The sequence below is a fragment of the Streptomyces sp. NBC_01092 genome, from assembly GCF_045039535.1.
GTDB lineage: Bacteria > Actinomycetota > Actinomycetes > Streptomycetales > Streptomycetaceae > Streptomyces.
Map to the genome: position 1 here is coordinate 2,794,836 of NZ_CP108659.1, position 53,454 is coordinate 2,848,289.

Sequence of the window (53,454 nt, forward strand, 5' to 3'; positions counted from 1 at the left end):
CGTCGAGGGACTTGTCCTCGTCCGGGACGATCAGCTCGGGGTCGACCTCCATGCGCGTGCCGATGCCGGTGCACTCGGGGCAGGCGCCGAACGGCGAGTTGAAGGAGAAGGAGCGCGGCTCCAGCTCCTCGAAGGAGAGGTCGTCGTACGGGCAGTAAAGGTGCTCCGAAAACATGCGCTCGCGCTCGGGGTCGTCCTCGGGGAGGTCGACGAAGTCGAGCACGATCATTCCGCCGGACAGCCCGAGGGCGGTCTCCACGGAGTCGGTGAGGCGGCGCTTGGCGGAGTCCTTCACCGTGAGGCGGTCGACGACCACCTCGATGGTGTGCTTCTCCTGCTTCTTCAGCGTGGGCGGGCTGGAGAGCTGGATCGTCTCGCCGTCCACACGCGCGCGTGAGTAGCCCTTGGTCTGGAGGTCGGCGAAGAGGTCGACGAACTCGCCCTTGCGCTCGCGCACCAGCGGCGACAGCACCTGGAAGCGGCTCCCCTCCGGCAGCTCCAGGACCCTGTCGACGATGGCCTGCGGCGACTGGCGGGAGATCGGCCGGCCGCACTCGGGGCAGTGCGGCTTGCCGATGCGCGCGAAGAGCAGACGCAGGTAGTCGTAGACCTCGGTGATGGTGCCGACCGTCGAGCGCGGGTTGCGCGAGGTCGACTTCTGGTCGATGGAGACCGCCGGGGACAGACCCTCGATGAAGTCGACGTCCGGCTTGTCCATCTGACCGAGGAACTGCCGGGCGTACGACGACAGCGACTCCACGTAGCGCCGCTGTCCCTCAGCGAAGATGGTGTCGAAGGCCAGCGAGGACTTGCCCGACCCCGACAGGCCCGTGAAGACGATGAGCGAGTCGCGTGGCAGATCGAGCGAGACATTCTTCAGGTTGTGCTCGCGCGCGCCACGGACGATGAGACGGTCGGCCACGCCGGTCCGCACCTTTCTTGAGAGAAGCGACAAGGGGGCGAGGCCCCCGTGTGTTCTCGGACTCGAGTCCCCCCGTGCTTTCTCAGACTAGGGGGCGCCACTGACAACGCCGGTCGGATTCCCCGATGCGGTAACAATCCCGGGCCATCCAGCATGCCCGACGCCACGACCGACCCTATAGCACGCGCATTCGATTTACGGCACTCGTTCACCACCTTCACCCAAAGGTGTGGCGGGACTAGTGTCAGCACCATGATTGATCACGCTCGTGACCTGGTGTCTGTACGTGAAGCGACCGATCGGCTGCTCACCGCAGCGGCCAAACTGGACAACGCCTCGGTGGCCGAGCCGTCACGGCTCCCCGGCTGGAGCCGCGGCCATGTCCTCGCGCACATCGCCCGCAACGCGGACGCCCTCGTGAACGTCCTCGAAGGACGCCCCATGTACGTCTCCGCCACCGCCCGGGACGCCGACATCGAGCGCGACGCCCCGCGCACCCTCGACGTCCAGCTCGCCGACGTGCGCGAAAGCGGCGGCCGCTTCCAGGAAGCGGGTGCCGTGCCCGCGGACTGGGCACGCACGGTCGAGCTGCGCAACGGGGTCACCGACGCGGCGGCCCGGGTGCCGTTCCGGCGCTGGGTCGAGGTGGATCTGCACCACGTCGATCTCGGAATCGGGTACGAGCTGGAGGACCTGCCGGCGGAGTTCGTCGAGCGGGAGATCGACTTCCTCTCGGAGCGTTTCGCCGGCCACCCCGATGTGCCGCCGACCGAGCTCACGGACGGCACGCGCGCGTGGAGCACGGGCCGGGAGGCGGACGCTCCCGAGGTCACCGTCCGCGGCACCGCACCCGACCTGCTCGGCTGGCTCGCCGGGCGGCGCGACGGGTCGGGGCTGACGGTGGCGGGCGGCTCGCTGCCGTCGCTGCCCCCGCTGTAGCTCCGGGAGGGGCCTCGTCCTGTAGCGCCGCGAGGGGCCCTAGTCCGCGTAGCGCCGGGAGGGCCCCCGTCCGCCCGGCCGCTATAGGCTGCTGACATGACGTACAGCGGACAGGTGACGGTCGGTGGCCCCGCCGACGTGCATGAGCTCAAGGACCTGATGATCACGAAGATCGCGGTCGGCCCGATGGACAACAACGCCTATCTGCTGCGCTGCCGGGCCACGGACGAGCAGCTGCTGATCGACGCCGCCAACGACGCGGACACGCTGATCGGCATGATCGGTGACGACGGCATCGCGTCCGTCGTCACCACGCACCAGCACGGCGACCACTGGCAGGCGCTCGCCGCGGTCGTCGAGGCCACCGGCGCGCGCACGTACGCCGGCCGGGACGACGCCGACGGCATCCCGGTGCCGACCGAGGTCCTGGTCGACGACGGCGACACCATCCGGGTGGGGCAGGTGGAGCTCACCGCGCGCCACCTGGTCGGGCACACCCCGGGTTCGATCGCGCTCGTCTACGACGACCCGCACGGGCATCCCCATGTGTTCACCGGGGACTGTCTGTTCCCGGGGGGTCCTGGACGGACAACAAATCCGGTGGACTTCACGAGCCTGATGGACGGCCTCGAAGAGAGGATCTTCAGCCCGCTTCCCGACGAAGCGTGGGTCTATCCGGGGCACGGCAACGACTCCACGATCGGCGCCGAGCGGCCGCATCTTGCGGAGTGGCGGGCCCGCGGCTGGTGATCTAAGCCGTCCTGGCCTACTCCCCCGGCGGCCCGTACTGCCAGCCGCTGCCCGTGCCGCGGTACTCCGCCACGGGGATTGGATGGACGCCCTCACGCATGCGTGAGCGGTACAGCACCCCGTGCAGGTGGTCGACTTCGTGCATCACGAGCCGGGCCATGCCGCGCTCGAAGATGGTGATCCGCTCCTGCCCGTCGATATCCGTGTGCTCGACGCTGATCGCAAGCGGCCGTGGGACCTTGCCGCGCACGTCGAAGAAGCTGAGACAGCCCTCGTACTGCTCGTCGGTCTCGGGCGATTCCTCGACGATGCGCGGGTTGAACAGGGTGATCAGCTGACCGTCGGGGGAGCGAACGATAGCGGCGGCCCGGTCGATGCCGATCTGCGTGGCGGCGACGCCCATGCCCTTGCCGAAGACGTGCACTTGCGAGGCGCGTTCGGCCGCGGAGACCAGCTCAGCAACTACCCGGCGGGCATCCTCGGCCTCGTCCGGGAAGCTGAAGGTGCGGGCCGCCTTGGTCAGGATCGGGTCGCCCTCCTGGACGATGCCGACCGCCCGCATCCTCTCGCTGGCCGTCGCCTCGGACTCCATCAACTCCAAGTTCTCCTCCTGGTCGGGTCGTGCACGGAACTTCCATTCCAGCCTGAAGCGGGCGTGCAGGGGCGGATCTTCGGTGGACCACGCAAAGACGCTGCGCCCGTTCTCCTGCGTCTGGCGTATGGCGGTGCGGAACGGCAGTGCGGCGGCCGTCATCGTCGTCTCGGTCCCCCACACCTGCGGCTTGAGCTCGGCCGGGAAGTCGAGGCGGACGCTGAGCTTGTGGGTAGGCAGGCGCACGGCGCGCTGGAACCAGGTGCCCCACTTGTCGTCGCCCACTGTGTAGCTGTACTCGAGCCATGCCGACTCGCCGGGGTACAGCGGGTAGCGGCCCTGGTCGTTCTCGAACAGCAGCCACAACTCTTTGAAGGCGTCGCGGTCATGCTGGACGCGCCACGTGAGCGGCTCGCCGTCGACGCTGGCCTGCAGCTGGATCTCTTCCCAGGTGAGCGGATGCTCCCGGAAGTGGGCGTTCGACCGCTCAGGGTTGCCCGGGAAGCGGTCGACGCTGATGCGGATCAGGTAGCGGGCGACGGGGTCCGGGCTGTCGTTGTAGAGCCGGCGCCGCTGGGTGGCCCGGTAGACGCGGCCGTCGTAGTGCAGCGACGTGTCCTCATGCTCCACGATCAGGTTGGCCGCGTGCGCGTCGCTGGAGCCGTTCCCCGCGGCCGGCTGGTGTGCGGTGGGGGTTCGCCCCTCGAGGTCGTTGTACGCCCGCACGAGGGCGCCGCCGGCCCGGAGTTCGCGGTCCGCTGAGTGCGCGAACGAGCTCGACGGCCGCTGCTGGCCGCTCTCCACCTTCGAGATGTACGAGGGGGTGTAGCCGACAAGGCGGGCGAGCGCGGTTTGGGAGAGGCCGCGTACATCCCTCCAGCGCTTCAGCTCCGCGATGAACGCTTCGTCTGGCTGCTGCTGGGTGGACATCGAGTCCTCTCCCCCTGTGCGTGTGAGTGATCTATGAGTGACTGCGGCTCAGACTGCCGTCACATGCTGCGCCCGCGGTTCCCTCGAGGTGATCACAACGCCCGACGCGAGGGGACCGCGATGCGTGCTTGCCGATCAGTTGCTATCCGACTTGGCCTCGGCCGGCGTGGACCAGGGGCCAACTGGCGGACGCTCGGGGAGCTTTGCGCCCGGACGCCGCATGTACCAGCGCATGAACTCCCTCAGCACTTCAGCTCGAGGGCCGCGCCTGTTCTCCGGATGCGCCGCGCGGGTGGCGTCGCCAAATGGGAACCACTCGTCATCGGGTGCGCGGAATCTGCGGGGGACGTCGTACTTCTCGTCGGTGGTCTCGGGCTCGGGCGTCATGCCCGGAGGGTACTGGTTCGTGGCTACAACAGGCAAGATCCTGCACCCGAATCCTGTTGCTACAAGATTCTTCCGCACACCGCTTGCTTTGTTGCTACAACAGGGTCTAGGTTTGTAGCAACGAAAGCGGCCCCGCCTGGTGCTACCGCCAAGTCTCACCAGGCAAGGGCCTACGGAACGCCTGCATACACAGGAGAACCGCTGTGAGCCATGCTCTCACGTCTCGCCAGCGCCACGTAAGCGCCGCCCAGGCCGTTGACCTCGGCGTCCTCTACTCCACGATCTCGGCCGGCATGCTGCTGGTCCGCCGCTACCTCACCGGCCGCGGCGTCGACCAGGCTTTCGCCGACCGGTACGGCTCCGCCTTCGGACGCACCGCGGCGAAGATCTACCGTGCTTCCAACAGCACGGAACCGCGCCGGGCTTGGTCCCTCGTCTCGGGCAAGTGGCGCCGTGTGAACGGCTACCTTCCCGCTGAGACGGATGTTCTCGACGAGGCCTACGCCGCCTACCCCCGCACCCGTGACTACGTCGTCACGGCTGAGCCGGCCCCCGCCGAGGACTGCCGGGTCCCCGGCTGTGACGGCAGCTGGCACTACGACGGGCAGTGCGTCGCTCAGCTGGGCGAGGTCTCCTTCGACGGCCAGGACAGTGGCCTTCCGGCGGAACTGGTGGCCAGCGAGGACACCCCCCTGCACATCGTGGCCTTCGCCTACGACCTGAGGTCTCTGAACCTGCGCCGCGAGATGCGCGACCGGGCGTCGGCCCACGACTTCGCGCAGCAGCTGCGCGCTCTCGCCGACGCCATCGACAACGCGTCCGCGCACCTCCCCGCCGCTAGCTGAGCGGTCCCAGACCTTCCATCTCGCGGCCGTCGCACAAGCGGCGGCCCCGGGGGAGCTCTCACCTTCCCACCGGGGCCTACGGCCGTATCTCGCCCACAACCAGGGAGAAGAACCGCTATGGCTCAGTCTGCCATCAGCAAGCTGTCCGTCGACCACCTGATGGACGCACCTCTGCAGCAGCTCATCGACGAGCTGGGCATCACCTACAAGGACGCCCCGATCACCGACGAGGCCTTCAGCGGCTACGCGTGGGTCGACAAGTCCGGGGTCGTCCTGGCCATGCCGACCGGCCGCTCCGAGCTGGAGCACGAGTGCATGGCCCGGTACCTCATCGGCCAGGCGTTCCGGGTCGACGGACTGCCGGAGCTCCCCGACATGTTCGCGGTCGTCGACGTCACCGCACCCTCCCGGGACTTCCAGAAGCAGCTGAACCAGGCTGACGAGGCCCTGCGCCAGGTCCGCGCCGGCGGTGCCGCGTGAGCAGCGACCGCTACTGGGCCCGTGAGCGGCCTGAGCTCCCGCTGTACGGGCCGACGGACCCGTTCGGCGACGAGGAGCACACCCCCGAGGTGATCGTGCGCGTCGACTTCCTGATGTCGCGCGAGCAGATCACGACGGCGCTCGGGATCGCGTGGGCGGAGATCGCCGGGGACCGCGACCCTGAGTCGCTGACCGTCGCCGAGGTGCGGCATGAGGTCGAGGCCTGGCTTGCCGTACAGGGGTTCTTCGAGCTCGACGAGCAGATGGAACGCGACCGGCAGCGCGTGTTCCCGCCCGAGTCTCAGCGCGCCATGCAGATCCTCGCCGCGGCCGTCGAGCGGGCGTACCCGCCGCGTCGTGAGCCCGAGCCGAGGCCCGTGCAGGCGCCCCGCTACGGGGACGGCACGGTGACGCTGCAGACCCTCGACCACGGCGAGATCACCATCGACGAGCCCCACTGGTGCGTCGGACACGACGGTGAGCAGATCGTGCAGCGCGTCGACGTCACCCACGTGGGCCGCACGGTCGCGGCCGAGGTGGAGACCGACGCGGGAGCGGTCGAGTTCCTGCCCGCCCGCATCAGCTGGGGCCCGTTCGCCGAGCTGCGGCCGGAGCCGTACCCGCTGGCGGACGTCGAGGACTTCCCCGCCATGGATCCCGCGCAACTGCGGGAGCTCGCCGCCGAGACGGCCCTGCACGCCGGCCGGCTCTACCGGCTCAGCAACGAGCTGGACCGGCTGCGGAGGGCCGAGGCGTGACCGACATCGACTACGCGGCCCGCTTCGAGGGTTTGAGCAGCGACCGACTGTTCGAGCTGGAGTACCCGAGCGGGGACTACGGCCGGCCGGAGGACTCGGACGCGCCGCGGGACTACGTCGAGCAGCTCCTCGTCGTCCTCGCGGATTGGCGCCAGGCGCTCCTCGACGGGACGCGGACGGACGCCGACGACTACCGGCGCTCGCTGGACTCGGTCCGCGAGGCGTGGCTGCAGTACAGCTTCCGCTGGGTCGGCGGCCCCAACCTCCCGTACCCGTTCGACCTGCCGCGGGCGGAGGTGGCCCTGTGAGCACGTCTCGGGTGCTCCTCACCACGGAGGAGCGCGGCCACTTCCAGTGCGCCATCGCCAAGCGGGACGGCCGGCGCTGCTTCTACTGCGGCCGCAACTTCAAGAAGCGGCCGATGCGCCGCAAGACCCTCGACCACTACATCCCGCACCGCATCTGGCCCGGGTGGGACGTCGACAACCTCGTCCTCGCCTGTGAGGGCTGCAACGTCGCGAAGGCGGACGCGCTGCCGTGGCCGCTGGTGTGGCTGCTGCTGGCCGTGTACCGGCCCGACGGATGGGAGCTGGCCGCATGAGCGCGCTCGTACACCGACCGACGGAACACGCGGCCGTGAGGGGCCTCAAGGCCCGTCCGCTGCCGCCCGCCGGCCGGGTCGCCGACCTCCTCATCGTCGCCCGCGCCACGGACGACAGGTACGGCGCCCGGCACTTCTCCGCCCTGCTCGACCGGATCCTCGGAACGGAGTCGAAATGACCACCTCGACCGCAGGTCGCATCGCAAGTGCCCCCCAGGCGACGACGTGCCCGGAGTGGTGCGACGGCGTCCACAACGCCGACTGTGACGGGAACTTCTTCCACCGCGGCCGGCTGGCTGTCGTGTCGGCGCCGGAGCGGTCGGCGATGCCGATCGAGACGGACAAGGACATGCGGGCGCCGATGTTGACCGCGCACCTGGTCCTCCCGGCCGGCCCGGAGGGCGACAACGAGCCCGCACAGATCAGCGTCGACACCGGCGACCTGTGGGGCCCCTACGCCGAGCTCGACGTCGAGCAGGCCGACGAGTTCATCCGCGACCTGAAGGAGTTCACCGCCTTCATGGAGCTGTACCGCGGCCGGCTGGCCGCACTGAAGGGAGAGCGGTCGTGAAGACACCGCCGATGTTCTACCCGCAGGAAGACGGCAAGCTCGTCGAGATCCCGGAGGAGCACGCCGCGATCCTGGAGCTGTACCGGGACCGGATGCCGGTCTGCTACGAGGTGCAGGAGACCGGGCAGCCGCTGCTGTACGCGCTCATCGACGTCGACGAGGAGCCCTACGGCACCCCGCAGCCGGGAACGCTGGAAACGGCCGCCCTCCGCGTGGCCCGCGCGCTGAAGGCACAGCGGCTCGGCAACGACCTGGTGCCCGTCGACTACCGAGTGCTCGCCCACGCGGCGATCCGCGCCCACGTGGCCGACATCGCCGAGTTCACGGCGGCATGCGCCTACGACGAGCCGGAAGCCCGGAGGCAGCGCTACGCCGGGCAGGAGGCCCGCCGGATCGGGCGCCAGCTGACGAAGACGGTCGAGTCCGCGGTGAACGCCGCCACGCCGAGCACGAAGAAGGTGTCGGCGTGAGTTGGCAGGAGACGGTGCCGAACCCTGAGCGGTTCGCGCCCGGCAGCCCGTGGTCGACGCACAAGTGGGACGACCAGGATCCGTACTGGTGCGACTCCGCGTGGTGGTGCCAGGCATGCGGTACGGGCTCGTTCAAGGACGCCGCGCACGAGCCCTGCCCGGGTCCGCAGCCGGACGTCGAGGGGGCGCCCAGCCGGGCCGTTCTGGTGGCCGCGAAGTAGCACGTCGAATCCCTAATGACCCCCTCCCCGAGGAGGGGGTCACGGGACCTCGAAACAGGCTGGTCGAATCCCAACAGCCCCCCTCTCTGAGGGGCGGGGTGTTTGGATCGCACGCTGCGACGACACGGCCCCGCAGAGGGCGCGTCGACCGCAGGTCGCAATCCAAGTCAAGGCGCTCTCGGAGCGCCCCGTGAGCGCGTTCATCCTGGCGCCAACTGAGCGCGCTCAGGGCGCCCGTTCTGTCGCCAGGAAGGGCGCCCCGGTGAGCGCCAGTTGGCGGCCGGAGCGAGCGCCAGAAGTGAGCGCGAGTTGGCGCCAAGAGTGAGCGCCAACTGAGCGCCAAGACGGGTACGTTTCCGCAGGCCGTTACCGATCTATCCCTGGCCCCCGGAGCCTTTTACCCCCAAGAGGTCTGCGCTCAACGCACACCCCCGCTCGGGCCCTCGGCCCGTGCCCGACGTAACCGGGCACGGTACGGGGGCCTTTCGTCTTGAGAGGATCTCCCGCATGAATGATCCGTCCCCTGAGAGGTTCGGCCGGTACGTCACGGAGGCCGCGCGCGCAGCTGGCTACGACATCGACTCCCCGCGCGGCGGCGGCAGGAAGGCTCTCGCCGAGGCGGCCCGCATGTCCGCCGCGAGCGTCAGTCGCATGCTCGCCGGGAAGACGGTCGTCCAGGCGGAGTCCCTGCGCCCGCTCGCCGCGGCCCTCGATGTGCCCTACGAGGATCTACTGAAGGTGGCTGGTCTCCTCGGCGGCCCCGCACCCGAGCCGCCGGAAGAGCGGCCACTCACACCCGCGGTCGCCGCCCGCCGGCTGGGGATCCGAGCATCGGAGCATGTGGCCGCGTTCGAAGTGCTCGTCGCCGCCCTTCAGCGCGCCGAAAGGGAGTGAACGGCCGGCCTCGTGCGCGCACGTGCGCGCGTAGCAGGAGAGGAGTTCACCCGTCGAGGGCGAGTGAACGACCGGGTGAACGAGTGAACGCGGGACGGAGAAGGAGGCCGCCCAGCCGGTGAGGTGGTCCGGAGACGCGACCATGATCCATCTCATTGTGTATATTCACCTCATTGAGATTGATCTTCGAGCTTCCGCCCCGCTGAACCTGGGTTGCCTGGTCAAGGAGATCTTGGGCGGCGATCCGCTGCCCGTCCTCCTCAATGGCGTCGATCAGTTTCCTGATTAGTCGCATCGACGCCCCCAACCCTTTCAAGGGCGGCGTGGTGACGAACTGCTCGAAGCGCCGATGCTCCACCTGGTCGCCTCGCTGGGTCACCGGAACCGACCTGCGGGAACGGCCGTTTGGTGAGGCGGTGAGGCACCCGGCGCAGACCCCGTTTGCACCCGGTTTTGACCCGGCGGCCGGGTCGTGACGCCGCAGGTCGAGGTCGTTACGGAGGTCGTGACAGGTCGTGATTCTGGGCCTTGAGGTCGTTACGGCGTAACGACCCATCACAACCCGGGTCACGGCCCTGACCTGGGGGGTCACACCCGCGTCACGACCTCTGTCACGACGTGGCTCTGACCTGCGTGACCACCGTGACCATGCAGGTCAGAGCCGTGGTCCGCTACCGGACAGGCACCGGACGCCAACTGGACAACCGCAGGTCGGCACTGGACGCGACACCGGACATGACTGGACAGCCCGCGCCCTCCTGGTGATCGTCTGTCCGGTTGCTGTCCGGTCGAAATGCCCGCTATGCACCCTGCCGAGACCCTGCCTTTCCGCAGGACGGACCGTGCCCGGAACCCTGCCTTGACCCTGCCCCGACCGGGCAGGGTCACCGCCGACCCTGCCAGCTTCGGGCAGGGTTCCGGGCAGGGTCGACCTGCAACGATGCAGGGTCGGGTACGGGTCCAGGCAGGGTACATAGCGGGGCAAAGCAGTCTGCCAGAGGTCTACCGAACCGCAGGTCGAGGTCTGCCGGGAGGTCTCCGGAGGTCTGCCATTCGCCGCCACAAGCTTGATCGTTTGGTAGACCTTGGCAGACCTCAACCCCCGGACGGGCAGGCGGACATGTGCCGGTTTGCCCCCGGACAGCTACCCGGACAGGGGGTGGACGCGACCCGGGTCACGTCCGGGTGCAAGATCATTACGTCCGCCCGTCCGTCCACCCACTTTGCCCCGTCTTGTTCCCCGGCTAGGAGGTGGATACCATCCGGCTTCTATCCACCCTCGGAGATCAACTATCCACCCCGCAAGACGGGGCATTCCGGGCGCTATCCGGGACGTCGTGGATGTTATACACGACGTCCGCCGAAGATCGAACTAGACCAATTCCCGGGGTCGCTTTGCCCCGATATCGGTACTGCTCGCGAGGTGCTCGGCACTGCTCGACCGCAGGTCAGAGCTGCTCAAGCTACTGCTCAAGAGGTGCTCGGAATCTGCTCCGAGCAGTAGCTGAGCAGTTGACTGAGCAGCCGTGACCTGCGACGGAGCACCTCTGAGCAGTGGCTGAGCAGCAGCTTGAGCACCCGACTTGCCCAGCTTTCACCCCCTTCCCCTGATGGTTCGTCAGGAGAGGTGTCGGCTCGCGTTGAGGTCGCGCTCGCCTCCGCCGCACGAGAGGGGCCTCCTTCCCCGGCCCTCGGCCGACGCATACGCTCGCGCGCATGGCTGACTTCCTCCAGGTATCTACGGCAACCCCCTCCCGCGACCAGGCCGTCGACCTCGCCCGCTCCGTCGTTGCCGAGCGGCTCGCGGCCGGCGCGCAGATCATCGGCCCCGTCATCTCCGCGTTCTGGCATGACGGAGAGTTCGGCATCGGCGAGGAATGGCAGCTGCTGCTGAAGACCACCCGGGCCCGCTACCCGGAGCTGGAGGCCCACCTGTTGGAGCACCACCCTTGGCAGAACCCGGAGATCGCCGCCGTCGCGATCGAGGCAGGGTCGAAGGGCTGCCTCGACTGGATTGCCGCGAACACCGCCCCGGCCGAATAGCTCAACTCCGCGCCTGCTCCAAGACGTCGGCGACCACGGGCACCGCCTGGTGCGTACTGAGCCGGCGCAGCACCGGATCCAGCCTTTCGCGGGGACGCACGGATGCCACCCCGGATGACAGGTCGAGCACGCGGCCCGTGACCGTGGCCGCCTGCTCGACCTCCCCCGCGGTCAGGTAGGAGTCGGCGAGCCACGACAGGTACAGCGCCTTGTCCCGCGCATGCGAGTCGTCGAACCGGGCGAGCGCGGACTCGAGGACAGGCACCGCCCGTAGCGGGCGGCGGAGCTCCGTCCAGCACCGGCCAGACATGATCTGCAATTCGGTCTCGTCGACCCATGCCGCCCAGTCCGGTTGCGGTGCGCCGTCGACCTCGGCGAGCGCCGCGTGAGCGGCTTCGAGAGCGCGCTCCGTCTCGTCGGCATGGCCCGCCACCGCGTGCGCCCACGCGAGCCGCTCGTACAACAGTGCCCGCACCCCGGGCGCGGCGTCCTGGCCGGCGGTGGCACACGACCGGGCCGCGGTTTGTACCGCATCGTGCCGGGCCTGCCGATCCCCGCGGAGTCCCTGGTACGCCAGGAAGGCGAGCGCGTTCCCGGCCAGCGCGGCATCCCCCGCATCCTCCGCAGCCTTCTGGCTCGCCTCGTACAGGCCGCGCGCCTCGGCATGCCGGCCGTCGTCGAACGCCGCCCACCCAGCCTGCTGCGCCTGCTCGGCGAGCACCGACAGCAGGGCGCGCCCCGTCTCCTCCGTGTACGAGCGGCGACGCAGCAGCGCCCTAGTGGAGTGGTACTCGCCGAGATAGGTACGGAAGGTGTCGCCGCCGCCGAGGACGTCGTCGAGGCGCCGCAGTCGGGCCGTGCGCTGGCGCAGCTTTCCGGGGAGGTCACTGCCGACCTTGCCGCCTGTCGAGGGGCGGGAGAGCTCGGGGAGACCGACGGCGAGGCTCGCCGCCGCGGAGGTCTTCAGGAACTCCCGTCGAGGTGCCACGCCGGCCGAGCCGTCACGGGGCGTCTCCCACGGGCGCGGGGCGAGCCCCACCATGTGGCCGGGAATCCGGAACGCGTCGGCGATACGAACGATCTTCTCGAACGTCGTCACCTTGCCGTCGCCCTTGGCGAGCGTCCCAACCCGCTCCGGCTTGATGCCGCACACTGCCGCGATCATCGAGTAGCTGATGCCCGCCTCGGCACGAGCGACATGGAACACGGTCCCGAAGTCGTGGCTGGCGAGCGCGGCTTTCACGTCGGGGCGCTCAAGAAGCTCTCGAGGGAGCGCGGTTGGCGGTTCGTGACCGGTCATGAGGTGCCCCGTCGCGCGTGGTGATGGCGTGGTCTGACGGTGAGGGTACCCATGATGGGTACCCCTCGGAGGGAAGTCAGAAGCCGTAGGCGCTCGCAAGGTTGAGCCTTCAGACCCCGGCGAGGTGGTGGCCTCCCGGGGCGTGGCCAACGCTTTCGAGGAGCGCCGACAGTGACCACTACTACCACCCACCCGCCAGCCGCCGAAGAGCAAAACCAGGCGCCGCCAGACGTCGCCACGATGCGAGAGACGGCTGCCCTCACCCTCGGCCCGGACGACGGACCGGATGCCCTCCCGCCCGGCGCCGCAGAGCTGGATACGCTCGACCGCACCCTGCGCGGCCACCTTGAGTTGCTCATCCCCGAGGTAGCGCAGGCGGCTGGCCCGCGCCCGAAGGACGTGCAGACGTACTGTGCGCTCGCCTGCGTCGGCGAGGCACGCCGGAAGCTGAGCGTCACGCCACGGCCCACGCTGGAGGCCCGCGTTGCCCACGCCCGGCGCCTGGCCCGAGTCCTCAACTCCCTGTGCGACCACTACGAGCAGCTCAGCGGACCAGCGTCGTGACCCCACTGCACGTGTGCCGCTACTGCGACGGGCTCATCACCGACCCCGACGACGCGGTAGCCGTCGCCCACGAGTTGGGCATGTCCGGCCCCGGCTGGACGGTGTGGGCGCACCGTGAACACGCCGCCCTCGTCGAGCCGAACGCGGACGCGATCCGGATCCTGGCCCGCGTCCTGATCGCACGCGCCCTTTCGGGCCACTGACCGGCCCCGCTCGTCCGTTACCCCCGTGGCGGATGGGCGGGGCCTCCGCACGGGGCGGGTTCTAGTCCATGGCGGACAAGCGGATCAGATCCGGGAACTCGCGCTTCATCAGCTCGAACACCTCGACCGCGAACCCTCGCGTCACCTGCTGGTCGGCCCACTGGTGACCCGCGTCGCAACGCATGAACGCAGGCGTCTCGCTGGTGTCCTCAACGTCGACCGTGACGACCAGCGCGTCATCCTGGGCGCACTCCGGGCAGGCGACGACACCCGCGGCCATGTCCAACCGCGGAAGAATCATCCGAGCAACCACGGTCATCAGACGCGCCCCCTGTCGAACTGGCGCAAAGCTTCCTTCATCTCGCCAACGAGCTGGTTCGCCACCTTCCTGCGGTCCGCTGGACTCGACAGTGATGCGTCCCTGATGACGATGTCCCCGAAGGTGACCGTGATCCCGCGGGCGCCGCCCCGCACCAGCTCCTCGAACATCGCGGTCTGCCGCGCGTCGAGGATCCGCTCCGGCCGGCCGGTGTCGTTCACGGCGAGCGTCGCCCCGGGCTGGAGCAGCCCGCCGGAGTCGAACTTGGCGGCCGGCGCGAAGCCCCACCGGGACGTGAACAGGCTGTCCTTGTAGGAGCGGGCGCCCTTGCCGATGACCACACCGTCGCCGCCGCGGCTCTCGACATTCACCCCGGCCAGCGTGCCCGCCGTGTGCCCCACACCGGCATTCGTGATGCCGATCATGTAAGGCGAGTTCAGGTTCCGCACCCAACCGGGCGGGCCGCTGGAGCCGCTGAACGAGCCGGTCGCCCACCGGCGGTGCGGACGTTCCCCACGGATTACGGACTCGATGCCTGAAACCAGACCTGAGCAGTCCCAGGAAGGGTTATTGTTTCCGCCCCATTGATACGGTTTGCCATTTTGCGTCCTGGCCCACGACAGGGCCCGCTGCACCGAGGGCCCGCCCGCGGCCTTCTTGTCCTCCTTGCCGAACCAGCCGAGCATCCCGTCGAGGGCCCGGTTCGACAGGCCCCGCATGAGGCTGCCGACGCCGCCGCCGGGGATCTGGTTGATGAGCGGCCTCACCATCGAGTTGATGGCCTTCTGTGCGGCGGCCTTGAGCCCGCCGACGACGATGTTCTTCGCCCAGGAGGCAACGGAACCGATCGCGCTGCTGATGGACCCGACGATGCCGCCCTCAGCGAAGTGCTGGGTGCCGGCCTGCTGGCGTTCCTTCTCCTGCCGCCTGGTGGGGTTGCCGCCAGTCCGGGTGGGCTTGTCCCGGCCGAGCATGGCGTCGATGCCGCGGTGGCCGCCGAGCTGGGCAACCTGCTGGTTGGACAGGATGCGTTCGCCGGGGGTGAGCATGGCGGGCACGGTGTCCGAGTTGCCCTGGCCGGGGACGACGCCGCCCTTGTTGAAGCCCAGCGAGATCGCGGGGAGAGTGAGCTTGCTGCTGATCTTCCCGGCGATCGTGTTCCACATGCTGCGGATGCCGCCGTACACGTTCTTGATGACCCACTTGACCGGTGCACCGATTGTCGACTTGATGCCGTTCCAGATCGAGCCGAGCCCGTTCTTGAGGTTGGTGAAGGCGCTCCTCATGCCTGAACTGAACTCGCTGATCTTCGTGCGGATCGTCGAGAAGATGCCCGTCACCTTGTCGCGGGCGCCGTTCCACAGGCCCGACCAGGCGTTGCTCACCGCGCTCCGCAGGCCGGACACGCTGTCGCGGACCCACTTCCACGCCCCGGACACCGACCCCTTCAGCCCGCTCCAGAACGAATCCCACCGTGCGCGGACGCTCCCCCACAGACCCTTCCACAGGTCGACGACCCAGTTCTTCAGCTGGGTGAACAGCTCCTTCGTCCGCGTCCACAGCTTGGAGAACCAGCCAATGATCGCCTTCACCATGTCGGGGACAATGCTGTTCCCGACGATGAGGTTGTAGGCCTCCTGGAACGGCTTGATCAGGTACTTCTTGACCCACTCCACCGTCGCCGAGAACGCCGACTTCACCGACTCCCACACACCGGTGACGATGTTGCGGAACGTCTCCGACTCGTGCCACGCGTAGGCGAACGCGGCAGCAAGACCCATGACCGCGAGCGCGACCAACGTGAACGGCGACGCAGCCATCACGGCTGAGAGGATCGCCTGCGCCGCCGTCACCGCGGCCGTGCCGATCGCCCACAGCTTCATGCCCGCCGCGATCCCGAGCACGGCGGCGGCAAGCGCCCCGAAGATCACGTGGTGGTCTCCGACGAACTGGAAGAACGCAGTCAGCGGTCCCTTGGCCGCATCCGCGATGGTCTTCACCAGATCCGCGAACGGCGCGAGCATCGGCACCAGCCCCGCAAGAGCCGCCCCCACGACGGTGGTCACCAGGGATGCGATCGAGTTGAACGCGGCGAAGATCCGGGTGAGCCCGTCCTGCATCTCCGGCAGCCCCGTCACCCGGCGCAGTTCCTTGAAGGCGTTGCCCAGCGTAGTCAGCGCATCCCCGCCGCCAGCCGCGGCCGCACCGAAGATGTTCCTCAATGACCCGAACACGTCAGCGAGGAGGCGACCGAACCGCTTCGCCACGTCGATGCCGTGATCGATGGCGTCCTGGAGCCGGCCAGACTCGAACGCGGCCGACAACTTCTTCGAGATCTCGGTGGACTCCCCGGCCATCGCCGTAGTGATCCGCTTGAACGCGGGCGACGCCGCGACCGACAACTGCACGAACGCCTGCGCGAACTGGCCCGGGATCTTCTTCAGCGGGCCGAAGCCCTCGTTCAGGCCCTGGAACATGCGGGTCAGCACGCCCTGGTCGGCGAGCCGGGTGAAGGTGCCCATCAAGTCGCGGGCCACCGCGTTGAGGCCGTCCGCGGCCCCGCCCAGCCCCACCCGCAGCGCAGGCAGGGACGCAGTCGCCATCGTGGTGAACGAATCCCCCAGGCCCTTGAACAGGCGATCCTGGACGTCGAGACGCAGCTCCGAGAACGCGGGGCCCATGCTGCGCACCGCGGTGACGAACTCCCGGGCGTTCGGCGACAGCTTCGCCATGGCCTCGGCGTACTTGTCGGTCTGCGCCACGCCCTGGGACTGCGCGGCGTTGACGGCCCGCTGCGCGTCCGCGAGGGCTTCCTGGGCGCTGCGGACCTGCCGCGCCGCCGCGACCTGAGCATCAGCCACACCCTGCTGCGCCTCGGCGAGGCGCTGCTGCGCGTCGCGGACCGAGTCGGCGCCGTCCTTCGCTGTCTGCGCGGCCTCGGCCTGCGCGTCCCCCACGTCGCGCGCCCGGTCGCCGACAGTGCGCTGCGCGTCGGCCACCTTCTCCTGCGCGTTACGGACCGTCTCCGAGCCCTCGACCCCGTCCGCGTTCGCCTCGGCAGTCTTCTCCCGCAGCCGTTCCGTCTCCGTCTGCTGTTCCTTCAGCCGCTGGACCGCCCTGTCGTAGCCGAGCTGCGCCTCGTCGATCTCTTCCTGAGTTGCGGCAGCGCCCTTAGCGCGGACGGCGGCGAGTTCCTTCTCCGCGTCCTGGAGGTCGAGGACAGCCTGACGCTGGTCCAACTCGGCGCTTACGAGCCGGTTGTTGAGGTCTTCCAGCTGATCCGCGGCCTCCTCACGCGCCTCGGTCAAATCCTCCTGCGCCTCCTTCGCGTCCCTCACCGCATCGGTCAGGCTGCGCTCGGCGTCGGCGACCCGGCGCAGCGCGGCCTGCCTGTCAGCTGCCGCCTGCACCTCGGCATCGCGAACGTCCTCGGCGGCGTCCCTCACCCGGGCCTGCGCGTCTTCGATCGCCCGCGCCGCGTCCTGCTGGGCCTCCTTCAGCGAGCGGGACGCACGGGCCACGTTGATCTGCGCTTCTGCCACCGCCCGGGCGGCGGCTGCCGCTGAGGCGCCGCTCTGCCCGCTCTTGTCGCCGGCGGCCTTGAATGCGGCGCCCACTCCTCTGAGGCCGACCGCGAGGGTCGCGACGGCGGTGACCAGGCCGCCGAGCGCCGGCACCGCGAGGGCGGCAGCCGGCCCGATCTGAACGAGAGAGGCACCGAGGGAGGCGACCGCGGGCAGTGCCGTCAACGCAGCGGCGGCCAGGGCAGCGAGGCGCGACGACAGCATGCCGGCGGATCCGGCCGCACCTCCGAGGCCGGACAGGATCCCGAGGGCGGCGCCGTCGACGTCGACACGGACGTTGACCGTGCGGCTACGGGTCAGCAGCGCCAGATCGTCCGCCGCGGAACGGGTGTCCGCGTCCGCGGTGATGCGGGCGGTGCGAGGCCGAGTGAGCAGCGCCAGGTCATCGGCGGCCACCCGCGTCTCAGCGTCCGCGAGGATCCGCACGGTGCGGTCGCGGGTGAGGGTGGCGAGCTGGGACTCGGCGAGCCGCCGCGCCGCCTCCTCCAACTCGGGCACAAGATTGACGGTCAGGTCACGGAAGCGGGCGCTGGACAGGGCAGACCGGTCGAGGACCGCCTTGACCTTCAGGTTGCGGTCGCGTGTGAAGCGGTCGAGCTCGGTACGGGCCTCGCGGTCGTCGAGCTTGACGCCGACGCTGACCTGATTCCGCCTGGACCGCAGCCGGTCCATGGTCCGGTTGTAGCCAGACTCGTCGGCCGTGACCTCGACATATCCCTCCGCAATGCGGAATGCGCCGGCCATCAGGCGGCCTGCAGATCGTCGGCGAGGAACCGGTCCAGCGGCAGACCGACTGCGTCGGCCATGGCGTCAGCCACGGGGATCGGGGGCACTGCTGTGCCGCGCTCATATCCCCACACGGACCAGGTGGAGCGCCCGATGCGGGCGGCGATGTCCTCGACGGAGAGGCCGGCGAGGCGCCGCTGATCGCGGAAGCGGGGGCCGTTGAAGGTACGGGGCACGGGGGCTCCCAGGGCGAGGCGTCGGCGGATACGGACGCGTCCCGCGGGCTCGAGGTGGGCCCGCTCGTCTCGCTCGGCGTTCGCATCACGCGATGGCCTCGCAGCCCCCATCCGGCTGCTCGTTCGCCACGCCCTGCAGCCGCTGCCTCATGTCCCGTGGGCATCCCGCCCGGTCGGGCATCACGCCCGATGGAACGACTGGCCTTACAGCTGCACTCGATTCGTCCTAACTGGAACGATACTCCAGTTCACCTACGATTCGAAGGTGGAAGAATGGTCATAGCCTTTGAATCGTGCCCACTGGGGGTCTTGATGAGCCTGATACGGGAGCGCCGGACCCCGCCCGAAACGCTCGGCCCCATGCTTCGCGCCGCGCGGGAGCGGGCCGGCCTCGGGCAGCGAGAGGCCGCGCGCCGTACAGGAGTGAGCCAGGGCTACCTGTGGCTGCTCGAGGCCGGCCAGCGCGCCCCATCAGCGGTCGTCGCCGAGATGCTCGCCGCGGTGCTTGCTCTCACGGACGAGGAGCGCGAGCAGCTGCGCGCGGCAGCTGTCGACGACGCCGGCCGCAGCCACCCCGCGCGCGGCGCCGCGTAACGAAATCCGAAACGAAAAGGGTCCGGAGTAGTCCGGACCCTTCGTCACCCCTCGCTCAGTCTCGCTCCCTCGCGTCGTCGTCGTGCTCGGCCAGGCGCTCGGCGAGGCGGGCGGCAATGCCGTATCCGGGGCTGCTGTCGAGGCGCCCCTTCTTCTGGTCGTACAGCCGCGTTGTGCGTGGGTCCTTGTGGTCGGCGAAGTCCTGCACGTCATGCAGCTTGGCTCCAGGCGCGGCCAGGGCGTGCGTCACCGCGTCGTGCTTGAGGACGTGCGGGTGGAAGGTTGCCGCGTTGGCGATGCCGGCCGTGGCGGCGAGCCGGCGGACCAGGGTCCACACGTACTTGGGGTCGAGCGGACGGCCGGTGCTGGTCTGGAACAGCGGGCCCTCGGTGCGGCCGTCGAGGTGCAGGTCGAGGGCGTGGCCAGTGGCGGGCGGAACGGCCTTGCGCTTGCGCCTGCCGCCCTTGAGGCGGACGTTGAGGGTTCGGTGCCCCTGGTCGTAGCCGAGGTCTTCCACGCGGGCGCTCAGAGCGGAGTCGAGGCGCAGCGCCATCGAGTACATGGCGAGCAGCAGGGCGTAGGCGCGGGGCGAGTCGGCGCGCGCGGCGGTGAGCAGCAGCGCCGACTCGTCCTCAGTCGAGCCGCGGGTGGTGGAGTCCGCCTGCTCGAGGTCAGGGCGGGAGACCAACTCGAACGGGTCGGAGCCCTCCCGGCGGGCGCGCACGGCGTAGGCGTGGAAGGACGAGCACGCGGACAAGAGGTTCGCTCGGGCGCTGTCGGAGCGCGGCGGGCCGACGGGGGCCTTCTCGCCGCGCTTGCCGCCCTTGACGGACTTCATGGTCGGCGCGGTCTCGAGGTGGCGGGAGAACGCCTCTGCGAGCGGGAAGTTGGCGTCGAGGGGGTGCGTGCCGCGGCTGCGGGCGTACTGGTCCCACACCCGGAACTGGCGCACGTAAGTGCTGCGGGTGTTCTTCGTCTTCTGCCGGGCTATCCATGCGCCGGCGAGGGCGGGCAGTGGGTCGCCAGGCGGGTAGTGCGCGGCGAGGTCGTTGGCGAAGTCGACGGCCTCCTCCGGCCAGTCGTCGACCGCGCTGCGTATCTCGGTGTCGAGTTGGCCGCCGTGCGGCCGGGCGACGATCTCACTCATGGGCAACTCCCCCTCGGGCGGGTCTTGGTGACCCTCCTTCATGAGTACCACATAACAGTAATTATGTGGTGGTGAACTGACTACCTAGGAAGTCACCGCGGGAGCGCACCGGAACCCCTCCCGTTGCGGTAGCCCCCGTGGCACGATGCCCCACATCAACAAGGGGGGTACCAGCATGATCGACGTCAAAGGCCACACTGGACAGGTCCAGTTCGACGGCCAGTTCGTCACCATCACACGCACGGGATTCGGTGCGCGCCTCACCGTGGGCAAGGGGGAGAAGCGGCTCCACATCGCTCAGATCAGTGCCGTGCAGTGGAAACCGGCGGGCCTGATGGTGAACGGGTTCATCCAGTTCACGGTGCCGGGGGGTAACGAGCAGCGCAGTGCGTTCGGCAGTCAGACCCGTAGCGCGGTGCAGGATGAGAACTCGGTGGTGTTCACAAGGAAGCAGCAGCCGGAGTTCGAGAAACTCCGGGCTGCGCTGGACCAGGCCATCGCGGCGCAGCACGGCCCGCAGCTATTGCCGCCTGAGTAACGACTGCGCCCGGCCGCGGTGCGGTGCGGCCGGGCGAAATCAGCGGGCGGTGAATATCAGGCCGCGTCCGGCCCGTCACCACCCCGAGCACGAATGCCGTACCACTCGGCCGTCTGCATGCCCTTCGGCTTCGCCGAGACCCGAGACGCCGTCAACCGCTCGGCGATCAGAGCAGCCGTCGGCGTCACATCCTCGACCACCTCGTCAGGCTCGGCCTGACCCAGCGCACGGGCAGCATGCCGTTCCGCCGGCGTCGGCCGCCTGGTCCTCGTCTTCCGCTCCACGGTTCTCCCTAGGCCAGTTCGGGCACGGACGGCAGGTTGGCGATGGTCTCGGAGATCAGCCGCAGCTGCATGACCGCAGGCGAGTGGCTCCGCACGTCCAACGGGAAGCCCACACCGACCGGGTTGGCGTACTGCTGGCCGTGATCGGCCATCAACTGCAGCGCGGCCTGGGCCTCCCCGAGCGCACGGGCAAGCTTCGCCGCCCCGTAGGCGTACTGCTCCCGGTGCGTCTCACGGTCCGCCCGGCTGGTCGACGCCGCCCGGTCGTACACGTCGTCTACAGCGGCACGAAGGGCGTCAGACGCCTCCCGCTTCGCCGGCTGCGTCTTGGCCTTCTCGCCCGCGGTGAGCGCCTCCTGTACGGCGTGCAGGGCTTCCTGCGTCTTCGCCGGGACGCGGGACCGGTCGAGCGGCAGACGGAAGTCGTGCACGCGGTCCCCCGCCACGCTCGCACTGAACGGCGTGCCGTTGAAGTCGATGGTCATGATTCCTCCTGGTGGTTGATGACTGCCGGCTCCGCTCGGAGCGCGGCCTCGAGCTGGTCGTTGCGGGCCTTCACGGCGGTGAGGAGCTCGTCGGCCTCCTGCTTGTTGCGGGCCAGCTCCTCGGGCGGCACCTGCTCGTGGCGGTCGGTGCGCCACCGGTCCCGCGGGTGCGGCGCGACCTCGAGCCCGAGGCTCCGGCGTGCGTCGGCGAACAGGTCGAGCAGCTCGTCGGCCGGGTCCTCCTGATAGTCGAGCGGCCAGTTGGCGCCCATACGGCAGCGCAACCCGTGGAAGCGGCACACCGGGCCGTCCGTCTTCTGCTCGCCGAGGGCCTTCGCCAGGCGGTCGAGGCGGGCACGGATGTCGCGGGAGCTCACGCTGACCTCCGTGCATCGCCGAGGGCCGCCTCGAGCTGGGCGAGCCGGTCCTCGAGCTCAAGCTGCTCGGAGATCGCAGGCAGCGTGTTCACGAGGATGGAGGCGGCCCGGATCCGGTTCGCCGGGTTCTCGTCCTGCAGCGCCGCGTGCAGGGTCGTGATGGCGTCCCGGGCGGCGCCGGCGAGGGCGGCCCGCGCTTCGGCGAGCAGCTCCCGCCGGGCCGTCAGCACGTCCTGTTCGAAGTCGGGGTCTTCGCGCCACCTTCGGATGGTTCGCCCCGATACGCCCAGCGTCTCGCCGGTCTTGTCGGTCGACGCGCCGCGGGCGAGCAGGATGATCGCCTGGCTCTTCGCGTCCAGGTCAGAAACGGTCATGGGCGGCCACTCCTTACATAGCGCCGCTGGCGGCGAAGGTCGTGTTGTCGAGGGTGGGAGCCAGCTCCCGTCCCTTCTCGGCGAGGCGCCGAAGCTTCCGTGCGTGCCGTTTGGCAAGGCCGGCAGCACGCCGGCGGGCGAGCTCTTGGCGCTCCTGGCGCTTGCGCTCGGCCTCGGCGCGCACCCGGGCGATGCGCGCCGATATCTGCTGCTCGACGTGAGAAGTCATGACCTCTCCCTGGGACGGAGGTTGGCGAGGACGTCGACCATGTGGCGGGCGTTGTCAACCTCGACTTGTAGCGGGGCGACGGCGATACAGCCGTACTCGATGAGGTTGATCTCGTGTCCGGTACGGATGTGGGCGAGACACGTCGCGAGGTATCCGATCGGCCCGAACACCTCAGCTTCGGTGAGGTCGTTAGTCCGCACGTTCACGCTCCTTGGGCAGCACAAGGTGGTGAGGGTGGTATTCGCCGTCGGTGTCGTCGGCGAAGGCGTGGGTGAGGTTGTGGGTGAGCTGCCCCACGAACACCGCAGCCTCTTCCCAGAGCTGGAGCCAGCCGTCGGCAGCCGGGTAGGCCTGGGCGAACCACAGGTCGAAGGCGCGGTCGCAGCGCCCCTTGTGGGCGACGAACAGCGGGGTACTGCGACGGGGGCCGTCGGCGCCGGCTGTCGTTCCCCAGATGACGTTGCCGCGGTCGACGACTTGCTCGCGGCAGGTGTCGCAGATGAGGGCCGGGCAGTTCATGGCTTCCGGCGGTCCGGAGCGGCCGAGGTACTCAATCAAGGTGGGTCAGTTCCTTTCGGCGAGGTGCCGCAGCTGCTTGCGGAGGTGTTCGGCGGCTACGTGCTGGCCGCCGTGGAGTTTCCCGAGGGCTACGGCGAGGTCGCAGGCGAGCGCCGAGATGACGGCGATGTGTTCGTCCGTGTCCATCGAGAGGAGGAGGTCGAGGGATGCTTCTACGTCGCCGGTGATCATGTTGAGGGCGATGGCCCCGGCACTCCGCTGAGCAGCGTGGTGCGGCGCCATGCGCTTACGGGTCTCGTCGGACGTCACGGCGCCTCCTTAGATCACTTGGGACTTGTGGACGATGCGCACCGGTCCGGTGCCGGCGGCCGGGGCCTGCATGAGTGCCATCAGGGCTTTCATCTCTTGGCGCCGCTGCTCGCGGAGTTCGTCGACCAGTGCGGTCTGCGCCGCCCTGTCGTCCGCCCGGACGGTGTCGAGAGCGCGCTGGAGGTCGAGCAGTTCCCGCGGGACGGCAGGACGCCCCTGGAGGGCGTGCTCGAGTAGCGCGGCGCGGTTGCGGACGTGGACGAGGTCGGGAGTCCGCTCCAGCCAGCCACAGGCCTCGAAGCGTTGAAGGGTTTCACCGAAGACCTTTGAGGTCTTGTTCTTGGTGACCCGGATCTGCTCGCCTCGCAACTGGCGGGTGCGGGCGGTGAGTCCGCGCTGCTTGAGTTCGCCCTTCGGCAGGAGCGCGCGGAGGGTCCGGCGCTGGACTGCGTCCGTGCCGAGGACTGCCAGGGCGTAGGCGACAGTTCGCCCTACTCCTACCGCCGGCTGGGCAGACACCGTCTCTTCGACGTGACTGATCACTGGTCCTCCTTGGGCCAGAATGGCTCGTCATACACGGATTGGTCTTCAGGGCACTTGAACGGACCACTCCAGCCGCTGCTGGCGACCATGGGCTTAGGGCCGTCCGCCTGACGCTGTATGCGCCGGCCCGCTTCGATGGCCTGTTGCGCCCGCTGATCCGACGTGGCGGGCTTCTGGGCGGCCTGCTCCTCAGCTGCAAGCTGATGGCTGAGGTCGAGCCAGCCTTGAACCCTGGCGTCGGTTCCGGTGAGTGTCCTGCTGGCAGCCCTTGCTGCTGCTCGTTCCCACATGCCGCCGTCGGCTGTGTCGCGGGCCGCCTGCTGGGCTTTGAGGATGACGATGCGCTTCGGGTGGCAGTCGGGGCAGGCCTGGTGTACGTCGTCGACGACCCGGTAGCGGAGGCGGATATTGCGGTCAGCTGCCGGGTTCTCTTCAAGGCAGGCGGCGCAGGCAGGCACAGACTCGGCGGTCGCTTGCCCGATGGAGGACGGGTGGCAGCGCGGGCACGGGTCGCCCGTGATGGGGTGGACGCGCAGGGATACGTCGGTGGCGGCTGCTGGCGTGTGCTGGTCGCAGACAGGCGGCAGCGTCGACGAGTCGGCGGCCGGGGGGAGTTCGTCCTCGGAGAGCCGGTGCGCGTACACGCCGGCGGGGGTGCGAACCGACGGGTCGTCGCTGATGTCGAGGTAGCGGCGGAGGCCGTTCTCGGTCCATCCATCCTTGAAGGCGGCAGCAACGCGGGCGGCCAGCTTGGCTCGCTGCGACTTCTGTAGCCGCTTTCCTCGGTAGTCGAGGCTGTCGACGAACGCTTCGGCGCGCGCGAGGGGTTTGTCTTGTTCTTGATCTTCTGAAGATTCAATCTCCCCTCCCCCGCCTCCCTCCTCTGCGTCTGTCGGCATGACGGACGTTTCCGTCGAGTCCTCAGCCACGGGGGAGGAGGGGGTAGTAAGAGGAGAGTCTTTAAAAGAGGAGACAAGAGGAGTAGGGGTCACCTCCTGGATGACCCTCTTGGCATCTGCTGGATGACCCTCTTGGGTAAGAGGGTCATCTGTGGGGTGACCCTCAGGGTCATCCGCTGGATGACCCTCTGTGGGGACAGGGTCACCTGGGGGGTGACCCTCTTTCTGGTCCTTCGGCGGGCGGGTGCACTGCCCCTTGTTGCCGTCGTGCGGCGCCTCAGGGCACAGGTGCTCAAGGTGGTAGACGGCGAACTGGTTGATGCGGCCCGGCAGGTGCGTGGTGATGACCTTCTTGCGCATCAGGGCGGTGATGGCGTTCCTCCACCCCTTGGGGCTCTTGTTCGCCCGGTCCAGGATGTGCTGGGCATGTACGGGCCCAAAGGTCAGCCGGCTGCCGTCGTTGGCGTTCTCGGCGAGGACAAGCAGGTCCCACCGTTCGCCGGGCGTCAGGCCCGCGTCCTGCCAGTGGTCGAGCACCTCGACGATCAGACGGATGCCCACGGGCCACCCCCCTCTGAGGCCGGCCGTCGGCGGCCTGGCTTGCTGCTCACGTGGTGCTCCTGGTCGCGTTGCGGGGCTGGATTCGATAGGTGACGCCGCACGGGGCCCGCCGCGGACCTAGTCCGACGTGGCGGTGCCAGTTGCTGCAGCTGGGGCAGCGCACGGCGGTCTCTCTGCGACCGCTGGTGACGACGACAAGGGGCCGGACGATCGGCGGCTCGGTGGATCCGGGAAAGAGGCCTGCCGGTTGGGGCGGCTTCGCGGATACACTCGGGGGTGAGGAAGTCGGCGTTGACGTCGTGAGGGGCCCGGTGGCGCGGGCCCTTTTCCTTTTGGTCACTTGGTGTCCTTCGCGGCGGCGAGGCGGTGCGGGTGCCCTGTGGGTCGTCTCGCGAGGGATATGGAGTTGATGGCCGCGCCCGCGTGGACGCGGCCGGCCGGTTAGCCGTCGTCGCGCCTGGTCATGGCGAGGCGGTGGCGCAGGAGGTCGAGCTCGTCGAGGACGTTGGCGAGGGCGGAGGCGCAGACCCCGTTCACCTCGGTGTTCTCGCCGATGGGCCGGACCGCGCTGAGGGCGTCGTGCAGCACGTGTTCGTCGTCGCCTTCGAGGTACGTCTTCACCTCGGCCGCCGCGTCGTTGAGCTTGGCGGCGCGCTCCTCGTCGTGCAGGCGGACGATGTACGCGACGAACAGCCCGTCGAGGGCCTGCGCCTGCTGTACGGGGGTGAGTTGCCGCCACGCCTCGTGGCCGATCAGCGTGACGTCGACGCCGCCGGGGTGCTCGCGATGCAGCTTGGCCCGGGCTTCCTGGATGGCGCCGTAGAAGGCGCTGCTGTCGTCGATGCTGGAGGCGATCTCGTCGAAGGCTTCGCGGTCTGTCATGATGCTGGGAGTCCTATCTGTCGTTGAAGCCCTGGGTCGCTGCCGAGCGAAGATGCCCGGGGCTTCGGCGTGTGCGGGTCGGATCAGGCCCCTGTCGGTCCGGTGCGGGAACACCGGTTCTGGTGGGGGCCGCTTTCGTGCCGCTAGGCGGCGTACCGGCTGACCTCGATTTTCGGGGGCTCGTCGAGAACGGGCCGGAAGATGGCGCGGAGTTGAACTTTCTCCGGGTCACTGAGGGGCGGGCGGGCGGCGACGATCCGCGCGATGAACTCTTCACGGCTCTCCCCCGGCAGCTTCCGCAATGTGATTCCGCCGCTCATGCGGCTTTCTCCCGGCTGTCTGCGGTGCGGATTCCGAGGATGTCGGCGAGCTTGAGGGCGGCCCCGGCGCGCGGCTGAACCTGTCCGGATTCCCAGCGAGAGAGGCTGCCTGGCGTCATTTCCAGTGCCGTGGAGACCTCGCGCAGGGACATCCGCAGACTCAGCCGGCGCTCGCGGGCCTGCCCGGAAGCAAGCATGCGGCGCACCTCGGAAACCCTCTTCAGGGCTTCGATGTCCATGTTCTAATTCAACACCAACGAGCGTGTGATCTCAACACTTTGAAGCAGAGTATTTAGATCACTCTCGCGGCGCGCTCAACACACACTCGGCGCCGGATGTTGCACTCGCGTCCTGGGGTCGACAAGGATGGGCCTATGCCCGCACGCGCACCGCAGCTCAAGGTCGAGGCCGAAGAGCCCGAAATCTGGGCCGTCACCGGCGCCGACGCCCGCACCGTAGAGGTGCACGTCTGGGATACAGACCCGGAGCTCTTCGTAATCTTCAAGTTCGGAATGGTGCCGGGCCTGCCGCTGAAAGTGCTGAGCTACACCGTCCACTCCACCCACGGCATTGAGCAGTCACTGCGAGACCTCCCAGTGACGCGCTGGGAGAAGGCCGCGCAAGCCGCGGCCGAGCGCCGTCTGGTCTCGGGCAGCCCCTACGGGCAGCACGTGAGCCCGGCGGACTTGGCGCGGAGCATCGTGGACGAGAAGTTTCCCGAGCTGGCCGGCGCGACCAAGGGCAACGCCCTCCGCAGGAAGAACGCCCTGCTTCAGCTCGCGGAACGGGCGGCGGAGTACATGGGGGCCATGGAGTCCGGCTCGTCGAACCCTGCGGAGGTGCTGGCCGAACGTCATGGTGTATCGGCGGCGACCGTCCGTGGGTGGCTACACCGGGCCCGTAAGGAGGGCCTGGCCCTGGAAAGCGCGCACCCGAACGCGACGCCGCGTCGCCGCCTCTGAACGCCAAGGAGCCCCGCACCAGGCCGGTGCGGGGCTCCGTCACGCGGCGCGCTGCTCAGCTCTCGCTTCTGCCTTTCCATGTGACATCGATGGTGGAGTCGTCGAAGCCAGGGCCGCGTTTGGCGACTGGGTGGATCTTGAGGCGCAGGCCAATCGTGTCGAGGATCCGCCGCTGCTGCGATACCCCGAGGAGCTTCCACTTCTCGGGAGCCTGCGAGCCGACGAGCCCGTCCAGCGGCGACAGGTCCACGGGCTGGAGGCGGCGAGCCTCGGCCTGTGCCTCCTTGATCTGGTCGCCCAGTTTCTTCGTGATGCGCCGCAGTTGCTCGCGAGTGATGGCGCCCTCGGCGTAGTCGTCCGCCGCTTCTTCCTGCCTGGCCCGCAGTCCTTCGACGCGTTCCAGGGCGGCCAGGGCGCCAGCCTCGTCGCCCTGGAAGATGTCGGCGGCGATCGGGTCGGACAAGACCGGGATGACGATGTCCTCGACGAAGCCGTCCAGGGCCTCGACGTTGCGGCCGGTACAGCCCTGGTTGGAGTCGCAGCAGTATGTGGGCTTCAGTGAGCCTCGCTTCGCGTTGCCGCGCATGGCGACCCGGTAGCAGCTTCCGCACACTCCGCAGGTTGCGACCTCACCCCATGAGAGCAGGTACTTGCGCTGCCCCGGCTTCTCTCTGGTCTCGGCCCGGCTGGCGAAGAGCTGCTTGATCCGGGCGTGCTGCTCCTCCGTGATGAGCGCAGGCCAGGCGGCGGGGTATTCGTCGCCGTGATGTACGCGGATCTTGGCGTTCGCCGGCCGTAGGGCGATCTTCTTCACGCTGGTCTTGTTCCAGAGACTGCCATCCTCGGCCTGGCCGAGCATGCGGCGCTTGCGGTTCTGGCCGGCGCCAGGCGATGGGACGCCGCGCCCGTTCAGATCGGCAGTGATCCCGAGCAGCGTGTCGCCAGCCAGTAGCCGGGTGACGATCTCGCGGACGATCGGAGCCTGCCCGGGGTGCTCGAGGTCGTGGAAGCCGATGACCTGCCCGCGGTCGTCATGCTCGTACTGGCGCCGCCAGCCGTAGGCGACTTTGCCGTTCGCGCGTCCCTCTTCTGCCCGCTCCCGGGCGGCGCGTGCTACTCGCTCCGACTTCACCTCGGACTCGGCGGTGTCGGACTCGCCCAGGTTCGCCAGCTGCGAGCGGTCGGATGCCTTCCCCATGTTGAAGTATCCGCCGCTCTCGAAGGCGACGAAGGCCTTCACTTGGCGGAGATCCTCGATGGCCTGGGCTCGCTCGACCCGCCGTCGCCACAGTCGGCTCGGATGGTAGGCGGCGACGATGACGCGTACCCCGGGCTGTGTGGCTGCGGTGAGTGCTGCGGCCATGAGCTGGTCGTAGCCGGGGCGTTCCTCGCCCGTGTGTGCGGAGAGATCGTTATCGGTCCACTCGCCGGCGACCTCCCCGCCGAGCTCGGCGGCCCATGCGTGCAGGTCTTTCATCTGTCGACCGACTCCGCGCCGCTGCTCGCGGGGATCCTCGCTGATCCGGGCGTAGAGGAAGATGAGGATGCGGAGTTGAGCGACAGTGACAACCATAAGGCCAGTATTACCCATCCAGCGCCTCCCGGATTCCCCGGCGGTGTGGGCAACACCCGTAAGGATCCGAAGGCGTTCGCCAGCCTGATCCACGACGTCGAGACAAAGATCTTCGGCGCACTGCCCGACGAGACGTGGGTCTACCCCGGGCACGGCAACGACACGTCGCTGGGCGCCGAGCGGCCGCATCTGCCGGAGTGGCGCGCGCGGGGCTGGTAGGCGCGGGGCTGGTAGGCGCGCCGAGCGGGAGCGTGAAGGGCTCGTGACCGCGCGGCGCACGCGCCCCGTGTGAATCGTTCACACGCGCTGGCGTCAAACGCGCGCTCCCGGCGCACGTGGTTGCGCAGTCAACTGGAAGCAGCCCCGCACAGGATGACGGCTCCTGAGCGGAAAGGGCCGCCGGTCTCTCAATCCCCGCCCTCGACCGGCGGCCCCGGCGAGTTCCTCCCACGCCGGCCGCGCCGAGTGTTCCCGGTGACGTGCCGCGGGACGTGTTCACAGGACCGCAACACCCGTTCCCAATATGCGGACTTTCACCGTCGTGATCTCGACAAAGACGACGATGTACTGTCAATCTCGCGCCATGCACCCTGCCCCCCACGCCCTGCGCCGCGCCGTCGCCGTCGCCACGACCGCCCTGCTCGCCACCGCTCTCGGCTGTGCTCCACAGCCGGAGGACAAGGCCGCCGACGCGCCGTCCGGTTCGGCCGGGAACACCTGCGCCAAGGGCGAGTTGGCCACGAAGACCTCAGGCAAGCTGACCATCGCCACCGACGAGCCGGCGTACGAACCCTGGTTCAAGGACGACAAGCCCGCGGGCGGCGAGGGCTTCGAATCGGCGGTCGCCTACGCCGTGGCGAAGCAGCTCGGCTACGACAAGAGCGCCGTCGTCTGGCAGAGCGTCCCCTTCAACAAGGCCTTCGCGCCCGGCGAGAAGACCTTCGACTTCGACATCAACCAGGTGTCGATCAGCGACGAGCGCAAGAAGGCCGTGGACTTCTCGTCCGGCTATTACGACGTCCGCCAGGCCGTCATCGCGCTGAAGGACACCAAGGCCGCCAAGGCTAAGAGCATCGCGGACCTGAAGGGCCTCAAGCTGGGCGCACAGGTCGGCACCACCAGCCTGAACTACATCGACGACGTGGTGAAGCCGACCCAGGAGGTCGCCGCGTACGCGAAGAACGACCAGGCCAAGTCGGCGCTGAAGAACGGGCAGGTCGACGCCATCGTGGTCGATCTGCCGACCGCGTTCTACATCACCGCGGCCGAGGTGACGGACGCGACGATCGTCGGCCAGTTCGAGAACCAGGGCGGTGCGCCCGAGCAGTTCGGGCTCGTGCTCGACAAGGGCAGCGCGCTCACCTCGTGCGTGACGGACGCCGTTAACGCCCTGCGTGAGGACGGCACCCTGGACAAGCTCGAGCAGCAGTGGCTGTCCGACGCCGTCGACGCCCCGGTACTCAAGTGACGCTCACGAAGGAGGAGTCCGGCCAGGACGGCGCGGACGACAACGGCGGCATGTCCGGCGGGGGCGACGGCTACGTCCCCTCGCAGCGGCGTCTCGACCGCGAGCGCTACAAGCGTGCCCGCGCCCGCCGAGCCACGGCCATCGCCGCCCTCTCCACCCTGGTCACCGGCGTCGTCCTCTACCTGGTCGTGGTGAACGCGCCGGGCTGGCCGAGGACCAAGGAGACGTTCTTCGACTGGGGGTACGCGCGCGAGGCGTTCCCCAAGGTCCTCGAAGGGCTGTGGCTCAACGTCCGGCTGCTGCTCATCTGCGGGGCGGCCGTGCTGGTCCTCGGGATGCTCATCGCCGTCGCCCGCACATTGCGCGGCCCGGTGTTCTTCCCGCTGCGGGCACTGGCGGCCGCGTACACGGACTTCTTCCGGGGCCTTCCGCTCATCATTAACCTCATGATCGTCGTGCTCGGCGTCCCCGCGCTGCGGCTCCAGGGCGTGACCGTCGATCCGGTGCTGCTGGGCGGTACGGCACTGACGCTGACGTATTCGGCGTACGTGGCCGAGGTGTTCCGCGCGGGCATCGAGTCCGTCCACCCCTCGCAGCGCGCTGCGGCACGCTCCCTCGGCCTCACCAACCGGCAGGCGCTGCGGCATGTCGTCCTGCCCCAGGCCGTACGCCGTCAGGTGCCGCCGCTGCTGAACGACCTGGTGTCGTTGCAGAAGGACACCGGGCTGGTGTCGATCGGCGGCGCGGTGGACGCCGTACGGGCCGCGGACATCATCGTGGGCCGCAGCCTCAACTACACGCCCTACATCGTCGCCGGCCTGATCTTCGTGGCGCTGACCATCCCGATGACCCGCTTCACGGACTGGGTGACGGCCCGCATGGACCGCCGGCGCGCCCAAGGAGGAGCCCTGTGAGCGACGCATCCGTGAGTGACGCACCTGTGCTGCGCATGGAGTCCGTCCGCAAGACCTTCGGCGACTCGGTGGTACTGCGGGACGTCGACCTGGAGGTCGCCCCGCACACGGTGACCGCGCTGATCGGCGCCTCCGGCTCCGGCAAGTCCACGCTGCTGCGGTGCGCGAACCTGCTGGAGGACATCGACGACGGCGCGATCTGGCTGGACGGCGAGGAGATCACCGACCCGCGCGTCGACCAGGACGCCGTACGTCGCCGTATCGGCGTGGTGTTCCAGGCGTACAACCTCTTCCCGCACATGACGGTCCTGGAGAACATCACCCTCGCCCCGCGCCGGGTGCACGGGCAGTCCCGTGCCGAGGCCGAGGCACACGCGCGTGAGCTGCTGGAGCGGCTGGGGCTGGCCGACAGGGCGGGCGAGTACCCGGACCGGCTGAGCGGCGGTCAGCAGCAGCGCGTCGCGCTCGTCCGCGCCCTGGCCGTACGTCCGCGGCTGCTGCTGCTCGACGAGATCACCGCAGCCCTCGACCCCGAGCTGGTGGGCGAAGTCCTCGCCGTCGTCCGTGACTTGAAGGCGGACGGGATGACGATGGTGCTGGCCACGCACGAGATGGGGTTCGCCCGTGAGGTCGCCGACCAGGTTTGTTTTCTGGACGGAGGCGTGGTGCTGGAGCGCGGCACGGCCGAGCAGATCTTCGGTGATCCGCAGCAGGAACGCACCCGGCGCTTCCTGCGGCGGATCGTGGAGGCGGGACGCCTGTAAGGACCGCCCCACCATGGCGGGCGGTCCTTACAGCCCTCCCCGTTCACCTCTCACGTGTCGGCCTGCCCCACCCCCGCCAGCGCCGCGACCCGCTCCACACCGAACACATAGCCCTGCACACCGCAGCCCGCGATGACCCCGTCGGCGCGCAGCGAGACGTAGGAGTGGTGCCGGAAGGACTCGCGCTTGTGGATGTTGGAGATGTGGACCTCCAACACCGGCATGCCGTCACAGGTGTTGAGCGCATCCAGGATCGCCACGGACGTGTGCGAATAGGCACCGGGGTTGATCACGATCCCGCAGTGGTTGAGCCGTGCCTCGTGGATCCAGTCGACCAGCTCGCCCTCGTGGTTGGACTGCCGGAAGTCGATCGTGCCGCCGTGCGCGGCCGCCGCCTTGGCGCACAGGGCCTCGACATCGGCCAGGGTCTCGGAGCCGTAGATCTCCGGCTGGCGCTGGCCGAGCAGGTTCAGGTTGGGGCCGTTGAGGATCATGATCGGGGCGTTGGCCAGGGTGCGGGGCACGGTTCCTCCGGTCCGTTCGCGGTGCGGCGGTCCGTCGATGACCGCTGCTCAGACCCCGGTTTATCACGATGCGCCGGCCGTGCCGCGCCGCCTACCCTCCGGGCATGACCACGATCTCGTACCCTGCCAAGCCCTCTCCCGGCGACCGCGTCGCCGTCATTTCGCCCGGCGCGGGCCTGCCCGGACTCTTCCCGCACCCCTACGAACTGGGCCTGGAGCGACTGCGCAAGGAGTACGGGCTCGAACCGGTCGAGTATCCGGCGACCCGCAAGATGGGCTCGACGCCCCAGGAGCGGGCCGACGACATCCACGCCGCGTTCGCCGACCCCGACATCAAGGCGGTCATCGCCTCGATCGGCGGCGATGACCAGATCACCGTGCTGCCGCTGCTGGACCGGGAGTTGATCCGGGCGAACCCGAAGCCGTTCTTCGGGATGAGCGACAACACGAACCTGCTCATGTTCCTCCGCAACACCGGGATCGTCGGCTATCACGGCACGAGCGTGATGTGCGAGCTGGGCCGTCCCGGCGCCATGCACCCGCAGACCGCCGACTCCCTGCGGGCGGCGCTGTTCACCTCGGGTGAGTACGAGCTGCGCCCGGCCGAACGCTGGAACGACATCAACCGGGACTGGGCCGACCCGGCGACCTTCGACGCGGAGCCGCAGACGCGGCCCGGCACCGGATGGAGCTGGGTGAAGGCCGACCAGGTGGTGGAAGGCCGCAGTTGGGGCGGCTGCCTGGAGATCGTCGGCTGGCTGCTGATGGCGGACCGGGAGATCCCGCGGGACCTCTCGGAGTTCGACGGTGGTGTGTTGCTGCTGGAGACGTCGGAGGACATGCCGAGCGCCAACGAGGTCTTCTGGACGCTGAGGAACATGGGCGAGCGCGGACTGCTCCAGCGCTTCTCGGCACTGTTGATGGGCCGAGCGAAGACGTGGTCCTTCGAGCAGCCCAACGGCCTGGAGGAAGCCGCTCGTTACGCCACCGAGCAGCGCGAGGCCGTGCTGCGGGCCATGGGTGTGTATGCCCCCAACACGCTGATCGTCTTCGACGTGGACTTCGGCCACACCGATCCACAACTCGTGATCCCTTACGGCGGCAACGTCCGCGTCGACGGGGCCGCCCGGCGCATCACCGTCACATACTGACGAGGCCGACCGCCCCCGCGCGCCCCGTAACCGGTGGTCACCGTGGGTAGTTGACGCAGCATGTACGACGCACGCACCGTAAGGGCGCCCTCCATGCTGCGGCTCTCGGCCGCCTCGCTCGCCGGGACGGCCATCGAGTTCTACGACTTCTTCGTCTACGGGACCGCGGCGGCACTGGTCCTGGGACCGCTGTTCTTCCCGACCTTCTCGCCGGTGGCGGGGACCCTGGCCGCCTTCGCGACCTTCGGGGTCGGCTTCATCGCGCGGCCCCTGGGTTCGGTGCTGTTCGGGCACATCGGGGACCGGCGCGGACGCCGACCGGTCCTGATCGCCTCACTCCTGCTGACCGGCGCCTCCACGGTCGCGGTCGGCTGCGTACCGACGTACGACACGATCGGGATGGCCGCTCCCCTGCTGCTGCTCGTGCTGCGCTTTCTGCAGGGGCTCGGACTCGGCGGCGAATGGGGCGGCGCCGTCCTGCTGACCGTGGAGCACGCGCCCGAGGGGCGGCGCGGTCTGTGGTCGAGCTTTCCGCAGGTCGGGCCGGCGCTGGGCTTCCTGCTCGCCAACGGTGTGGTGCTGGGGCTGTCGGCGACCCTGTCCGAGGCGCAGTTCGCCGCGTGGGGCTGGCGGGTGCCGTTCTGGGCGGCGGGCGTGCTCGCGGTCGTCGGGCTGTGGCTGCGGTCGTCGCTCACCGAGAGTCCGCGGTTCCTCGAAATCGACGAGCCCGCGCGCGTGCCGCTCGCCGAGGTCGCACGCGGCCACTGGCGGCTCGTACTGCTGACGGCCGGGGCGCTGTCGATCGGATACGCGATCTTCTACACCGTGACGACCTGGTCCCTCGCCTACGCCACCGAGCAGCTCGGTGTGAGTCGGGGCGTCATGCTGACCTGCATCATGGGCGCGGTGGTGGTGAAGGGCTCGCTCACACCGGTCGTCGCGATCCTCGGCGATCGGTACGGCCGCCGGCCGCTGTGTCTGATCGGGTGCACCGCGTCCGCCCTGTGGATGTTCCCGCTGGTCGCTCTGCTCGCCACGGCTGAGCCGCTGCTGATGTTCCTGGGCTTCCTCGGGGCGATGCTCTCGTTCATCACGATGTTCGCCGTGATCGCCGCGTATCTGCCCGAGCTGTACGAACCCCGGGTGCGCTGCACCGGCGCCGCGGTGGGCTACAACCTCGGCGGAGTCCTCGGGGGCGCGCTCACGCCGATCGTGGCCACGGCGCTCGTCGAGCAGGGAGGTCGGGTGCCCTGGGGTGTGGGGGCGTATCTCACCGGGGTCGCGCTGCTCAGTCTGGGCTGCTTCGCGCTGCTGCCCGAGACGCGTCCGGTGCCTGCGTCGGCTGCGGAGCCCGCCACCGGGTGACGGGCTCCGCAGCCGACGACGGGCTCCGCAGCCGACGACGGGCTCCGCGGCCCACGACGGGCTCCGCGGCCCACGACGGGCTTCGCGGCCGACGCGGCTTCACGGGTTGATCGCGAGCTCCAGATACGCCGCGAACAGCACCAGGTGGACGCCGCCCTGGAGCGGTGTCGCCCGCCCCGGTACGACCGTCAGCGAGCTCACCACCACCGTCAGGGCGAGCAGCACCATGTGGGTGGGGCCGAGGCCGAGGACGAGCGGACCCGAGAGCCAGATCGAGGCCAGGGCCACCGCCGGGATGGTCAGGCCGATGCTCGCCATCGCCGAGCCGAGAGCAAGGTTGAGACTGGTCTGCACGCGGTCACGGCGGGCGGAGCGCAGCGCGGCGATCGTCTCGGGGAGCAGCACCAGCAGGGCGATGATCACGCCGACGACGGCATGCGGGAGGTCGGCCGCCGCCACGCCGGACTCGATGGTCGGCGAGACCCCCTTGGCCAGGCCCACCACGCCGATCAGGGCCAGGCCCAGCAGCCCGAGGCTGATCAGGGCCATGCGACGGGTGGGCGCGTCGGCGTGGTCGTCCGCGGTGATCACGTCGCCCTGCCGGGTGATGGGGAGGAAGTAGTCCCGGTGGCGGACGGTCTGCGTCGTCACGAACAGGCCGTACAGGATCAGCGAGGAGATCGCGGCGAACGTCAGCTGCACGCCGGAGAACTCCGGGCCGGGCTTGCTGGTGGTGAACGTCGGCAGCACCAGACTGAGCGTGGCCAGGGTGGCCACCGTCGCGAGGGCGGCACCGGTGCCCTCGGGGTTGAAGACGGCCGTGCGGTGCCGCAGCGAGGCGACCAGCAGGCACAGGCCGACGATGCCGTTGCAGGTGATCATCACGGCGGCGAAGACCGTGTCCCGGGCGAGGGTGGAGCTCTTGTCGCCACCGTCCGCCATCAGGGTCACGATCAGGGCGACCTCGATGATCGTGACGGCGACGGCGAGGACGAGGGAGCCGAAGGGTTCGCCGACCCGGTGGGCGATCACTTCGGCGTGGTGCACGGCGGCCAGAACCGCCCCGGCCAGGACCAGCGTCACCAGCGCGACGACCGCGCCGGGCAGGTCCCGTCCCCAGGTGAAGACCAACAGGACGACCGCGAGCACCGGCACGAGGGTCGTCCACTGGGTAGTGAGCGGCCTGAGCCGAGCGATCATGGAGCGATCGTCGCAGAGGCCTTGAGGGTTCGCATTCCGGTCGGTGGGGTGGTCAGGTGGCCCCGCGCCCTCGGGATGCGGGGCCCCTGTGCTTCGTATGTCGCTACGCGAAATCGGTCATCTCCTGTACGTCGCAGTCCGTGAACGACGGCGGCCTGCTGCACAGCGCGGCCATCTGCTCCGCGAACTTGGTCGTCTCGGGCTCTTCGCTGTTGCGCATGGCGTCCTCGTAGGAGTCGAACTCGAGAACTACGAGGTAGCGGTTGGCCTGCGCCCTGTCCTTGAGGACGAGTCGGCGCGTGGGACCGCCGCTGCGGCCCGCGAGGCGCTGTTCGGTCTCCTGGGCCAGCTCGCGCATATCGTCGATGCGGTCGGTCTCGAAGTCGATGATCTGCACGAACTTCATGGGTGCGTCCACGAGTGCCTCCACCCGGCCGTGGTGTCCCCGGCCGGGACACCCAGCACCCAAAGAAGCACCGGGAGCGGTGCTCGGCAATTCGCTGGGCACCACTCCCGGTGTTGGTTCTTCCTACGTCCGACGTGGTCAGACGTCGATGCTGTCCTTCGGAGCGCCTTCGCTCCGCTCCTGCGCCGCCTCGGCCGCCGCCTGCTTCTTGGAGGCCCTGAGGCTGGTGATCGTCGTGACGATCAGGACCGAGCAGATCACGCCGAGCGAGACCGGGATGCTGATCTCGGGGACGTGGACCCCGGACTCGTGCAGGGCGTGCAGCACCAGCTTCACGCCGATGAAGCCGAGGATGATCGACAGGCCGTAGCTGAGGTGGACCAGCTTCCTCAGGAGACCGCCGATGAGGAAGTACAGCTGCCTGAGACCCATCAGCGCGAACGCGTTGGCCGTGAACACGATGTACGGGTCCTGCGTCAGGCCGAAGATCGCCGGGATGGAGTCCAGGGCGAAGAGCACGTCCGTGGTGCCGATCGCGAGCATCACGACCAGCATCGGGGTCATGACCCTCTTGCCGTTCTCCCGGATCCACAGCTTGGTGCCGTGGTAGCGGTCGGCGACACCGAACTTGCGCTCGGCGGCCTTGAGCAGCTTGTTCTCCTCGAACTCCTCGTCATCCTCGTCGGCCCGGGCCTCCTGGATGAGCTTCCAGGCGGTGTAGATGAGGAAGGCGCCGAAGAGGTAGAACACCCACGAGAAGCTGGTGAGGATGGCGGCGCCCGCAGCGATGAAGATCGCGCGCAGCACCAGGGCTATGAGGACACCGACCAGCAGCACTCGCTGCTGGTACTGGGACGGCACGGCGAACTTCGCCATGATCAGAACGAAGACGAAGAGGTTGTCGACACTCAGCGACTTCTCGGTGATGAAGCCGGCGAAGAACTCACCGCCGGCCTGTCCGCCGCCGAAGATCAGCAGGCCGAGCCCGAAGAGGCCCGCCAGGGCGATCCAGACGACCGTCCAGATTCCGGCTTCCTTGATGGATACGTCGTGCGGCTTGCGGCCGATGAAGAAATCGACAGCGATCAGGGCGGCAAGGCCCACGATGGTCAGGACCCATAGGGTCGTGGAAACTTCCACTGCGCCTCCGGCAGTCGTAACGGCAAATGTCAGCGTCGTCGCGCGCCGGAGGTCTCTTCCACCCAGGATGGGCCGACGCCCCGGGATCTGGCCTGATCCGTATTGACGGGTACGCCGCAGCAGACAGGGAGTACTCCCCTCCGTGGGACAAACAGTACCTCGATCACCAAGGAAAGGTAAAGCGCTTGGCAAAAGAAATGCCAAGTATGCAGGTCAGAGGCTCTTTACCTGTGCTTGGAGCGGGCTGCCGCAACCTGCGTCAGCACCTGCTGGAGGACCTGGCTGCCGGGCGGCACGAGCGGGGGCTCGTAGGTCCAGGCGTGCCCCACCCACGGGTCCGCGAGGTGATCGTCCGGCACCGGAGTGAGTCGCATCAGCGCACGCCACAGCGGGTCGAGCAGCGGGCCGTAGCCGGCGGCCTCCTCGCGGTCGGCGACCATCATCAGGTGGACGCCGACGGCAGGACCCTCGTCCGCCAGGTAGCGCAGCTGGTTCACGGCCCGGTCGTCGAAGCCGTGCGGGAAGTCGTTGACGATCAGCAGCTGCTGGGCGGTGTCGAAGTCGGGCGGCAGCGAGTCGGGCACGCCGGCGCGCAACGCCATCTGCACCAGGTCGACGCGCTGCGTGAGTCGCGCGAGGACGTCCGCGACTCCGGCCGCACCCACGGCGGGCGGGGCCGCGAGCACACCGGTCTGCACGAGGGGTGCGAGTGCCTGCGCGCCCGAGCCGGCCGGATCGATGACGTGCACGGTGAACTCGCCCGCCGGATAGACGGCGAGCAGCCGGGCCGCGTGCGCCACAGCCGTCTCCATCGCGAGACGGCGCATGTCGTGGGAGTCGGTGAAGGAGCCGTCGAGTGATCCGCCGCGTCCGCTGTCGATCCACAGGCCGCGCTCCAACGGCAGCCGGATCAGCATCGGGATGTGCAGCTGGGCGCTCTCGGGGAGGTGGAGCTCACCCAGGCGCAGGGCCATGGGGATCTCCATCGGGACGCGGTAGCCGTGCCAGACGGGGTTGTCCCAGCGCGCGTAGGCGGGCGGCAGCGCGGGTTCGACGACCTCGGACTCCGCGGTGAGCTGGGCGAGGTCCCTGTCGAGCGTCGCCCTGGCCTGGTTGACGAGCTGTGCGTGCTTGGCCTGGGCCGCCTCGCGGGCGGCGTCGCCCTGGCCGCCGATCCGGCTGCGCGGGTCCGACAGGACCTGGTCGAGTTCCTTCTCCATGCGCGAGTCGGCGAAGTCGACCGCACTGCGATACGCGGCGGTCGTACGGGCCAGGTCCTCGAACATGCCCCACACCTGGTTGTAGAGCCGCTCGTCCATGGACCAGCCGGTGGCATCGCCCGCGACGGGCTGCGCGGGCTGTCCGGGCTGCGCCGGGGGTGCGGTCGGCGGGGGCGGCGGCGGAGCCGCGTTCTGCCGGCGCGGGTGGCTGTAGTCGATCGGGCCGCCGGACGTGGGAGTCGACGGCTGGCCGGGGTCGCCGGCGCCGGTTCCGCCCTGATACGACGGCTGCGGCGCGGGCTGTCCCGGCATGCCCGGGCCCTGCGTGCCGTACGGCGAGTTCGGCGGCGGGGTCGGCTGGCCGGGCGTCTGGTTGCCGTAGGGCGACGTCGGCTGCGGTGAAGCGGGGCCGGTGGCGCCCTGCGGCGCGGTACCGCTCTGGTCCGGACCCAGTGCCGGTGCGGCGGCCTGGCGGGAACGGTCACCGTCCGCGCGCGGCGGCGGTGCCGGAATCGAGCGGGCCACGCCCTGGGCCACCGCTTCGTTGATGCCGCCGGCGAGTTGGTGGGCCTGGGGCAGTCCCTGGTCGGTGAAGAGATCGGCGAGGCCGCCAGCATAACCCTGGCCGATGGCGCGCACCTTCCAGGCGCCCTGGCGGCGGTAGAGCTCCAGGGCGACGACGGCGGACTCGGCCTCCAGGCCGGCGACGGTGTAGCTGGCGACCTCGGTGCCGTCGAGGCCGGTGACCGCGACGAACGGGGTCGGGACGGCGCCGAAGCAGGTGGGGCCTTCGCCCCCCGTCGGCAGGGCGAGCAGCACACTGACACGGTGGACGGCTTCCGGCATGGCGTCCAGGTCCACCGCGAGGCGATGGTCGGCGGCCGCCTGCCGGGAGACCTCGAGGCCGGGCAGGGTCGGGGCGCCGGGGTGGGCCACCCATTCGACGCCGTGGATCCTGCCCTGCTCGTCGCCGAGCGTGGCGGCGGCCACGATCGGCGTGCCGGCCGAGACCCGGATCTCCAGACGGGCCTGGGAGAGCGGGTGGTTCTGCCCCCGCACCAGCTCGGCCGTCATGCCTTCGTCCCCCTGTGTCAGTTGTCGTGTCGTGTGCCGCCCGCCGGGCGCCTTAGGTGTCCTACAGGTGCGGCAGGATCGCCGGCATCAGGTCCTGGAAGGTGCGGCCGTTGGCCGGGGTGCCGAGGGCCGTCATCGACCAGCCCGGGCCCGTGCGGTGCACCTTCGCCATGATCTGGGCCGTGTAGGCGCCGCCGCCCGCGAGCGTGTAGCGGGCGAGCTCCTGGCCGTTGGTCTCGTCGACCAGACGGCAGAACGCGTTCTGCACCTCCTGGAAGGTCTGGCCCGTGAAGGAGTTCACGGTGAAGACGATCTGGTCGATGTGGACCGGGATGCGGGCGAGGTCGACGAGGATCGCCTCGTCGTCGCCGCCCTGGCCGACACCGCCGACGAGGTTGTCACCGGTGTGGCGCACCGAGCCGTCGTCACTCACCAGGTGGCGGAAGAAGACGACGTCGACCGGCTGCTTGTCCGCGAACAGGACGGCCGAGGCGTCGAGGTCGACCTCCCGCGTGCGCGAGCCGAACAGGCCGCGCCGGGGAGCCGCCTGCCAGCCGAGACCCATGCGCACCGCGGTCAGGCTGCCTCCGTCGTTCTTCTGCAGACTGATTGCCTGACCCTTGGTCATGTTGACGGTCACGTGCTGATTCCCCTCTCGAACTGTCCCCTGTTGGCCGCGGAGTCCGCGGATGACGAGAACCCTACGCAGGGGCACTGACAGTGACGTAGCCCGGTCCCCACTTTGTGTCGGTCTTGCAACACAGCGAGTGCGGCGAGCCGGTGGACAACCATGCGGGCGGCGCCGGCCCACAGTGCGGGCCGGCGCCCTGCGGGCCCGTCAGGCCAGGCCCGCCTCCTTCATCTGACGCAGTTCCTTCTTCATCTCGGACACCTCGTCGCGCAGCCGGGCCGCGATCTCGAACTGCAGATCCGCGGCCGCGGCGCGCATACGCTCCGTCAACTCCTCGATCTGCTCGGCGAGATCCGCCGCCGGCCGGTCGGTCGGCACCGTCTCCTTGCCCTTGCCCTTGGCGGACTTGGCCGCCTTCGCGCCCTTGGCCGCCTTGTCGCCGAGCGAGGGCACCGGGGCCTTGGTGCCCCGGCCGTCCTTCTTGGCGCGGTAGCCACTGCCGAGCAGCTGCTCGGTGTCGACGTCCTCGCGGGCGATCTGCGCGACGATGTCGTTGATCTTCTTGCGCAGCGGCTGGGGGTCGATGCCGTTCGCCGTGTTGTACGCGACCTGCTTCTCCCGGCGGCGGTTGGTCTCGTCGATGGCCTTCTCCATCGCCGGGGTGATCTTGTCGGCGTACATGTGGACCTGGCCGGAGACATTGCGCGCCGCACGGCCGATGGTCTGGATGAGGGAGGTGCCGGAACGCAGGAAGCCCTCCTTGTCGGCGTCGAGGATCGCCACCAGGGACACCTCGGGGAGGTCGAGGCCCTCGCGCAGGAGGTTGATGCCGACCAGGACGTCGAACTCGCCTGCGCGCAGCTCCCGCAGCAGCTCGACACGGCGCAGAGTGTCGACGTCGCTGTGCAGGTAGCGCACGTGGATGCCGAGCTCCAGGAAGTAGGCCGTGAGGTCCTCGGCCATCTTCTTGGTGAGGGTGGTGACCAGGACGCGCTCGTCCTTCTCGACGCGGGCCCGGATCTCGTGCACCAGGTCGTCGATCTGGCCCTCGGTGGGCTTGACGACGACTTCCGGGTCGATGAGGCCGGTGGGGCGGATGATCTGCTCGACCTGGCCGTCCCCGCGGGAGAGCTCGTACTTGCCCGGGGTCGCCGACAGATAGACGGTCTGTCCGATCCGCTCCTGGAACTCCTCCCACTTCAGGGGACGGTTGTCGAGGGCGGAGGGCAGGCGGAAACCGTGGTCGACGAGGGTGCGCTTACGGGAGGCGTCTCCCTCGTACATGGCTCCGATCTGCGGCACGGTGACGTGCGACTCGTCGATGACGAGCAGGAAGTCGTCCGGGAAGTAGTCCAGCAGGGTGTTCGGCGGGGAGCCGGGCAGGCGGCCGTCGAAGTGCATCGAGTAGTTCTCGACACCCGAGCAGGAACCGATCTGGCGGAGCATCTCGAGGTCGTACGTCGTCCGCATCCGCAGGCGCTGGGCCTCCAGGAGCTTGCCCTGCTTCTCCAGTTCGGCGAGGCGCTCGCCCAGCTCCTTGTCGATGTCGTTGACGGCCCGCTCCAGGCGCTCGGGGCCCGCGACGTAGTGGGTGGCCGGGAAGACGTACAGATGCTCGTCGTCGCTGATGATCTCGCCGGTGAGCGGGTGCAGCGTGGACAGGGCCTCGATCTCGTCGCCGAACATCTCGATGCGGACGGCGAGCTCCTCGTAGACCGGGAAGATCTCGATGGTGTCGCCGCGCACCCGGAAGGTGCCCCGGGAGAAGGCGAGGTCGTTGCGCGTGTACTGGATGTCCACGAAACGGCGCAGCAGTTGGTCCCGGTCGATCTCGTCGCCGACCCTGAGGGGGACCATGCGGTCCACGTACTCCTGCGGGGTGCCGAGGCCGTAGATGCAGGAGACCGAGGCGACCACGATGACGTCGCGGCGGGTGAGCAGCGAGTTCGTCGCGGAGTGGCGCAGGCGCTCGACCTCCTCGTTGATCGAGGAGTCCTTCTCGATGTAGGTGTCCGACTGCGGGACGTAGGCCTCGGGCTGGTAGTAGTCGTAGTACGAGACGAAGTACTCGACGGCGTTGTTCGGCAGGAGCTCGCGGAACTCGTTCGCCAGCTGGGCGGCCAGTGTCTTGTTCGGGGCCATCACCAGGGTGGGGCGCTGGAGCTTCTCGATCATCCACGCGGTGGTCGCGGACTTGCCTGTGCCGGTCGCGCCGAGCAGGACGACGTCCTTCTCACCGGCTTCGATGCGCCGGGCGAGATCGGCGATTGCCTGTGGCTGGTCGCCGTTGGGCTGGAAGGGGCTGACGACCTCGAAGGGCGCCACCGTGCGTTCGATGCTGGAAACGGGCCGCATGGGATCCACCGTACGACCCCCCACTGACAACGCGGTCCGATCAGTGGTTCTGCGGGGTCCTGGAGCCTCGGGTTCCGGCGGTGCGGCGGGGCCGCAGCGGGGGGCGGCGGGCCGGGTGCGGGACGGTGGCGTGGGCCGGGACGCCCGGCTTGTGCTCGACGGGGCCCCCGGCGGGCACCCCCATGATCATCTTCGGGTCGAACAGCACGACGGCGCCGGCGAGGAGCAGGAAGGCGAGCGGGCCGACCAGCATCGGCGCGAGCAGGGAGGCGGGCGAGTCGCCGACGGAGGGGTCTCCCGTGCCGTGGAGATGGACGCTGAGGGCGGCCATGCCGGTGTAGTGCATGCCGCTGACGGCGAGGCCCATCACGAGGCTCGCGCCCACGCTCCACAGCAGTCCTCTGACCTGTCCGGCGGCCCACAGCGCGGCGGTGGCCGCCCCCATCGCTATGACGACGGAGACGGCCACGGTGAAGGTGTTGTACTCCAGCTTGCCGTTGAGCTGCATGCCGGCCATGCCCAGATAGTGCATGGAGGCTATGCCGAGGCCGGTGATGGTGCCGCCCGTGAACAGGGCCGCTCCGCTGGCACCCCGGTAGCCGACGATGAAGATCCCGACACCCACCATGACGATGGCGACGGCGAGGCTCGCGAACGTCATGGCCTTGTCGTAGTGGATCGGCGTCTCCTTGACGGTGAACCCCATCATCGCGACGAAGTGCATCGTCCATATGCCGGAGCCGATGGCCGCCGCCCCCAGGGCGAGCCAGCCCGGGCGCCAGGAGCGCGAGACGAGCATCGATCTGGTGGTGCAGCGCAGGCCGAGCGCGCCGCCGAGGCAGGCCATGAGGTAGGCGACCAGCGGTGTGACGAGTCCGTAGCTGAATCCGTCGATCGTGCCCTGCATACGCAGCTGCCCTTCCCGCCCTCTTACGTCCCGGAACCCCGTGAAATGCGCCCCCCCTCCCAGGACCGCCCGAGCGGTCAGGGTTGAGGCAGAGGGTAACGCCCACCGCAATGGTCGAACGATTTTCCGGCAAAGAAACACGGCCTCGCCCCAGTTGTGCCGCACGGGTGAGCGGGCCCGGGCAACTCCATTCAATCTGTGGCCATTCTGCGCTCCTTCGCCGTTGACCCTCTGCTGTCACAGTTGAGCTGTCCGTGATCGTCCGACGCGAGGAGTACGCATGCACGCGCGCGCTGTAGCCGCCACGGCGACCGCACTCCTGGGATCCGCCGCTCTGCTCGTTCCCGCCCCCGACGCCCGGGCCGGCGCGGACCGGCCCGAGATCATCGCCCATCGGGGAGCCTCCGCCTACGCCCCCGAGAACACGCTGGCCGCCGTCGACAAGGCCGCCGAGCTGGGTGTCAGCTGGGTCGAGAACGACGTCCAGCGCACCAAGGACGGCGAGCTGGTCGTCGTCCACGACGACAACCTCAAGCGCACCACGGACGCGGAGGAGGTCTTCCCCGACCGCGCGCCCTGGAAGGTGAAGGACTTCACGGCCGCCGAGATCGCCCGCCTGGACGCGGGCAGCTGGTTCGGCCCCGCGTACGCGGACGCGCGCGTGCCGACGCTGAAGCAGTTCATCGACCGTGTGGAGCTGCACCACCAGAAGCTGCTCCTGGAGATCAAGAACCCCGAGCTGTACCCGGGCATCGAGCAGGAGACCCTCAAGGTCCTGGACAACGAGGGCTGGCTGGACCGGCCCCACCTGGCCGACCGGCTGATCGTGCAGAGCTTCGGCGCCGACAGCGTGCGCACCGTCCATGAACTGAAGCCGGATGTGAAGACCGGTTTCCTGGGGACGCCGTCCGTGGCGGACCTGGACCGGTACGCGGCCTTCGCCGACCAGATCAACCCCTCGTACGCCTCCGTCTCCATGGGCTACGTCGCCTCCGTCCACGCGGTCGTGGGACCGCACGGCAGGCCGCTGGAGGTCTTCGTCTGGACCGTGAACGACGCGAACACCGCCCGGCTGGTCGCCGGGTACGGCGTCGACGGCATCATCACGAACACCCCCGACGTGGTGCGGGACGCCCTGCCCGCGAAGTGAGGCCCGCTCGGCGCCACCCGCTCCCGGGGGCGTTGTCAGTGGTGGGTCGTACGGTGGGCGCATGGACAGCGATGGGCAGTACGAGCAGCAGGTCGTGTGGGCCGTCGTCGGTACCGACGACGGTCCGCTGATGCTGGCCGCGACCCACGACGGCCTGGTCTGCGTCGTGTTCCACGCCACGCAGAAGGTGCGCGAGACGACGCTCGACCGACTGGCGTCCCGGCTGGGTGCCGAGCCGGTCGAGGCGCCCGACTCCCCACTGCTGGCCGAGGCGATACGCCAGGTGGAGGAGTACTTCGCCGGTGCGCGGCGCGACTTCGAGCTGCCCTTGGACTGGTCGCTGATCTCCGGCTTCAACCGGCAGGTGCTGCGCGAGCTGGCCTCCGGTGTCCCGTACGGCACGGTCGTCGGGTACGGCGATCTGGCCGGGCGGGTCGGGCAGCCGGGCGCGGCCCAGGCGGTGGGCATGGCGATGGGCGCCAATCCGCTGCCGGTCGTCGTGCCCTGTCACCGGGTCGTGGAGAGCGACGGCGGCATCGGCGGGTTCGGGGGCGGTCTCGAGACCAAGCGGAAGCTGCTCGCGTTGGAGGGCGTACTGCCGGAGCCCCTGTTCTGAGGGCTCCCCGGTCTTTCACGGGGTGGGCAGTCGGGAGTAGAGGGGGGAGACTGCGCCTGTGACGACACCTTTCACCCACATGTACGCGGCCGGTCCGATGTGTTGTCCCCGGCCGGCGGGTCGCAGGCGCCGCACCGCCCGGCGTGCGTCGTGACCGCCGTCGAGCGGCAGGTGGTCGTATCGGTCACGCCCGACCGGCTGCCGGCGCTGCGGCGCCGTATCCAGGCCGTGCTGATCACGACGCAGATCCTGGGCGGGCTGGGTGTCGCCACCGGTATCGCGCTCGCGGCGGTCCTGGCCAAGGAGGTCAGCGGCACCGAGTCGCTGTCCGGGCTCGCGCCCACCGCCACCGTCGCCGGGACCGCGGTGCTGTCGTTGCCGCTGGCCGCGCTGATGACCGCGCGGGGCCGTCGTCCCGGGCTCGTGCTGGCGTATCTCATCGGTGCCGTGGGCGCCGCCGTCACCGTGGTCGCGGCCCGCGTCGGGAGCTTTCCGCTGCTGCTGTGCGGGATGGCCGCGTTCGGAGCGGCGTCGTCGGCGAATCTCCAGGCGCGCTTCGCGGCGGCGGATCTGGCCGAGCCGGAGCGGCGAGCACGGGCGATCTCGCTCGTCGTGTGGGCGACCACCATCGGCGCTGTCCTCGGCCCGAACATAGCCGCGCCCGCCGGTCGCAGTGTCACGGGCCTCGGGATACCGGCGACGGCGGGTCCGTTCCTGTGGGCGGCCGGGATCTTCCTGATATCCGCGCTCGTGGTGGCCGTACTGCTGCGGCCCGACCCACTGCTGACGGCGCGTGCGCTGGCACCGGCCGAGGAAGGGTCGCCCGCGGCCCGCTCGCTGCGCGCCGGGATGGCTGCCGTGGCCGCCTCGCCGCGGGCGCGGCTCGCGGTGATGACGGTCGCCGTGGTGCACACGGCGATGGTCTCGGTGATGTCGATGACCCCGGTCGACCTGGCGCACCACGGCGCCGGGATCGATCTGATCGGGCTGGTCATCAGCGGGCACATCGCGGGCATGTACGCGTTCGCACCGCTCATGGGGCGGCTGTCGGACCGGCTGGGGCGGTTGTCCGGGATCGGGCTCGCCGTGGGGCTGCTGGCGTGTGCGGTGTTCCTCGCCGGTACGGCGGGCGGCAGTCACAGACAGACGGCCGTCGGGCTCTTCGTGCTGGGGCTCGGCTGGTCGGCGGGGCTCGTCTCCGGTTCGGCGCTGCTCACGGACTCCGTTCCGCAGCCGGCGCGTGCCGCCGCGCAGGGACTGTCGGACCTGGTCATGAACGCGTCCGCCGGAGTCGGCGGAGCGGTCGCGGGGCTCGTGGTCGCCAAGGCGAGCTACGGCTGGCTGAACCTCGCCGCCGCGTGCCTGCTGCTCCCGCTGGCGGCGTTGGCGCTGCTCACGCGGGGCAGGCCGGCGGAGGGCGTTCCCGCGGGCGACTGACGTGGCGTCCGGCTCGCTCCGGGGCGGCGCGGGCAGCGTGTTGAAAGGCGGGCCGCGTTGAACGGCAGGCACGCGAGGGCGCGAGCCGCAAGTACGTGCTGCATTCGCATGGGGCGCTGGACGGCGTACGGCCGGTCTGACGCCTGCGACGCGGGGCACAGCCGGTCTGACGTCTTCCATCGGGGCACAGCCGGTCTGACGTCTTCGATGCGGGGCCATGTCTGCGAGGGGGCCACGCGTGCGTGGCCCCCCTTCCAGGTCCGCCTAGTCGTAGTGGCGGGCCTCGAAGACGTTGCCGTCGGGGTCGCGGAAGTAGAAGCTGCGCTTGGCCTTGCCGCGGGCGCCGAAGGAGTCCTGGGAGATGTCCGACACCGGCGCGGCACGCTCCTCCAAGCGGGCGCGCAGGGCGTCGAAGTCGTCGCCGGGCAGCGCCAGGCAGACGTGGTTGACCGGGTGCCCGGAGCTCTCGGTGGCGCCCGGCAGCATCGTCATGCGTTCCGCCATGGTGAGCGGCATGAGGTCGAGGATGGTCTCCTCGTTGAGACGTACGGAGGGGAACGGAGCCGCCCCCGCCGAGAACTCCGAGAGCCTGACCGGCTCCATGCCGACCGCCTTCTCGAAGAAGTCGGCCGACGCCACCGGGTCACGTACCCAGAGGACGACATGGTCGAGACGTGCAGTGTTGTCCATCATGCAGCCAAGGCTGGTGTCGTCCGCCACAGCCTGCAAGGGGTTTGATCGGGCGCGGCGCCCGCCAGAGATGAGGGAGTACCGACGGACAGGAGGCAGGCGCGTGGTGCTGATGGTGTCGGAAGAGGTACGGGAGGCGATCGACGCGCGTCGACCCGTGGTGGCCCTGGAGTCCACGATCATCGCGCACGGGCTGCCGCGCCCGCGCAATCTTCAGGTGGCGCTGGAGCTGGAGGACGTCGTACGGCGGGAGGGCGCCGTTCCGGCGACGATCGCCGTGCTCGACGGGCGGCCCCATGTCGGCCTGGACAAGGACCAGCTGGAGCGGATCGCGAACGAGGACGGGATCCGCAAACTGGGGCACCGGGATCTGCCGCTCGCAGTGGCCGCCGGGGCGAGCGGGGCGACCACGGTGTCGGCGACGGCGCTGCTGGCGGCCCTCGCGGGCGTAAGGGTGTTCGCGACGGGTGGGCTGGGCGGTGTGCACCGGCAGTGGACGGTGACGCAGGACGAGTCGGCCGACCTGGGACTGCTCGCGCGGACACGGATCACCGTGGTGTGCGCCGGAGTGAAGTCGATCCTCGATGTCCCGGCGACCCTGCAGCGGCTGGAGACACTGGGCGTCGCGGTGGCGGGCTATCGCACCGAGCGCTTCCCCGGCTTCTACCTCTCCGACTCGGGGCACCCGGTGGACTGGACGCTCCAGGCACCGGAGGAGGTGGCCGCGGTGATGCGCGCTCAAGACGCCCTCGACGGGCCCGAGTCGACGTTGATCGTCGCCAATCCGGTGCCGGAGGCGGAGCAGTTGGATCCCGAGCTGCACGCGCGTGTACTCGCCGACGCGCTGCACGCGTGCGAGGAGCAGGGCGTCACCGGCCAGGCGGTCACGCCGTTCCTGCTGGACTACCTCGTACGGCACACGGACGGTGCCTCGCTGAGCGCCAACCTCGCGGCGGTACGCAGCAACGTACGGCTGGCGGGGCGGATCGCGGCGGCCTGGGCCGGGGCATGAGCGGAACCTTGCCCGACGGATCGGGAAGCGGAGCGGACGCCTTGGGCGCTCGTGACGGTGCGCTGCTGGTCGTGGGGGATGTGGTGACGGACGTCATCGCCCGGCACGAGGGGCCGCTCGCCTCGGGGACGGACACGGCCGCGGCGATCCGGACGGTGCCGGGCGGCGCGGGCGCCAATGTGGCCTGCTGGGCCGCGCATCGAGGCTGTGATGAGGTGCGGCTGCTGGGGCGGGTGGGCGCGGAGGCCGCCGAGTGGCACGAGCGGGAGCTGAGCGCGAGCGGGGTGGAGCCCTGTCTCGTCGTCGATCCCGAGGCGCCGACCGGGACGGTGATCTGCCTGGTCGACGCGGGTGCCGACGCCGAGCGGACGTTCCTCACCGACAGCGGCGCGTCCCTGCGGCTGGAGCCGGGCGACTGGTCGGACGCGCTCCTCGACGGCGTCGCCTGGCTGCATCTGTCCGGCTACTTGCTGTTCTCCGCGCCGAGCCGCGCGCTGGTGACGGTGGCTCTCGCGTCCGCACGCGCGCGTGGCGTGCCCGTGAGCCTGGATCCGGCATCGGCGGGGTTCCTCGTGGAGCTGGGCGTCGACCGTTTCCTGGCGCTGGTGGAGGGTGTGGATGTCCTGCTGCCGAGCCGTGACGAGGCGTGCCTGCTCACGGGGTTGCCTGACGCGGCGGACGCGGCGGCCAAGTTGAGCCGCCATGTTCCGCTGGTGGTCGCCAAGCAGGGCGCGGACGGCGCACTGGTGGCCCGATCGGGTGCGGTCAGTGCCCACGTCCCCGCCGTGCCGGCCGCGCCGAGGGACACCACTGGAGCGGGTGACGCCTTCACCGGCGCCTTCCTCGCCGCCCTGCTCGCCGGCGCCGGGCCGCAGGAGGCGGCTCTGGAAGGGTGCCGGGCGGGGGCGCTGGCCGTGGAACGGGTGGGCGGGAGGCCGCAAAAGGCCAGGTGACGTCGCCGACGTACCGAGGGCGGGCTCGCTCGGCTGTCGGCTACGGCTTGCGTCCCCATGCCGAGATCAGCGGTGCCGTCGCCAGATCCATCGTGCCGGAGGCCACGTTCGCGAGGTGGCGGTCGATGTCGTCGTCCGTGGCGATGCCCGCCGCGACCAACTGCTCGCGGATCTGGCGGACGGTGGCGGACTCCAGGGCGGCGCAGGCGGGCGACGTGACCGGGAAGTACGCGTCGGCCGTCACCTGGCGCAGGCCGGCCTCGCGGAGGATGCGCGGGAGCCTGCGCCCGTAGGAGAGGTCGGCGCCGCGGTCGGCGAGGAGCTTGCGGAAGCCGTGGCGCAGTCGGTTGGCCAGCTGCTGCTGGGGGCCGTACTCGTCGGGGCAGATGAGGGGCTGGAGGGCGGGGTCGGCGTCCTCGACCAGGAGCCGCCCGCCGGGGCGCAGGGACTCGATCATCGAGCGCAACGCCCTTTCCCGGTCCGGCACATGGACGAGGACGAGCCGGGCATGCACGAGGTCGAACCCCTCCCCCGGCGCTTCCTCGGCGCTCACGTCGTGGACGCGGACCTCCACCGGTGGCCGGGCGGCGGAGGCGAGCTGCGAGGTGTCGATGTCGGTCGCGACCACCTTTCCGGTGGGGCCGACCTTCTTGGCCATCCAGGACACCACCGACGTGCCGCCGGCGCCGACCTCCCAGCAGCGCCAGCCGGGTCCGATGCCGAATCCTTCGAGGTGCCGGAAGGTGGTGGGGTCGAAGAGGGTGGCGAAGGCGTCGAAACGTTCGCCCGCCTCGGTCTGCCGGTTGTCGAGGAGATATCCGTCGTTTCGCGTCATACCGCGATCATCCCAGTTGCCCCGCTCGTCTTGAGCGGGCGACGCGGCGCCTACGACGAGATGGCGGACGTCCAGGACACGTGGGGGGGCGGCTCGGACCGGTGGGAGGCCGTGCCTGGTCCGGCAGGACGCCGCGCGCCCGGACGGGAGGCTGCGGTCACGTGCGCGGGAAGCTGCGGTCGCGGCTGCGGGAGGCTGCGGTCGCGTGAGCGAGAAGCTGCCGTCACGTGAGCGGAACGCTGCATCCAGCCCGGCTGAGGTTGCGTCCTACCTGGGTGGGCCGGTTGTCCACAGGCGGGAACAAAGCGGAATCGGTGATTCCCACAGGCTTACCCGTCACTCACCACCGGCTGGCAAACTGGCACGCCAAGGCGCAGAGATGCGGCGCGAGGGATCCACGCAAGGAGATCCAGATGTCCATGGCAGGGAATCTGCGAAAGGTCACGGGCCTGGACAAGGTCGGCGGCCTCCGCAAGGTGGCACGGCTGGCTCGACGGCGCCCGCGCGTCGACCTCAGCCACCCCGCCAGGTCCCCGCTGGGCTCCTCCGTGGTGAACTGCGTGGCGTACCGGGACGGCGCGCGGGTCCCGGAGAGCGGTGATCTGGTCGACGTCGTACAGAGAGTGCGCAAGCGCGGCGGCGGGTTCGTCTGGCTCGGCCTCCACGAGCCGACGGACCGGGAGTTCGCGGGCATCGCCGAGCTATTCGACCTGCACCCGCTGGCGGTCGAGGACGCGGTCGAGGCACATCAGCGGCCGAAGCTGGAGCGGTACGACGAGACGCTGTTCGCGGTGTTCAAGACCGTCTGCTACGTCGAGCACGAGCAGCTCACGGCGACCAGCGAGGTGGTGAACACCGGCGAGATCATGGTGTTCGTCGGCAGGGACTTCGTCATCACGGTGCGCCATGGACGGCATGGCTCGCTGGGGCCGTTGCGCGAGGAGCTGGAGTCGAACCCCGAGCAGCTCGCCAAGGGACCGGCGGCGGTGCTGCACGCCGTCGCGGACCACGTGGTCGACGACTATCTGAGCGTCACCGACTCGGTGCAGGAGGACATCGACGAGGTCGAGACGGACGTGTTCGCGGAGAACGGGGCACGGGCCGACCCGGGGCGGATCTACCAGCTCAAGCGGGAGTTGCTGGAGCTGAAGCGGGCCGTGGTTCCGCTGAGCCGCCCGCTGGAGGAACTGGCCACGGGGCCGCTCCGGGCGGTCGAGCCGGAGATACAGGCCTACTTCCGCGACGTCTCCGACCATCTGCTGCGGGCCAAGGAGCAGATATTCGCCTTCGACGAGTTGCTCAACTCGATCCTTCAGGCCCACCTGGCACAGGTCACGGTCGCGCAGAACGAGGACATGCGGAAGATCACCGCCTGGGCCGCGATCATCGCCATCCCCACGATGGTGTGCGGGGTCTACGGCATGAACTTCGACTACATGCCGGAGTTGCGCTGGACGTTCGGTTATCCGCTGGTCATCGGAGTCATATCCGTCGCGTGTGTGGTGCTGTACCGCGGCTTCCGACGCAACGGGTGGCTCTGACGCCCCGGCCGATGCCCACATCGAGACGCCCTCGCCCGGCACGACCGGCCGGACGAGGACGGCCCATGAGGTGAGCGGACCTTCGCCGAGTCAGGGCGTCGACAAGTCAGCGCATTGGGTCAGTGCCTTGGATCAGCGCTTCACCGAGTCAACGCGTCCTCGGCGCCGCGCTCATCGCATAGACGCTCTCGGCCCAGTGACCGATCTCGTCCTCCGACAAGCTCCGGGCCAGATCGGCCTCGCTGATCATGCCGACCAGGCGCTTGTTCTCGATGACGGGGAGGCGGCGGATCTGATGATCCTTCATCTCCCGGAGCACGTCGCTGACGTCGGCGCTCGCGTCGATCCAGCGCGGGGTGCCCTGGGCCATCTCGCCGGCGGTGACCTTGCTCGGGTCGTGGCCCATGGCCACGCAGCCGATGACGATGTCGCGGTCGGTGAGGATGCCGCAGAGCCGTTCGTTCTCGTCGCTGATGGGCAGGGCTCCCACGCCCAGCTCACGCATCAGCTGGGCGGCGCGGTCCAGGGTCTCGTGTGCCGGGATCCACTGGGCGCCTCGGTGCATGATGTCTCCGGCAGTGGTCATGGGCTACCTCCCGATGCCGGACGGCCGGCGCGGCGCCGGACGCACCGCTAGTCCCGGCGCCCTTCATTCTCGCCGTGGCGTCCCGCCCCTGCACCCGGAACCGAGCAGTACCGGCCATCGGCGGCGGGCGGCGATCAGGCCGAGAAGCGCACGAGTTTCCGCGGGACGACGCGGATGATCACGCGAGTCTCGTCGTCCTTCTCGGCCGGCGGGTCGATGCCGAGGTACTTGTGCGAGAGCTCGAACGGAAGCCGCTTGGCCTCGTCCGGGACGATCTCGGCGATGCCGCGGATCTCGATGGAGGAGTAGGGGTTGGCGAGGTCGTAGACCGAGACGCTGACGCGGGGGTCGCGGCGGAGGTTGCGCACCTTCTGCCGGGTGTCAAGGGAGGAGAAGAGCACGGTGTCGCCCTCGCGCTTGATCCAGACCACCGAGTTCTGGGGAGCGCCGTCGGGGCCGAGGGTGGCGACGCTGGCGAAGTTCCTGCCGTCCAGCAGGGTGCGGGCGGCGTCGTCGAAGGAGATCGGATCACTCGTGGAGGTCGTCATGGCACCAGCGTATTAAATGCACGTGCATGCAGAAGC

General features: G+C 69.5%; 65 protein-coding genes and 1 pseudogene (1 of these 66 cut by a window edge). 31 read left to right on the forward strand and 35 right to left on the reverse strand.

Features of this window, described 5'->3' with window-relative positions; genetic code table 11:
* Positions 1-922, reverse strand: partial view of an excinuclease ABC subunit UvrA gene (uvrA, locus tag OG254_RS12370; protein ID WP_405580622.1) — the 5' end (the start) only. It extends 2,135 nt beyond the left edge of the window; only the first 922 of its 3,057 coding nucleotides appear in the window; its start codon is at positions 920-922; the stop codon falls past the left edge of the window.
* 252 nt (positions 923-1,174) lie between these two features.
* On the opposite strand from uvrA, the gene OG254_RS12375 reads away from it, so the two are divergent.
* Positions 1,175-1,861 (forward strand): maleylpyruvate isomerase family mycothiol-dependent enzyme, encoded by a 687-nt coding sequence (locus tag OG254_RS12375; protein ID WP_405580625.1) that lies wholly within the window; start codon positions 1,175-1,177, stop codon positions 1,859-1,861.
* 96 nt (positions 1,862-1,957) lie between these two features.
* Positions 1,958-2,611, forward strand: coding sequence for an MBL fold metallo-hydrolase (locus tag OG254_RS12380; RefSeq protein WP_405580628.1), 654 nt, complete (start codon positions 1,958-1,960; stop codon positions 2,609-2,611).
* 16 nt (positions 2,612-2,627) lie between these two features.
* Here OG254_RS12380 and OG254_RS12385 read toward each other — a convergent pair whose 3' ends face one another.
* Both OG254_RS12385 and OG254_RS12390 read right to left on the reverse strand, forming a co-directional pair.
* Positions 2,628-4,133 carry a peptide deformylase gene (locus OG254_RS12385; RefSeq protein WP_405580631.1) on the reverse strand — a complete coding sequence of 502 codons (1,506 nt, stop codon included), beginning with the start codon at positions 4,131-4,133 and terminating at the stop codon, positions 2,628-2,630.
* Positions 4,134-4,268: 135 nt separating this feature from the next.
* Entirely contained in the window at positions 4,269-4,520 is a 252-nt protein-coding gene (locus OG254_RS12390; RefSeq protein ID WP_405580634.1) for a hypothetical protein, read from the reverse strand.
* Between the two features lie 203 nt (positions 4,521-4,723).
* On the opposite strand from OG254_RS12390, the gene OG254_RS12395 reads away from it, so the two are divergent.
* The 10 genes from OG254_RS12395 to OG254_RS12440 all read left to right on the forward strand — a co-directional run bounded on the left by OG254_RS12395 (position 4,724) and on the right by OG254_RS12440 (position 9,360).
* The gene (locus OG254_RS12395; protein ID WP_405580637.1) at positions 4,724-5,365 is read left to right on the forward strand and encodes a hypothetical protein; all 642 of its coding nucleotides are present in this window, start codon (positions 4,724-4,726) and stop codon (positions 5,363-5,365) included.
* A gap of 117 nt (positions 5,366-5,482) precedes the next feature.
* A complete protein-coding gene (locus tag OG254_RS12400) occupies positions 5,483-5,845 on the forward strand; it encodes a hypothetical protein (protein ID WP_405580640.1) in 363 nt (120 codons plus the stop codon).
* Positions 5,842-6,603, forward strand: coding sequence for a DUF6907 domain-containing protein (locus tag OG254_RS12405; RefSeq protein ID WP_405580643.1), 762 nt, complete (start codon positions 5,842-5,844; stop codon positions 6,601-6,603). Before OG254_RS12400 ends, OG254_RS12405 begins: the two co-directional genes overlap by 4 nt.
* Entirely contained in the window at positions 6,600-6,911 is a 312-nt protein-coding gene (locus OG254_RS12410) for a hypothetical protein (RefSeq protein WP_405580646.1), read from the forward strand. Before OG254_RS12405 ends, OG254_RS12410 begins: the two co-directional genes overlap by 4 nt.
* Positions 6,908-7,204, forward strand: a complete 297-nt coding sequence (locus OG254_RS12415) for an HNH endonuclease (RefSeq protein WP_405580649.1) — start codon at positions 6,908-6,910, stop codon at positions 7,202-7,204. The genes OG254_RS12410 and OG254_RS12415 overlap by 4 nt, the downstream gene beginning before the upstream one ends.
* A complete protein-coding gene (locus OG254_RS12420) occupies positions 7,201-7,383 on the forward strand; it encodes a hypothetical protein (RefSeq protein ID WP_405580651.1) in 183 nt (60 codons plus the stop codon). Before OG254_RS12415 ends, OG254_RS12420 begins: the two co-directional genes overlap by 4 nt.
* Positions 7,380-7,775, forward strand: a complete 396-nt coding sequence (locus OG254_RS12425) for a DUF6907 domain-containing protein (protein WP_405580654.1) — start codon at positions 7,380-7,382, stop codon at positions 7,773-7,775. Before OG254_RS12420 ends, OG254_RS12425 begins: the two co-directional genes overlap by 4 nt.
* On the forward strand, positions 7,772-8,245 hold the full coding sequence (locus tag OG254_RS12430) for a hypothetical protein (RefSeq protein ID WP_405580657.1): 474 nt from the start codon (positions 7,772-7,774) through the stop codon (positions 8,243-8,245). Before OG254_RS12425 ends, OG254_RS12430 begins: the two co-directional genes overlap by 4 nt.
* A complete protein-coding gene (locus OG254_RS12435) occupies positions 8,242-8,466 on the forward strand; it encodes a hypothetical protein (RefSeq protein WP_405580660.1) in 225 nt (74 codons plus the stop codon). Before OG254_RS12430 ends, OG254_RS12435 begins: the two co-directional genes overlap by 4 nt.
* A 507-nt stretch (positions 8,467-8,973) precedes the next feature.
* On the forward strand, positions 8,974-9,360 hold the full coding sequence (locus OG254_RS12440; protein ID WP_405580662.1) for a helix-turn-helix domain-containing protein: 387 nt from the start codon (positions 8,974-8,976) through the stop codon (positions 9,358-9,360).
* A 46-nt stretch (positions 9,361-9,406) separates the two neighbouring features.
* Here OG254_RS12440 and OG254_RS12445 read toward each other — a convergent pair whose 3' ends face one another.
* Positions 9,407-9,739, reverse strand: coding sequence for a hypothetical protein (locus OG254_RS12445; RefSeq protein WP_405580665.1), 333 nt, complete (start codon positions 9,737-9,739; stop codon positions 9,407-9,409).
* Between the two features lie 254 nt (positions 9,740-9,993).
* On the opposite strand from OG254_RS12445, the gene OG254_RS12450 reads away from it, so the two are divergent.
* Positions 9,994-10,125 carry a hypothetical protein gene (locus tag OG254_RS12450; protein ID WP_405580668.1) on the forward strand — a complete coding sequence of 44 codons (132 nt, stop codon included), beginning with the start codon at positions 9,994-9,996 and terminating at the stop codon, positions 10,123-10,125.
* A gap of 951 nt (positions 10,126-11,076) precedes the next feature.
* Positions 11,077-11,403: a divalent-cation tolerance protein CutA gene (cutA, locus tag OG254_RS12455; RefSeq protein ID WP_405580671.1), complete on the forward strand. Its 327-nt coding sequence runs from the start codon at positions 11,077-11,079 to the stop codon at positions 11,401-11,403.
* Between the two features lies 1 nt (position 11,404).
* Here the strand turns inward: cutA and OG254_RS12460 are convergent, their stop codons facing one another.
* Positions 11,405-12,646, reverse strand: a complete 1,242-nt coding sequence (locus OG254_RS12460; protein WP_405580674.1) for an XRE family transcriptional regulator — start codon at positions 12,644-12,646, stop codon at positions 11,405-11,407.
* A gap of 228 nt (positions 12,647-12,874) precedes the next feature.
* Here OG254_RS12460 and OG254_RS12465 point away from each other — a divergent pair, with 228 nt between their 5' ends.
* Positions 12,875-13,267, forward strand: a complete 393-nt coding sequence (locus OG254_RS12465; protein WP_405580676.1) for a DUF6415 family natural product biosynthesis protein — start codon at positions 12,875-12,877, stop codon at positions 13,265-13,267.
* On the forward strand, positions 13,264-13,470 hold the full coding sequence (locus OG254_RS12470; protein ID WP_405580678.1) for a hypothetical protein: 207 nt from the start codon (positions 13,264-13,266) through the stop codon (positions 13,468-13,470). Before OG254_RS12465 ends, OG254_RS12470 begins: the two co-directional genes overlap by 4 nt.
* A gap of 61 nt (positions 13,471-13,531) precedes the next feature.
* Here OG254_RS12470 and OG254_RS12475 read toward each other — a convergent pair whose 3' ends face one another.
* The 3 genes from OG254_RS12475 to OG254_RS12485 are packed head-to-tail and all read right to left on the reverse strand — an operon-like array spanning position 13,532 to position 18,335.
* Positions 13,532-13,789: a hypothetical protein gene (locus OG254_RS12475; protein ID WP_405580681.1), complete on the reverse strand. Its 258-nt coding sequence runs from the start codon at positions 13,787-13,789 to the stop codon at positions 13,532-13,534.
* Entirely contained in the window at positions 13,789-18,117 is a 4,329-nt protein-coding gene (locus OG254_RS12480; RefSeq protein ID WP_405580683.1) for a hypothetical protein, read from the reverse strand. Before OG254_RS12480 ends, OG254_RS12475 begins: the two co-directional genes overlap by 1 nt.
* Positions 18,117-18,335 carry a helix-turn-helix domain-containing protein gene (locus OG254_RS12485; RefSeq protein WP_405580686.1) on the reverse strand — a complete coding sequence of 73 codons (219 nt, stop codon included), beginning with the start codon at positions 18,333-18,335 and terminating at the stop codon, positions 18,117-18,119. The genes OG254_RS12480 and OG254_RS12485 overlap by 1 nt, the downstream gene beginning before the upstream one ends.
* 360 nt (positions 18,336-18,695) lie before the next feature.
* Here OG254_RS12485 and OG254_RS12490 point away from each other — a divergent pair, with 360 nt between their 5' ends.
* Positions 18,696-18,929 (forward strand): helix-turn-helix domain-containing protein, encoded by a 234-nt coding sequence (locus tag OG254_RS12490; protein WP_405580689.1) that lies wholly within the window; start codon positions 18,696-18,698, stop codon positions 18,927-18,929.
* A gap of 55 nt (positions 18,930-18,984) precedes the next feature.
* On the opposite strand, the gene OG254_RS12495 is transcribed toward OG254_RS12490, so the two are convergent.
* Positions 18,985-20,076: a tyrosine-type recombinase/integrase gene (locus tag OG254_RS12495; RefSeq protein ID WP_405580692.1), complete on the reverse strand. Its 1,092-nt coding sequence runs from the start codon at positions 20,074-20,076 to the stop codon at positions 18,985-18,987.
* Positions 20,077-20,251: 175 nt separating this feature from the next.
* On the opposite strand from OG254_RS12495, the gene OG254_RS12500 reads away from it, so the two are divergent.
* The gene (locus OG254_RS12500; RefSeq protein WP_405580695.1) at positions 20,252-20,614 is read left to right on the forward strand and encodes a DUF4429 domain-containing protein; all 363 of its coding nucleotides are present in this window, start codon (positions 20,252-20,254) and stop codon (positions 20,612-20,614) included.
* A 56-nt stretch (positions 20,615-20,670) separates the two neighbouring features.
* On the opposite strand, the gene OG254_RS12505 is transcribed toward OG254_RS12500, so the two are convergent.
* The 13 genes from OG254_RS12505 to OG254_RS12565 form a co-directional block, all read right to left on the reverse strand.
* Positions 20,671-20,898 carry a hypothetical protein gene (locus tag OG254_RS12505; protein WP_405580698.1) on the reverse strand — a complete coding sequence of 76 codons (228 nt, stop codon included), beginning with the start codon at positions 20,896-20,898 and terminating at the stop codon, positions 20,671-20,673.
* An 8-nt stretch (positions 20,899-20,906) separates the two neighbouring features.
* Positions 20,907-21,383 (reverse strand): hypothetical protein, encoded by a 477-nt coding sequence (locus tag OG254_RS12510; protein ID WP_405580701.1) that lies wholly within the window; start codon positions 21,381-21,383, stop codon positions 20,907-20,909.
* Positions 21,380-21,760 (reverse strand): hypothetical protein, encoded by a 381-nt coding sequence (locus tag OG254_RS12515; protein WP_405580703.1) that lies wholly within the window; start codon positions 21,758-21,760, stop codon positions 21,380-21,382. The genes OG254_RS12510 and OG254_RS12515 overlap by 4 nt, the downstream gene beginning before the upstream one ends.
* Positions 21,757-22,134 carry a helix-turn-helix domain-containing protein gene (locus OG254_RS12520; RefSeq protein WP_405580706.1) on the reverse strand — a complete coding sequence of 126 codons (378 nt, stop codon included), beginning with the start codon at positions 22,132-22,134 and terminating at the stop codon, positions 21,757-21,759. The genes OG254_RS12515 and OG254_RS12520 overlap by 4 nt, the downstream gene beginning before the upstream one ends.
* Positions 22,135-22,147: 13 nt before the next feature.
* Complete coding sequence (locus tag OG254_RS12525) at positions 22,148-22,363, reverse strand: hypothetical protein (protein ID WP_405580709.1); 216 nt, start codon at positions 22,361-22,363, stop codon at positions 22,148-22,150.
* Positions 22,360-22,563 carry a hypothetical protein gene (locus OG254_RS12530; RefSeq protein WP_405580711.1) on the reverse strand — a complete coding sequence of 68 codons (204 nt, stop codon included), beginning with the start codon at positions 22,561-22,563 and terminating at the stop codon, positions 22,360-22,362. Before OG254_RS12530 ends, OG254_RS12525 begins: the two co-directional genes overlap by 4 nt.
* The gene (locus OG254_RS12535; RefSeq protein WP_405580713.1) at positions 22,553-22,921 is read right to left on the reverse strand and encodes a hypothetical protein; all 369 of its coding nucleotides are present in this window, start codon (positions 22,919-22,921) and stop codon (positions 22,553-22,555) included. Before OG254_RS12535 ends, OG254_RS12530 begins: the two co-directional genes overlap by 11 nt.
* A 6-nt stretch (positions 22,922-22,927) precedes the next feature.
* Complete coding sequence (locus OG254_RS12540) at positions 22,928-23,191, reverse strand: hypothetical protein (protein ID WP_405580715.1); 264 nt, start codon at positions 23,189-23,191, stop codon at positions 22,928-22,930.
* Positions 23,192-23,200: 9 nt separating this feature from the next.
* A complete protein-coding gene (locus tag OG254_RS12545; RefSeq protein WP_405580718.1) occupies positions 23,201-23,734 on the reverse strand; it encodes a hypothetical protein in 534 nt (177 codons plus the stop codon).
* Positions 23,731-25,194, reverse strand: a complete 1,464-nt coding sequence (locus tag OG254_RS12550; RefSeq protein ID WP_405580720.1) for a hypothetical protein — start codon at positions 25,192-25,194, stop codon at positions 23,731-23,733. The genes OG254_RS12545 and OG254_RS12550 overlap by 4 nt, the downstream gene beginning before the upstream one ends.
* A gap of 441 nt (positions 25,195-25,635) precedes the next feature.
* A complete protein-coding gene (locus OG254_RS12555; protein ID WP_405580723.1) occupies positions 25,636-26,076 on the reverse strand; it encodes a hypothetical protein in 441 nt (146 codons plus the stop codon).
* Between the two features lie 143 nt (positions 26,077-26,219).
* On the reverse strand, positions 26,220-26,396 hold the full coding sequence (locus tag OG254_RS12560; RefSeq protein ID WP_405580725.1) for a hypothetical protein: 177 nt from the start codon (positions 26,394-26,396) through the stop codon (positions 26,220-26,222).
* Positions 26,393-26,635, reverse strand: a complete 243-nt coding sequence (locus OG254_RS12565; RefSeq protein WP_405580728.1) for a helix-turn-helix domain-containing protein — start codon at positions 26,633-26,635, stop codon at positions 26,393-26,395. The genes OG254_RS12560 and OG254_RS12565 overlap by 4 nt, the downstream gene beginning before the upstream one ends.
* A gap of 135 nt (positions 26,636-26,770) precedes the next feature.
* On the opposite strand from OG254_RS12565, the gene OG254_RS12570 reads away from it, so the two are divergent.
* A complete protein-coding gene (locus OG254_RS12570) occupies positions 26,771-27,358 on the forward strand; it encodes a hypothetical protein (protein ID WP_405580731.1) in 588 nt (195 codons plus the stop codon).
* A gap of 55 nt (positions 27,359-27,413) precedes the next feature.
* On the opposite strand, the gene OG254_RS12575 is transcribed toward OG254_RS12570, so the two are convergent.
* Positions 27,414-28,949 carry a recombinase family protein gene (locus OG254_RS12575; protein ID WP_405580733.1) on the reverse strand — a complete coding sequence of 512 codons (1,536 nt, stop codon included), beginning with the start codon at positions 28,947-28,949 and terminating at the stop codon, positions 27,414-27,416.
* A gap of 15 nt (positions 28,950-28,964) precedes the next feature.
* Here OG254_RS12575 and OG254_RS12580 point away from each other — a divergent pair.
* The 4 genes and pseudogenes from OG254_RS12580 to OG254_RS12595 all read left to right on the forward strand — a co-directional run.
* Positions 28,965-29,150: pseudogene (locus OG254_RS12580) on the forward strand (MBL fold metallo-hydrolase); the annotation flags it as partial.
* A gap of 364 nt (positions 29,151-29,514) precedes the next feature.
* The gene (locus OG254_RS12585) at positions 29,515-30,399 is read left to right on the forward strand and encodes an ABC transporter substrate-binding protein (RefSeq protein WP_405580735.1); all 885 of its coding nucleotides are present in this window, start codon (positions 29,515-29,517) and stop codon (positions 30,397-30,399) included.
* Positions 30,396-31,313: an amino acid ABC transporter permease gene (locus OG254_RS12590; RefSeq protein ID WP_405580738.1), complete on the forward strand. Its 918-nt coding sequence runs from the start codon at positions 30,396-30,398 to the stop codon at positions 31,311-31,313. The genes OG254_RS12585 and OG254_RS12590 overlap by 4 nt, the downstream gene beginning before the upstream one ends.
* A gap of 35 nt (positions 31,314-31,348) precedes the next feature.
* The gene (locus OG254_RS12595) at positions 31,349-32,077 is read left to right on the forward strand and encodes an amino acid ABC transporter ATP-binding protein (RefSeq protein WP_147998001.1); all 729 of its coding nucleotides are present in this window, start codon (positions 31,349-31,351) and stop codon (positions 32,075-32,077) included.
* 50 nt (positions 32,078-32,127) lie between these two features.
* On the opposite strand, the gene aroQ is transcribed toward OG254_RS12595, so the two are convergent.
* Positions 32,128-32,601 (reverse strand): type II 3-dehydroquinate dehydratase, encoded by a 474-nt coding sequence (gene aroQ / locus OG254_RS12600; RefSeq protein ID WP_405580740.1) that lies wholly within the window; start codon positions 32,599-32,601, stop codon positions 32,128-32,130.
* 104 nt (positions 32,602-32,705) lie between these two features.
* Between aroQ and OG254_RS12605 the strand changes: the two genes are divergently transcribed.
* Both OG254_RS12605 and OG254_RS12610 read left to right on the forward strand, forming a co-directional pair.
* Complete coding sequence (locus OG254_RS12605) at positions 32,706-33,752, forward strand: S66 peptidase family protein (protein ID WP_405580743.1); 1,047 nt, start codon at positions 32,706-32,708, stop codon at positions 33,750-33,752.
* A gap of 60 nt (positions 33,753-33,812) precedes the next feature.
* Positions 33,813-35,117, forward strand: a complete 1,305-nt coding sequence (locus OG254_RS12610) for an MFS transporter (RefSeq protein WP_405580746.1) — start codon at positions 33,813-33,815, stop codon at positions 35,115-35,117.
* Between the two features lie 99 nt (positions 35,118-35,216).
* Here the strand turns inward: OG254_RS12610 and OG254_RS12615 are convergent, their stop codons facing one another.
* From OG254_RS12615 to OG254_RS12645, 7 genes are all read right to left on the reverse strand, one after another.
* Positions 35,217-36,317, reverse strand: a complete 1,101-nt coding sequence (locus OG254_RS12615; RefSeq protein WP_405580749.1) for a calcium:proton antiporter — start codon at positions 36,315-36,317, stop codon at positions 35,217-35,219.
* A 103-nt stretch (positions 36,318-36,420) separates the two neighbouring features.
* A complete protein-coding gene (locus OG254_RS12620) occupies positions 36,421-36,723 on the reverse strand; it encodes a hypothetical protein (RefSeq protein WP_405594961.1) in 303 nt (100 codons plus the stop codon).
* 138 nt (positions 36,724-36,861) lie between these two features.
* Positions 36,862-37,863, reverse strand: coding sequence for a TerC/Alx family metal homeostasis membrane protein (locus tag OG254_RS12625; RefSeq protein WP_351193282.1), 1,002 nt, complete (start codon positions 37,861-37,863; stop codon positions 36,862-36,864).
* A 224-nt stretch (positions 37,864-38,087) separates the two neighbouring features.
* The gene (locus OG254_RS12630) at positions 38,088-40,157 is read right to left on the reverse strand and encodes a TerD family protein (protein ID WP_405580753.1); all 2,070 of its coding nucleotides are present in this window, start codon (positions 40,155-40,157) and stop codon (positions 38,088-38,090) included.
* Positions 40,158-40,218: 61 nt separating this feature from the next.
* Positions 40,219-40,797 carry a TerD family protein gene (locus tag OG254_RS12635; protein WP_405580755.1) on the reverse strand — a complete coding sequence of 193 codons (579 nt, stop codon included), beginning with the start codon at positions 40,795-40,797 and terminating at the stop codon, positions 40,219-40,221.
* A 198-nt stretch (positions 40,798-40,995) separates the two neighbouring features.
* On the reverse strand, positions 40,996-43,143 hold the full coding sequence (gene uvrB, locus OG254_RS12640) for an excinuclease ABC subunit UvrB (RefSeq protein ID WP_405580758.1): 2,148 nt from the start codon (positions 43,141-43,143) through the stop codon (positions 40,996-40,998).
* 40 nt (positions 43,144-43,183) lie between these two features.
* A complete protein-coding gene (locus OG254_RS12645) occupies positions 43,184-44,050 on the reverse strand; it encodes an MHYT domain-containing protein (protein ID WP_405580760.1) in 867 nt (288 codons plus the stop codon).
* Positions 44,051-44,330: 280 nt separating this feature from the next.
* Between OG254_RS12645 and OG254_RS12650 the strand changes: the two genes are divergently transcribed.
* The 3 genes from OG254_RS12650 (at position 44,331) to OG254_RS12660 (ending at position 47,253) form a co-directional block, all read left to right on the forward strand.
* On the forward strand, positions 44,331-45,200 hold the full coding sequence (locus OG254_RS12650) for a glycerophosphodiester phosphodiesterase family protein (protein ID WP_351193295.1): 870 nt from the start codon (positions 44,331-44,333) through the stop codon (positions 45,198-45,200).
* A gap of 61 nt (positions 45,201-45,261) precedes the next feature.
* Positions 45,262-45,816: a methylated-DNA--[protein]-cysteine S-methyltransferase gene (locus OG254_RS12655; protein ID WP_405580763.1), complete on the forward strand. Its 555-nt coding sequence runs from the start codon at positions 45,262-45,264 to the stop codon at positions 45,814-45,816.
* A 150-nt stretch (positions 45,817-45,966) separates the two neighbouring features.
* Positions 45,967-47,253 carry an MFS transporter gene (locus OG254_RS12660; protein WP_405580766.1) on the forward strand — a complete coding sequence of 429 codons (1,287 nt, stop codon included), beginning with the start codon at positions 45,967-45,969 and terminating at the stop codon, positions 47,251-47,253.
* Positions 47,254-47,517: 264 nt separating this feature from the next.
* On the opposite strand, the gene OG254_RS12665 is transcribed toward OG254_RS12660, so the two are convergent.
* A complete protein-coding gene (locus OG254_RS12665; RefSeq protein WP_405580769.1) occupies positions 47,518-47,946 on the reverse strand; it encodes a VOC family protein in 429 nt (142 codons plus the stop codon).
* Between the two features lie 100 nt (positions 47,947-48,046).
* On the opposite strand from OG254_RS12665, the gene OG254_RS12670 reads away from it, so the two are divergent.
* Positions 48,047-48,955 (forward strand): pseudouridine-5'-phosphate glycosidase, encoded by a 909-nt coding sequence (locus OG254_RS12670; protein WP_405580771.1) that lies wholly within the window; start codon positions 48,047-48,049, stop codon positions 48,953-48,955.
* Positions 48,952-49,908 (forward strand): carbohydrate kinase family protein, encoded by a 957-nt coding sequence (locus tag OG254_RS12675; RefSeq protein ID WP_405580773.1) that lies wholly within the window; start codon positions 48,952-48,954, stop codon positions 49,906-49,908. The genes OG254_RS12670 and OG254_RS12675 overlap by 4 nt, the downstream gene beginning before the upstream one ends.
* A 40-nt stretch (positions 49,909-49,948) precedes the next feature.
* Here OG254_RS12675 and OG254_RS12680 read toward each other — a convergent pair whose 3' ends face one another.
* A complete protein-coding gene (locus tag OG254_RS12680; RefSeq protein ID WP_351193311.1) occupies positions 49,949-50,743 on the reverse strand; it encodes a methyltransferase domain-containing protein in 795 nt (264 codons plus the stop codon).
* A 413-nt stretch (positions 50,744-51,156) separates the two neighbouring features.
* Between OG254_RS12680 and OG254_RS12685 the strand changes: the two genes are divergently transcribed.
* Entirely contained in the window at positions 51,157-52,284 is a 1,128-nt protein-coding gene (locus OG254_RS12685) for a magnesium and cobalt transport protein CorA (protein WP_405580776.1), read from the forward strand.
* 148 nt (positions 52,285-52,432) lie between these two features.
* Here the strand turns inward: OG254_RS12685 and OG254_RS12690 are convergent, their stop codons facing one another.
* Entirely contained in the window at positions 52,433-52,870 is a 438-nt protein-coding gene (locus OG254_RS12690; protein WP_351193317.1) for a CBS domain-containing protein, read from the reverse strand.
* 134 nt (positions 52,871-53,004) lie between these two features.
* Positions 53,005-53,418, reverse strand: a complete 414-nt coding sequence (locus OG254_RS12695; RefSeq protein ID WP_405580778.1) for a PPOX class F420-dependent oxidoreductase — start codon at positions 53,416-53,418, stop codon at positions 53,005-53,007.
* Between the last annotated feature and the right edge of the window lie 36 nt (positions 53,419-53,454).

What these genes read in the sequence shown, in the direction of transcription:
- OG254_RS12605 (WP_405580743.1), top strand. Translation starts at nt 32,706, where the DNA reads ATGACCACGATCTCGTACCCTGCCAAGCCCTCTCCCGGCGACCGCGTC.
- OG254_RS12475 (WP_405580681.1), bottom strand. Translation starts at nt 13,789, where the DNA reads ATGACCGTGGTTGCTCGGATGATTCTTCCGCGGTTGGACATGGCCGCG.
- OG254_RS12390 (WP_405580634.1), bottom strand. Translation starts at nt 4,520, where the DNA reads ATGACGCCCGAGCCCGAGACCACCGACGAGAAGTACGACGTCCCCCGC.
- OG254_RS12620 (WP_405594961.1), bottom strand. Translation starts at nt 36,723, where the DNA reads ATGAAGTTCGTGCAGATCATCGACTTCGAGACCGACCGCATCGACGAT.
- OG254_RS12385 (WP_405580631.1), bottom strand. Translation starts at nt 4,133, where the DNA reads ATGTCCACCCAGCAGCAGCCAGACGAAGCGTTCATCGCGGAGCTGAAG.
- OG254_RS12615 (WP_405580749.1), bottom strand. Translation starts at nt 36,317, where the DNA reads ATGATCGCTCGGCTCAGGCCGCTCACTACCCAGTGGACGACCCTCGTG.
- OG254_RS12650 (WP_351193295.1), top strand. Translation starts at nt 44,331, where the DNA reads ATGCACGCGCGCGCTGTAGCCGCCACGGCGACCGCACTCCTGGGATCC.
- OG254_RS12400 (WP_405580640.1), top strand. Translation starts at nt 5,483, where the DNA reads ATGGCTCAGTCTGCCATCAGCAAGCTGTCCGTCGACCACCTGATGGAC.
- OG254_RS12495 (WP_405580692.1), bottom strand. Translation starts at nt 20,076, where the DNA reads ATGAGTGAGATCGTCGCCCGGCCGCACGGCGGCCAACTCGACACCGAG.
- OG254_RS12690 (WP_351193317.1), bottom strand. Translation starts at nt 52,870, where the DNA reads ATGACCACTGCCGGAGACATCATGCACCGAGGCGCCCAGTGGATCCCG.
- OG254_RS12555 (WP_405580723.1), bottom strand. Translation starts at nt 26,076, where the DNA reads ATGACAGACCGCGAAGCCTTCGACGAGATCGCCTCCAGCATCGACGAC.
- OG254_RS12575 (WP_405580733.1), bottom strand. Translation starts at nt 28,949, where the DNA reads ATGGGTAATACTGGCCTTATGGTTGTCACTGTCGCTCAACTCCGCATC.
- OG254_RS12420 (WP_405580651.1), top strand. Translation starts at nt 7,201, where the DNA reads ATGAGCGCGCTCGTACACCGACCGACGGAACACGCGGCCGTGAGGGGC.
- OG254_RS12565 (WP_405580728.1), bottom strand. Translation starts at nt 26,635, where the DNA reads ATGGACATCGAAGCCCTGAAGAGGGTTTCCGAGGTGCGCCGCATGCTT.
- OG254_RS12525 (WP_405580709.1), bottom strand. Translation starts at nt 22,363, where the DNA reads ATGACTTCTCACGTCGAGCAGCAGATATCGGCGCGCATCGCCCGGGTG.
- uvrB (WP_405580758.1), bottom strand. Translation starts at nt 43,143, where the DNA reads ATGCGGCCCGTTTCCAGCATCGAACGCACGGTGGCGCCCTTCGAGGTC.
- cutA (WP_405580671.1), top strand. Translation starts at nt 11,077, where the DNA reads ATGGCTGACTTCCTCCAGGTATCTACGGCAACCCCCTCCCGCGACCAG.
- OG254_RS12510 (WP_405580701.1), bottom strand. Translation starts at nt 21,383, where the DNA reads ATGACCATCGACTTCAACGGCACGCCGTTCAGTGCGAGCGTGGCGGGG.
- OG254_RS12375 (WP_405580625.1), top strand. Translation starts at nt 1,175, where the DNA reads ATGATTGATCACGCTCGTGACCTGGTGTCTGTACGTGAAGCGACCGAT.
- OG254_RS12680 (WP_351193311.1), bottom strand. Translation starts at nt 50,743, where the DNA reads ATGACGCGAAACGACGGATATCTCCTCGACAACCGGCAGACCGAGGCG.
- OG254_RS12520 (WP_405580706.1), bottom strand. Translation starts at nt 22,134, where the DNA reads ATGACCGTTTCTGACCTGGACGCGAAGAGCCAGGCGATCATCCTGCTC.
- OG254_RS12500 (WP_405580695.1), top strand. Translation starts at nt 20,252, where the DNA reads ATGATCGACGTCAAAGGCCACACTGGACAGGTCCAGTTCGACGGCCAG.
- OG254_RS12570 (WP_405580731.1), top strand. Translation starts at nt 26,771, where the DNA reads ATGCCCGCACGCGCACCGCAGCTCAAGGTCGAGGCCGAAGAGCCCGAA.
- OG254_RS12665 (WP_405580769.1), bottom strand. Translation starts at nt 47,946, where the DNA reads ATGATGGACAACACTGCACGTCTCGACCATGTCGTCCTCTGGGTACGT.
- OG254_RS12675 (WP_405580773.1), top strand. Translation starts at nt 48,952, where the DNA reads ATGAGCGGAACCTTGCCCGACGGATCGGGAAGCGGAGCGGACGCCTTG.
- OG254_RS12695 (WP_405580778.1), bottom strand. Translation starts at nt 53,418, where the DNA reads ATGACGACCTCCACGAGTGATCCGATCTCCTTCGACGACGCCGCCCGC.
- OG254_RS12425 (WP_405580654.1), top strand. Translation starts at nt 7,380, where the DNA reads ATGACCACCTCGACCGCAGGTCGCATCGCAAGTGCCCCCCAGGCGACG.
- OG254_RS12380 (WP_405580628.1), top strand. Translation starts at nt 1,958, where the DNA reads ATGACGTACAGCGGACAGGTGACGGTCGGTGGCCCCGCCGACGTGCAT.
- OG254_RS12630 (WP_405580753.1), bottom strand. Translation starts at nt 40,157, where the DNA reads ATGACGGCCGAGCTGGTGCGGGGGCAGAACCACCCGCTCTCCCAGGCC.
- OG254_RS12655 (WP_405580763.1), top strand. Translation starts at nt 45,262, where the DNA reads ATGGACAGCGATGGGCAGTACGAGCAGCAGGTCGTGTGGGCCGTCGTC.
- OG254_RS12610 (WP_405580746.1), top strand. Translation starts at nt 33,813, where the DNA reads ATGTACGACGCACGCACCGTAAGGGCGCCCTCCATGCTGCGGCTCTCG.
- OG254_RS12490 (WP_405580689.1), top strand. Translation starts at nt 18,696, where the DNA reads ATGCTTCGCGCCGCGCGGGAGCGGGCCGGCCTCGGGCAGCGAGAGGCC.
- OG254_RS12595 (WP_147998001.1), top strand. Translation starts at nt 31,349, where the DNA reads ATGGAGTCCGTCCGCAAGACCTTCGGCGACTCGGTGGTACTGCGGGAC.
- OG254_RS12480 (WP_405580683.1), bottom strand. Translation starts at nt 18,117, where the DNA reads ATGGCCGGCGCATTCCGCATTGCGGAGGGATATGTCGAGGTCACGGCC.
- OG254_RS12585 (WP_405580735.1), top strand. Translation starts at nt 29,515, where the DNA reads ATGCACCCTGCCCCCCACGCCCTGCGCCGCGCCGTCGCCGTCGCCACG.
- OG254_RS12645 (WP_405580760.1), bottom strand. Translation starts at nt 44,050, where the DNA reads ATGCAGGGCACGATCGACGGATTCAGCTACGGACTCGTCACACCGCTG.
- OG254_RS12685 (WP_405580776.1), top strand. Translation starts at nt 51,157, where the DNA reads ATGTCCATGGCAGGGAATCTGCGAAAGGTCACGGGCCTGGACAAGGTC.
- OG254_RS12440 (WP_405580662.1), top strand. Translation starts at nt 8,974, where the DNA reads ATGAATGATCCGTCCCCTGAGAGGTTCGGCCGGTACGTCACGGAGGCC.
- OG254_RS12560 (WP_405580725.1), bottom strand. Translation starts at nt 26,396, where the DNA reads ATGAGCGGCGGAATCACATTGCGGAAGCTGCCGGGGGAGAGCCGTGAA.